The sequence below is a fragment of the Pseudomonas sp. BN606 genome (genome assembly GCF_029873115.1).
Taxonomy (GTDB): domain Bacteria; phylum Pseudomonadota; class Gammaproteobacteria; order Pseudomonadales; family Pseudomonadaceae; genus Metapseudomonas.
Genome location: NZ_SSOF01000083.1, coordinates 55991 through 111334 on the forward strand (window position 1 = coordinate 55991; position 55344 = coordinate 111334).

The window sequence follows — 55344 nt, forward strand, 5'->3', positions numbered from 1 at the left end:
GATCCTCCCTCGAATTTCCTCCCTGTATCCCTCCGACGGTGACTTTGACGGTCAGCCAATGGAGATCTGCAATGCCTGTGTTTTCTGGAATCTGGGTTGCCCTGGTAACCCCCTTCAACGATGGCGCCATCGACTTTCCGGCCTTGCGCCGCCTGGCCCGGCATCTTCTGGGCGAAGGCGTCGCCGGTCTGGTGGCCTGCGGCACCACGGGAGAGGCGGCCGCGCTGTCGAAGGTGGAGCAACTGGCGGTGCTGGATACGCTGCTGGAAGAAGTGCCTGGTGACCGACTGGTAATGGGGATGGCAGGAAACAACCTGGCGGAGGTTCTCGAGTTCCAGAGCGAGGTGCAACGGCGGCCAATCGCCGGCGTGCTGGTTCCGGCGCCTTATTACATCCGTCCATCCCAGGACGGCTTGTTGGCCTGGTTCGGTGCCATCGCCGATGCCTCGACCGTGCCGGTGATCCTCTACGACATTCCCTATCGCACCGGCGTGCGCATGGAGCTGGCGACCCTGCGCCAACTCGCCCGCCATCCCCGCGTGGCAGCCATCAAGGATTGCGGCGGCAACCCGGAAACCACCCAAGCGCTGATCGCCGATGGCGAGCTGGACGTGCTGACGGGCGAAGACGGGCAGATCTTCACCACCCTTTGCATGGGCGGCCGCGGTGCGATCTGCGCATCGGCGCATATCCATCCGCGACAGTTCGTGCACATGGCCGAATGTATAGGCAAGGGTGAACTCGAGGCCGCGCGCGCGATCTTCCAGAAATTGCAGCCGCTGATTCGCCTGGCCTTCGCCGAGCCGAATCCGGCGCCGGTGAAAAGCCTGCTGGCGATTCAGGGGTTGATCCAGGATGAGTTGCGCCTGCCCATGCAGCGCAGTTCCGAAGCCTTGCGCCAACGCCTCGGCGCCGAGCTGGCCTAGGCGTTTGCCCGCCCCGCGCAAATGGCAGCGGCGGGGCGGGGGCGATGCAAGGCGCGAAGCGAGCACGCTGCGCGATATATACTGCGCGCCACTGATTCAAGGAGAGCCCTGTGGCCATCGACATTATCTGGATCCGCGACGACGCTGCGCTGGCCAAACACTGCGCCGAGTGGCGGCGCCTGCCCTTCGTGGCCCTGGACACCGAGTTCATGCGGGTCGACACCTTCTATCCCAAGGCCGGCCTGGTGCAGATCGGTGACAGCGAGCGGGCGTACCTGGTCGACCCATTGCTGATTCGGGACTGGTCGCCTTTCGCCGAGCTGCTGGAAGATCAGGCGGTGCTCAAGGTGCTGCACGCCTGCAGCGAGGACCTGGAAGTCTTCCTGCGCCTGACCGGTGCCATGCCGCAGCCTCTGCTGGATACACAACTGGCTGCCGGCTATCTCGGCATCGGTTATTCCATGGGCTATTCGCGTCTGGTGCAGGCGGTGCTCGGCATCGACCTGCCCAAGGACGAAACCCGTTCCGACTGGCTGCAGCGACCGCTCACCGACATGCAGGTGCGCTATGCCGCCGAGGACGTGCAGCACCTGGCCGAGCTCTATGCCGCCCTGAAGCCGCGCCTGACCGAGCCCAAGCGTGACTGGGTGCTGGAGGATGGTGCCGAACTGGTGGCCAACCTGCGTCGAGAAATCCTTCCTGAAGAGCTCTATCGCGAGGCCAAGCTGGCGTGGAAGCTCTCCCGCGCCCAACTGGCCGTACTTCGCGAGCTCTGCGCCTGGCGCGAGATCGAGGCCCGCCTGCGCGACCAGCCGCGCAACCGGATCCTGCGCGAGCACAGCCTATGGCCGCTGGCGCGCTTCCAGCCGGACAACCTCGTGGCGCTGGCGCGAATCGACGACATGCACCCGCGTACCGTGCGCCAGGACGGCAATACGCTGCTCAAACTGATCCGCGATGCCGCCGAGACACCGCCTGACCAGTGGCCCGAGGCACTGCCCGAGCCGTTGCCGCCCGAGGCTTCGGCGCTGCTGAAAACGCTGCGCGCTGTCGGCCAGGCCGAGGCAGAGCGCCTGGGGATGGCTCCTGAACTCATGCTGCGCAAGAAACACCTGGAGGCCCTGTTGAAAACCGGCTTCCCCAACGGCCCCTATACCCTGCCTGAAGGGCTGCGTGGCTGGCGCCGTGAGCTGATGGGCCAGGCCCTGCTGGATACCCTGGCCGCGGCCGGCCAATGAACCTTTCCGCCGTGCCTCTCGCACGGCCTGCCCCACGAGCCCGATCATGAAACGTATCTGCTCCATCTACAAAAGCCCGCGCAAGAACGAGATGTACCTCTATGTCGACAAGCGTGAAGCCCTGAGCCGCGTGCCCGAAGGTCTGCTCACCGCCTTTGGCGCCCCGCAGCACACCTTCGACCTGGTGCTCAGCCCCGAGCGCCAACTGGCCCGTGAAGACATCGGCAAGGTGCTGGAGAACATCGAGAAGCAGGGCTATCACTTGCAGATGCCGCCGGCCCAGGATGAGTACATCGAGCACCTGCCGGAAGAACTCCTGCGGATGAACGACCCCATCTGATGAAGATCCTCATCGCCGAATCCGAGTTCGCCCTCTACGCCGACCTGCTGCGCACCGAGTCCGGTCTGCAGCTTCACGGCGGCAGCGAGGTGGAGCGCCTGCAGGACGCCGCGCGCGAGTGCACGGTGTGGCTGGGCGAGCCCGACCTGATGGCTGAGCTTCTGCGCAAGGGCTGCAAGCCGGAGTGGATGCAATCCACCTGGGCCGGCATCACCCCGCTGCTGGCCACCGACCTGCCCACGGATTATCGGCTGACCCGTGCCGTTGGCATCTTCGGCCAGGTCATGGCCGAGTACGTGCTCACCTACCTTCTTGCTCACCAGCGGCAGCTCTTCTCGCGGGTTGCCGCACAAACCGAGAAGCGCTGGGACAACCGCCTGCCACGCAGCCTGGAGGGCAAGCGGGTGCTGATCGTCGGTGCGGGGGACATCGGGCAGAGCGTTGCCGGGTTCCTCGAACCCTTCGGCATCGAACTGCATGGCATCGCCCGCGAGCCGCGCCAGTTCGAACCTTTCGAACGGGTCTCCGGCATGGAGGCACTGGCCGAGCAGGTGGCCTGGGCCGACTGCGTGGTCAACCTGCTGCCCGACACCCCGGCTACCCGTGACATCTACGACGCCAGAATCTTCGCCTGCATGCAGCCGACCGCGTTGTTCATCAACGCCGGACGTGGTGTGGCGGTCGTTGACCATGACCTGGTGGCGGCGCTGGAGGCCGGCCAACTGGCCGGGGCGGTGATCGACGTCTGCCGCGAAGAACCCTTGCCCGCCTGGCATCCGTTCTGGGGCGCGCCCAACCTGCTGGTCACCGGCCACAGCTCTGCACCGACGCTGCCCAGTGCCATGGCCCGGCTGTTCGTCGAGAACCTCAGCCGCTATCGCTCCGGCGCGACCCTGCGCGGACAAGTCAACTTCGAGCGCGGCTACTGACGAGCCGCGCGTCAGCTCTGCTTGGCCGACACCCTGGACGCGACTAGAATACCGCCCCCCGAACCAACCCCCCCGCATACCATGGCCGCCAAAGTCGAACCCTTCTGGAAGCGCAAGACCCTCGAACAGCTCGATCAGGAGGAGTGGGAATCCCTCTGCGATGGCTGTGGCCTGTGCTGCCTGCAGAAGCTCGAAGACGAGGACGACGGCAGCGTCTACTACACGCGTATCGCCTGCAAGTTGCTGGATCTCAATACCTGCCGCTGCACCGACTACGCTAATCGTCGTCAGTTCGTTGCCGACTGCATCCAGCTCACCCCGGCCCAGGCCGACGAGTTCCGCTGGTTGCCGCCCACTTGCGGTTACCGCCTGGTGGCCGAGGGCAAGGACCTGCCGCCGTGGCACCACCTGATCTGCAATGACCCCGAAGCGGTGCACAAGGCAGGTATTTCCCAATCCGGTCGCATGCTGAGCGAAAGCAGCGTGGCGGAGGATGATTGGGAGGACTACCTGATTTTCCGCGCCGGCTAGCAGGCGGTTGAAAACGGGCCGACTCGCTCACTTTTTCAATGAGCCGCCGGGCCGGTCACGGATCAAACCGCCGTCTTTCGAGTCTCAGGGACTGACCGTCACACCCACCAAGGAAGCCATCCTCGATGTCCGCCCGTTCCCAGCTTCTGCTGTCCACCGTCCTGCTGACCCTGAGCGCCCCGTTGTGGGCGGCCAAGAAGGTCGATCTCGACTATCAGGTTCGCTTCTTGCCCGAGAGCGACCAGGCCGAAGTCAGCCTGGTGCTGGAGAAGGGCGACGGCGTGCGTGGACTGCGTTTCGACCTGGGTGACAAGGGCTACTACAGCGACTTCAAGGCCAGCGGCGACTGGAGCCAGGAAGACCCCGGCCATGGCACCTGGATACCCGGAAAGGGCAAGGCCAGCCTGAGCTACAAGGTACGCATCAGCCATCCTCGTGGCGACGGCCGCTTCGATGCCCGCATGACCCCCGACTGGGCGCTGCTGCGTGGCGACGACCTGGTGCCTGCCGCACGCCTGGACCTGGCGGACGGCGTCGACTTGGTGGCGCGCCTGCAGTTCGATCTGCCCAAGGACTGGGAATCGGTGGAAACCGGTTGGCCGCGCATCGGCAAGAACCGTTTCCGCATCGACAACCCCGAGCGCATGCTCGACCGTCCCACCGGCTGGATCCTGGCCGGCAAGCTGGGAAGCCGCCGCGCCACGCTGGGCAATACCGACGTCACCGTGAGCGCTCCGGTGGGCGAGGGCATGCGGCGCATGGACATCCTGACGATGCTGACCTTCGTCTGGCCCCATGCCCAGGAAGTTTTCCCCCGCGAGCCGGGCAAGTTGCTGATCGTCGGCGCCAACGACCCCATGTGGCGTGGCGGCCTGTCGGCACCCAACTCGTTATTCATGCACTCGGCGCGTCCGCTGGTGAGCGAGAACGGCACCAGTTCGCTGGTGCATGAACTGGTGCACGTACTTAGCCGCATAAGCGATACCGACCGCAGCGACTGGATCAGCGAAGGCGTGGCCGAGTACTACGCCATCGAACTGATGCGCCGCGCTGGCGGCCTGGGCGACGATCGCTACGAAGCCATTCGCAAGCAACTGCGCCAGTGGAGCAAGAAAGTAGACAGCCTGCGCGGCGAACATGCCAGCGGCCCGGTCACCGCACGCGCCGTCCTGCTGCTTCAGGACCTGGACAAGGAAATCCGCCTGCGCACCGACGGCCAGCGTTCCATGGACGATGTCGCCCGTGGCCTGATGCGCCTGGACAAGGCCAGCACCAAGGACTTCATCGAGATCAGCGAGAACATCATGGGCGGCGCGTCGGACGTGCTGGATACCAAACTGTTGCGTTGATTGTTGCTTTACATCGTGGGAGCGAATTCATTCGCGAATGGCCGTGCTTGGCGCAGCCTGTATCGCGAATGAATTCGCTCCCACAAGCGCCCCCTCGCGGGATGCCTATATCTCCCCCCGTCGACCGCTCAATAGTTCCAGAATGGCGGCCGCCGTCGCCTCGGACGATGCCGGGTTCTGCCCGGTGATCAGGTTTCCGTCGGTGACCACATGGGGCTGCCAATCCGCCACCTTGGAGTAATGGCCGCCTTTCTCCTTCAGCGCGTCCTCCAACAGGAAGGGCACTACCTCGGCCAGGCCAACGGCGGTTTCCTCGGAGTTTGCGAAGCCGGTTACCGCGTTGCCCTGTACCAGCGGCGCGCCGTCCGGTGCCTTGGCATTCAGCAGTACGGCCGGCGCGTGGCACACGGCACCCACCGGCTTGCCGGCGGCGTAGAAGCTTTCGACCAGCACGATGGAATGGAGGTCGTCCACCAGGTCCCACATCGGGCCATGGCCGCCAGGATAGAAGAGGGCGTCGTAGTCAGCCGGCGCCAGCCCGGCAAGCATGTGGGTATTGGCCAGCGCACGGCGCGCTTCGTCATCCTCGCGGAAGCGATGGGTCGCTTCAGTCTGCGCCTCCGGGTCGTCGCTCTTCGGGTCCAGTGGTGGCTGCCCGCCCCTGGGCGAGGCCAGTACCACCTCGGCGCCCGCGTCGCGAAATGCGAAGTAGGGCGCGGCGAACTCCTCCAGCCAGAATCCGGTCTTCTTGCCGGTATTGCCCAACTGGTCGTGGGAGGTCAGTACCATCAGGATCTTCATCGTGATCTCCTTGTGGACTCGGTTACGAACGGCCCAGCGGGCTATTCCTCGCGCTTCAACAGGTCGCCAATGTCGGCGAATGCCTTGTAGGTGGCACGCGGCCCTTGCCGCGCACCGGGTTTCTCATCGTTTTGCCACTGCTGGTCGGTGTAGCGGGCGTGCTCGTTGTCATGGCAGTAGAGACAGAGCAGCTCCCAGTTCGAACCATCGGGCGGGTTGTTGTCATGGTTGTGATCGCGGTGATGCACCGTTAGTTCGGAGAGGCGCTTGCCACTGAACTCGCGACCGCAGCGGCCGCATACCCAGGGGAACAGCTTCAGTGCCTGCTCGCGATAGCTGTGTTCGCGCCGTTTGCGCTCGTCGGCGAGCAGCTTGTCCAGCTTGTTTGCTGAGGGGGGCGTACTCATCGCCAGCTCCTGTGCCTGCATCTGAGAAAAGTCTAGTTCCGGGCGCGGTCGATCGCCGACAGCCCGTCGCATGGGGGAACACCCCGGCGTGCGGGGATTAGACTGATCAGGGTGATGAGCAGGAGGCCGGCACGATGATCCGTTCCCGAGTTCCACTACTGCTGGCGCTGGCCCTGATGACCGGTGCGGCAACGGCACAGAACCCACCTCTGCTGCGGGCGCCGCTGCAGGCGCCGGCAGGGGCGCCCGGTACCGTCAGTCCGCAGCCTTATCCCCAGGTGGTGCCGCGCGCGGTTACCAGCCCCGCGCCGCAGAGTGGCAGCCCGCAGATGATGAAGCGGCCGGACCAGGAACAGCGCCTGCGCGAATCCATGGAACAGCGCGATCAGTCGATCCCGGTGCTGGAGCAGCAACTGGAACGCAACTCCAGGGGACTGGGCACCGGCACAGGTAATCCCTGATTACTGCGGGAGCAGGCCAAGCACCTTCAGCAGGAACGCATATTCCAGCGCAACATCGCGTAGCGCCTGGTAGCGGCCGCTCATTCCGCCATGTCCGGCACCAAGGTCGGTCTTGAGCAGCAGGGGGTTGCCGTCGGTCTTAGACGCGCGCAGGCGGGCGACCCACTTGGCCGCTTCCCAGTACTGCACGCGGCTGTCGTTATAGCCAGCCACCACCAGCATCGCCGGATACGCCTGGGCGCGAACGTTCTCGTAGGGCGCGTAGCTCTTGATGCGCGCGTATACCTCCGGCTCATTCGGGTCGCCCCATTCGTCGTACTCGGTCACTGTCAGCGGCAGATCGGGGTTCTGCATGGTGTTGAGGACGTCGACGAAGGGGACTTCGGCGATGGCCGCGCCGAACAGGTCGGCGCGCAGGTTGAGCACGGCGCCGATCAGCAGGCCGCCAGCGCTGCCGCCGCTGACCGCCAGTTGTGCCGGGGTTGTGTAGCCCTCGGCGATCAGGTGCTCAGCGCAGGCGATGAAGTCGCCAAAGGTATTGGCCTTGTGTTCCAGCTTGCCGGCGCGGTACCAGGCCTCGCCCAGTTCGCCTCCGCCGCGCACATGGGCGATGGCAAAGACGAAGCCGCGTTCCAGAAGGCTGAGGCGCGCATGGGAGAACCAGGGATCGAGGCTTTCGCCGTAGGCGCCGTAGCCATAGAGGTAGAGCGGGGCGGGCATGCCCAGGCTGTCGCGGCGGGCAACCAGGCTGATGGGAATGCGTGTGCCGTCCGCCGCCGTGGCCCAGAGACGCTGGCTGACGTAGGCGTCCGCATCGAAGGGACCCTCTACCGGCGTTTCCTTGAGCACCACCTGCGCTCCACTGGCCAGGTCAAGCTGGCGGACCTGGGCTGGGCGATTCAGTGCCTCATAACGCAGACGAATCACCGGGCTGTCGAACTCCAGTGTGTCCTGTACGTAGAGGCTGTAGGCGGCGTCCGGCAGTTGTAGTGGGTAGGGTGCGCCGCCTTCAGGGTGCACCTGGATCAATGGCAGGCCACCTTCACGCAGGCTGAGGGTGTAACCACCGGCATTCAGGCTGACGCCTTCCAGCATGCGTGTTTCGTCGTGGGCGATCAGTTCCTGCCAGTGGCTGCGGGCGGGCGCGGCCTCCGACGCCTTGTACAGGGCGAAGTTGATGCCGGTCTGGTTGCTGCGGATCAGCCAGGTCCACTGTCCGTCCAGCTTGCCGTGGTCCGCGTAGTACTCGTGGTCCTCTTCGCGGGGTGCCAGGCAGGTCCAGGCACCGTTCGGGGTATCGGCATCCAGCACCCAGGTTTCGCTGGTGGTCTTGCTGTTCAGCAGCAGGATCAACTGGCGCTCGGAGCTGGCGCGATAGCAGTGCAGGAAGAAGCGCCCGTCGCCCTCCTCGAAGACCTGCTCGGCGCTGGCTTCACCCAGGCGGTGGCGGTGCAGGCGATGCGGTCGGTGGGTTTCGTCCAGTTCGCCGAAGAACAGCGTGGCGCTGTCGTTGGCCCAGGTCATGCTGCCGTCGCACTGCTCGAAGGGCAGTGCGGTCACTTCTCCCGTACTCAGGTCCTTGACGAACAGTTGGTAGATTTCGTCGCCGCTGGTATCCAGGCTGTAGGCCAGGCGCGAATGATCCGGGCTGACGCTGAAGGCGCCGAGCGAAAGGAACCCGCCGTTCGCCAGCAGGTTCGGGTCCAGCAGCAATTCCTCGGCATCTTCGTCCAGGATCAGCGAGCCGTCCGCTGGACGCGGACAGCGGTAGTGACGGGGGTACTCGTCGCCAGCGGTGGTGCGCTGATAGTAGAGCCAGGGGCCCCAGGGCACTGGTAGCGACAGGTCGGTCTCGCGGATGCGACCCTTGATTTCCTGGAACAGCGCTTCGCGCAGATCCTTCTGTTCGGCCAGCTCGGTTTCCAGCCAGGCGTTCTCTGCTTCGAGGTGGGCGAGTACGTCGGGCGCGTCGCGTTCCTCCAGCCAGCGGTAGGGGTCGTCACCGGGTTCGATACGGGCGATGGGGGCTTGGGGCATGGGCACTCTCGAGGGCAGGCGGTACGGCGACGGCAGGAGCGCCGGAACCGCGAAAAGCGTTTATCATAAGCGCCCTTTTGCCAGCCTTGCCACGGACGCCAATGACTGAAAACGACTACCTGCTCGCCTGGGCCGCCTACGGAGTCGCCGCGCTCGGCTGTCTGCTGGTCTGGTTTCGCCTTACCGGCTGGATGTGGCGCTGGCTGCGCGAGCCGCTGCGCCTATTGGTAGCGGTGTTGCTGCTGACACCGACCATCGTCGACCCGGCCAAGGACCTGTTCGCCCCGGCTGTGGCCATCACTGCGCTCGACGTGGTCTTCAAGGTCGGCAACAACGCCTGGAAGGCGACCCTCGACCTGACCATGTACAGCATCATTGCCCTGGCCTTGTACCTGGTATTCGCCGGTATCCGCTGGCCCATCGAGAACAAGCTCAAGGCGCGCCGCGCCGAGCGAGAAGCCGCCCAGCAGGCCGCTGACGAGCCGACCTTGCGTGAGGTGATGCGCGATAGCCGACCTGACGCGGACACCCGCCTCGACCAGAATGGCGACCGCCGACTGCGCATCGAGCCCCGCCTCTGACCTGCCGGACCTTGCGACTCGGCCACAGGGCGTTCAGCATGGGCCACCCCGGCCTGGAGCGCTCTGATCGACTTCCCGGCCCGGGAAGTATTTCCAATCCCCAGAACGCCTGACGCCAGAGTCCTGAACCATGTGCGAATTGCTCGGCATGAGCGCCAACGTCCCCACCGATATCGTTTTCAGCTTCACCGGCCTGATGCAGCGCGGCGGCGGCACCGGCCCGCACCGCGATGGCTGGGGCATCGGATTCTATGAAGGACGAGGCCTGCGCCTGTTCCAGGACCCGTCGGCGAGCGTGGAGTCCGAAGTGGCGCGCCTGGTGCAGCGCTACCCGATCAAGAGCGAAACGGTGATCGGCCACATCCGCCAGGCCAACGTTGGCAAGGTCTGTCTGTCCAATACCCATCCCTTCGTGCGTGAACTCTGGGGGCGCAACTGGTGCTTTGCGCATAACGGCCAATTGGCCGGTTTCGAACCGCCAAAGGGCTTTTACTGTGCAGTGGGGGATACCGATAGCGAAGCCGCCTTTTGCGACCTTCTGAACCGCGTGCGCGGTGCTTTCCCCGAGCCGGTGATGGCGGAAATTCTCCTGCCGGTGCTGATCCAGGCATGCTTCGAGTATCGCCAGAAAGGCGTATTCAACTGTCTGCTCAGTGACGGCGACTGGCTGTTCAGCTTCTGCTCCACCAAGCTCGCCCACATCACCCGCCGAGCGCCCTTCGGTCCGGCACGCCTGAAGGACGCCGACCTGATCGTGGACTTCCAGGCCGAAACCACGCCCAACGACGTGGTCACGGTGATCGCCACCGAGCCCCTGACCGACAACGAAACCTGGAACATCTACCAGCCGGGCGAGTGGATCCTCTGGCGCCGTGGCGAGATCGTCACCCAGGGCCGGGCCTGACGCGGAGAATCAGGGAATGTTGCGAAGCTACCTGCGACTGGTCCTCTTCACTCTCGGCCTGCTGATCGGCGTACAAGTGCCAGGTTTCATCGATGACTACGCCAAGCGCGTTGACGCCCATCGACTGGAGGCGGAACAGGGGCTCAAGGGGTTCCGCGAGACCGCACAGCGCTTTTTCCAGGGCGACCTCAACGTCCTGGTGGAGCATTACCGCGCAAGCACGGACGAGGTCATGCGTAGCGATGCCGACAGCGTCGCCCACCTTGTAGCTCGCAATGACCTCATGCAACGGGAATGGCAGGCTCTGCAAGGCCCATGGTACCAGCGCGCCTGGCATGTCCTGGCCACTGCAAACCCCGAACTGCGTCAGGAAACCCTCGCGGTCTACAGCTACCAACTCCTGCTCAAGCCCGAAGCCATTGCCTGGGGCCTCAGCTCTGGAGTGCTGCTGGCCTGGGTGGTGGAAAGCATCCTGCTGCTCATCGGTGCCGCAGCCGGTGTGGGCCGCAACAGGAAGGTGCAGCAGCGGCACAGGCTCTGAGCCCTGCACACATTCGGACGATGGGAGCGATTTGAATCGCGAATGAGTTCGCTCCCGCTGCCAGCATGTAGCGGTAGGGTGGACTGCGCACCACCCGTCCACCATTCGAGGCCCGCTGTGGCGCTGCTGGTTGCGGGCTTGTCCCTTCCGACAAGCAAAGGTCAACGCTGCATCGGCTGACTAATGCCGGTGGTCGCCTGTACACAATGCGAACAAGGCGAATTCGTAGATGATTCCCAATTTGATTTAATATGCCCGTCCTTTAGATTGAGGCCAGCCTTTCATGGATGCTCTCTCGCATGCCTATGACCGTCTGGCCGAATGGGTGATCGACCCGGTCGTCCAGCAATTCGCCGGCATCTTCGACCTGAATGGCCGCTTCGGCGTGCTGTTCCTCGGCATTTCGTACTGCATCGCCTATGCGCTGTTCCGCTTCAGGAAGCACCGTGGCCTTACCAAGGCGAACTCCTTCTGGCAGTTCATCGGCGGTCGCCAGGTGTACTTCCACCGCTCGGCGCTGCTCGACTACCGCTACTACTTCGTCCGCGGCATCCTCAAGGTCGCCGTGGTCCTACCCATAGTCGGGCTGGTCGACCCGCTCATACTCCGTTCTGGAGACTACGTCGCCTTCTTTACCAACCTCTGGGGGGCGCGCCCGCAACTGGGCGAGAACCTCGGGCTTTCCCTGCTCTTCGGGCTGGGCGTATTCCTGGTGAAGGATTTCGTGCACTACTGGGCTCACCGGGCCTTTCATTCCCGTTGGCTCTGGGCCTTCCACAAGGTTCACCACTCGGCGCCCGTGCTGGTGCCGGCGACGGCGAGCCGCGTCCACTTCGTTGAGAAGATTGTCGAGAAAGTGGCCACCGGCGTGGTCCTGGGCGTCTACATTGGCGCCTTCTGGTACACCTGCGGCGGCGAGATCAGCCGCTACACCTTGTTTGGCGTCACCTACCTGGTGTTCATCTGCAATGCCTTGGCGGCGAATCTGCGTCACAGCCACGTCTGGCTGTCGTTCGGTCCCGTGGTCGAGCATGTGCTGAACAGCCCGGCCCAGCACCAGATCCACCACAGCGACGCGCCCCGGCATTTCAACAAGAATTTCGGCACCAACCTGTCGATCTGGGACTGGATGTTCGGCACGCTCTACGTCACCACCTCCAGGCCTGAGGATCTTCGCTTCGGCACCCTGGAAAAGGACCACGACCGCTACCTGACGATCTACAGCCTGATCGTTACTCCATTCGTGGATACCGCGCGCAGGCTCGCGAGGGCGAAGCGCCCGCAGCGATCTCCGCTGCGCAATGGCTGAGCCGGGGCGACGCCTTTGGCTGACTCCGCTGGGCTCCCGCGTTGCTCAAGACTCGCGACTATGGGCCGAGGCAGCCAGTTGACCGGTGTCCACCCGGACGAATACGGAATCGCCAACGGCGGTCAGCAACTCTCCCGCATAAACCTCGCAGATCACCCGGGTCTTGCGGCCCGCTTCGCCCTCCAGCCGGGCGCGCAGCAGCAGCGGCACGCCCATGGGCGTCGGCTTGATGAACTTGATGCCGAGATTGCCGGTGACGCACTCGATGCGCGGCAGGCTACCGGGCTCGCGGCCCTCGGCGCGGTAGTGGTAGGCCATGGCGGTCCAGTTGGAGTGGCAGTCCACCAACATGGCGATCAGCCCGCCATACACCAGGTCCGGCCAGCCACAGTACTTGGCATCCGGCATGTGTTCGGCCACGACGTGTACGCCGTCCTCGTGCCAGTGGCTCTTGATTTGCAGTCCATGATGATTGCGACCGCCGCAGCCATAGCAGACGCCGTCCGGCGCGGCGGTGTCCTGCAGGGAGATGTCTTGCATGATCGACTCGTTTCGAAGGAATACGCGCCAAGCCTAGCGGCTTTGGCAACAAAGCAGAACGGGCCCCGCAGGGCCCGTTGCTCATTTGGACAGAAACTTCATCCCGTCCTCCAACCCCTGCAGGGTCAGTGGGAACATCTGCTCGTTGATCAGTTCGCGGACGATGTTGGTGGAGGAGGTGTAGTTCCAGGTGTCTTTGGGGTAGGGGTTGATCCAGATGAGCTTCTTGTATTTCTCCATGAAGCGTTTCATCCAGACGTAGCCCGGCTCTTCGTTCCAATGTTCGACGCTGCCGCCGGCCTGGGTGATTTCGTAAGGGGCCATGGCGGCGTCGCCGACGAAAACCACTTTGTAGTCGGGACCGTACTTGTGCAGCAGGTCGAGGGTGGAGGTGCGCTCGGAGGTGCGACGCAGGTTGTTTTTCCACACTGACTCGTAGATGAAGTTGTGGAAGTAGAAGTACTCCAGGTGCTTGAACTCGGTCTTGCAGGCGGAGAACAGTTCTTCGCAGACCTTCACGTGGGCGTCCATGGAGCCGCCGATATCCAGCAGGAGCAGCAGCTTCACAGTATTGCGGCGTTCCGGGCGCATCTGGATGTTAAGCAGGCCGGCATCCTTCGCGGTGTGGTCGATGGTGCCTTCCAGGTCCAGTTCTTCTGCCGCACCTTCGCGGGCGAACTTGCGCAGGCGGCGAAGGGCGACCTTGATGTTGCGGGTACCGAGTTCCACTTGGTCGTCGAGGTTCTTGTACTCACGCTGATCCCAGACTTTGACGGCCTTGCCCTGGCGCTTGCCGGCATCGCCCACGCGAATGCCTTCGGGGTTGAAGCCGCCGGAGCCAAAGGGGCTGGTACCGCCGGTGCCGATCCACTTGTTGCCGCCGGCATGGCGTTCCTTCTGCTCTTCCAGACGCTTCTTGAACTCTTCGATCAGCTTGTCGAGGCCGCCCAGGGTCTGGATTTGCGCCTTTTCCTCGTCGGTCAGCATGCGTTCGAACTCCTTGCGCAGCCATTCCTCGGGAATCAGCGCCTGGAGGTAGTCGTCGAGCTTTTCCAGGCCTTTGAAGTAGGCACTGAAGGCTCGGTCGAACTTGTCGAAATGGCGTTCGTCCTTGACCAGCACCGTGCGGGCGAGGAAGTAGAACTCGTCCATGTCGGCGAATACCACGTTGTGCTTCAACGCGTTGATCAGATCCAGCAGCTCGCGGACCGAGACCGGCACCTTGGCTGCACGCATTTCGTTGAACAGGTTGAGCAGCATGGCTGCACCCTCGTTGTTTATCTGTAGGGCCTCAGGAGCGGGGCTCCTGGGGCAGGCCGTCGGCGATGGCGTACCAGTCGGCCTTGGATTCCGAGTAGATGTGCTTCTGCGGGATGGGGCTCAGCGGTGAATCCAGCGTGCCCAGCGTGACGCCAACCCAGTCGGGGTTGGCGCTCTGGCTGTACCACTGCAGGGTCGACCCACACTGCCGGCAGAAGGTCCGGGTCACGCCGGGAGAGGAGTGGAACTCGCCAACCATGTCCTCGCCTTGCACCCAGCGGAAGCTGTTCCAGTGCACGGTGAAGTAGGTGCCGAAGGCCGCACCGTGGCCCTTGCGGCATTGGCTGCAATGGCAATGGGTGGCGGATTCGATGGGCGCGTCGATCTCGTATTTCACTGCGCCGCACAGGCAACTGCCGTGGTGCATGGCTTCAATCTCCTGCGTTCGGCCGGGCTTCCTTCATCCCGACCCTCTCCGGAGGGAGAGGGGGGAATCGGCACTCAGCGGCTGGCGCGGCGGCTCATGAAGGCCAGTCGTTCCAGCAGTTGCACGTCCTGCTCGTTCTTCACCAGGGCACCAGCCAGCGGCGGGATGGCCTTGGTGGGGTCGCGTTCGCGCAGCACGGCTTCGCCGATGTTGTCTGCCATCAGCAGCTTCAGCCAGTCCACCAGTTCGGAAGTGGAAGGCTTCTTCTTCAGGCCAGGGACCTTGCGCACATCGAAGAACACGTCTAGGGCCTCGGCCACCAGCGAGTTGCTGATGTTCGGGTAGTGCACGTCGACGATTTTCTGCAGCGTGTCGCGGTCGGGGAAGGCGATGTAGTGGAAGAAGCAGCGGCGCAGGAAGGCGTCCGGAAGTTCCTTCTCGTTGTTGGAGGTGATGATGATGATTGGGCGCTGCTTGGCCTTGATGGTCTCGTTGGTCTCGTAAACGTAGAACTCCATCTTGTCGAGTTCTTGCAGCAGGTCGTTGGGGAACTCGATGTCGGCCTTGTCGATTTCGTCGATCAGCAGGATGACGCGCTCTTCGGATTCGAACGCCTCCCACAGCTTGCCTTTCTTGATGTAGTTGCGAACGTCGTGGACCTTGTCGGAGTCCAGCTGGGAATCGCGCAGACGGCTCACCGCGTCGTACTCGTACAGGCCCTGGTGAGCCTTGGTGGTCGACTTGATGTGCCAGGTGATCAGCTTGGCGCCGAAGGCGGCGGCCAGTTGCTCGGCCAGCATGGTCTTGCCGGTACCCGGTTCACCCTTGACCAGCAGCGGGCGCTGCAGGGTGATGGCGGCGTTCACCGCGAGCTTGAGGTCGTCGGTGGCGACGTAGGACTGGGTGCCTTCGAACTTCATCAGTAAATCCTCGGACGTAAGACTCCGGTTGGAATACCGGACGGTTCAGTATTTGGGAAAGAGCTGACTATAACGCGCGCACGAGTCGACTGTGAACGCAGAAGCTTCATTCAGTCACTGAATGGCAGGAATGCCCTCGAACCGGCTTGGCGGGGCGCTGGACGCTCCAATGTCACGGCCTTAGGCTTGGGCACTTTTCCGCCATGACAAGGATTCCGCCATGAGCCGTATCTACGCCGATAACTCGCAAGCCATCGGTAACACCCCGCTGGTTCGCATCAATCACCTGGGCCCGCGTGGCGTGACCATCCTCGCCAAGATCGAGGGCCGCAACCCCGCGTATTCGGTGAAGTGCCGCATTGGCGCCAGCATGATCTGGGACGCGGAGGCCTCGGGTCGACTGAAGCCCGGCATGACGCTGGTGGAGCCCACATCCGGCAACACCGGTATCGGCCTGGCGTTCGTTGCCGCCGCGCGTGGTTACAAGCTGATTCTCACCATGCCGGCCTCCATGAGCCTGGAGCGTCGCAAGGTACTCAAGGCACTGGGGGCCGAACTGGTGCTGACCGAGCCGGCAAAGGGCATGAAAGGTGCTATCGAGAAGGCCAACGAACTGGCGAACGCCAACCCCGGGCAATACCTGCTGCTGCAACAGTTCGAGAATCCGGCCAACCCGGCCATCCATGAGAAGACCACGGGCCCGGAAATCTGGAACGACACCGAGGGCGCGGTGGATGTGCTGGTGGCGGGCGTGGGCACCGGCGGTACCATTACCGGCGTGTCGCGCTACATCAAGCAGACCTGCGGCAAGCCAATCCTGTCCGTAGCGGTGGAACCGGTGACTTCTCCGGTTATCAGCCAGACCCTGGCCGGCGAGGAAGTGAAGCCAAGCCCGCATAAGATCCAGGGCATCGGCGCCGGCTTCGTGCCGAAGAACCTCGATCTGGCCATGGTCGATCGCGTCGAGCAGTGCACCGATGACGACGCCAAGGCGATGGCTCTGCGCCTGATGCGTGAGGAAGGGATTCTTTGCGGTATCTCTTCCGGTGCTGCGATGGCCGTCGCTGCGCGCCTGGCGGAACGCCCGGAAATGCAGGGCAAGACCATCGTCGTGATCCTGCCCGACTCGGGCGAGCGCTATCTCTCCAGCATGCTGTTCGATGGCCTGTTCACCGAGCAGGAGCTGCAACAGTAGGTTGGTCCGAGCTTCGCGAGGCCCAACATTCAGGCTTTGGGCCTCGCAGTGTCGGGCTTCGCTGCGCTCTGACGTAACGCCGCCTGCACCAACCTACGTCTGCGCAGGTTCATAGCTCCCCGACTCATAGCTCACTCCGTGGCGCACGCGAGGCGGGCCATCGCCTTCGTGCAGCATGGCCAGGTTGTCGATGATCGCCTTGTCCGCGATGGTCAGGCGGTCGAGCATCCGCAGGTGCTGCAGCCAGTTCTCCACCACCATGGTTTCCTGCCACAGCTCCGGTTCGCTGGCATCGCGATAGAGCGCCCAGCGTTCGGCGCCGTTGCGCAGACGCAGACGGCGAAGCGGGCGGCTGGCGCGGACGAAGTCGCGGGTGCGTTCCTGGGGAATGCGGTATTCGATCGTCACCAGCACGGAGCCCCGATCCGGATCGAATGAGAAGCTCGGTTGGCCAGGCTGCGGGCTGTCGGCGTGGGCGATGCTGGAAGCGTCCAGCTCCGGCAGGCGGCGTGGGTAGAGCAGGAAGGCGCAGGCGATCATCAGGCAGCCGGCGCTGAACAGTGCTCCCTTCACACCCATGCTTTCCGCCAGGTGGCCCCAGAGGTAAGAGCCGAGCGCCAGCCCGCCATAGATCGCCGTCTGGTACAGCGCCAGGGCGCGGGCCTTGACCCAGTCCGGCACCAGAATCTGCACCGCCGAGTTATAGCTGGCCACTGCTGCGATCCAGCAGATGCCGCCCAAAAGCAGGGCTGGGAAGATCACCCAGAGGCTGTCCAGCGAGCCCAGCGCCAGCATCACCACGCCAAATAACAGGCCGGCCAGGCTGATCAGCTTGCTGGTACCGATCAGCAGGCGTCCACGGTTGACCAGCAGGCTGCCGCTGATGGCGCCAACTCCAAGGGCGCCGAGCATGTAGCCGTATACCGTGGCGTCGCCATCCGGGTTGCGGTGCGCCAGCAGCGGAAGCAGTGCCCAGACGGCGCTGGCGGAAATGCCGAAAGAGAACGAGCGCAGCATGACCAGGCGGGTGACGCTGGAGTACTGGGTGAAGCGCAGGGCCGCTACCACGCCCTGTATCAGGCCTTCGGGTGGCAGGGAACGAACGGGAATGCTGCGGCGCCACTGCCAGATCGCGCCGATCAGGCCCAGGTAGCACAGGCAGTTGAACAGGAACACCCAGGCCGGGCCCACGGCGCTGAGCATCAGGCCGCCCAGGGCTGGGCCTGCGGCGCGGGCGACGTTGTAGTTGACGCTGTTGAGCAGCACCGCATTGCCCAGCATTTCTCCTGGCACCTGCTCGCTCACCGCCGCCTGCCAGGCCGGGATGGTGATGGCGCCGCCAATGCTGATCCAGAGGATGGAGACGATCAGCAGGATCGGGTCCAGATAGCCGAGGAACGCAATGGCGCTGAGGAAGATGGCGCCGCTCATCTCGAAGCAAAGTCCGGCGAGCATGATCTTGCGCCGGTCGTGGTTGTCTGCCAGCACGCCTGAGAGGATCGACATGAGCACAAGGGGCAGGGCCGAGGCGACCTGAATCATCGCGACCAGCAAGGGACTGGCGTGCGCCTCGGTGACCACCCAGGCGGCGGCCACCGACTGCGCCCAGGTACCCAGGTTGGCGAACAGGTTGGCGATCCAGATGATGCGGAAGGCGGCAATGGTGAAGGGACTGAACAGGCCCTTGCGTGGAGTGGCTTCGGGTTCGGCGTCGAGGGGGAGATCGTTCTTCGGTGAGACGGACTGGAGCATGGCGACCATCCTTGCGCTGCACGGCCCCAGGCAGGCGGGCCGGTCAAGGCAGAAGTGTAGACGCCGCCAATGGCCTGGTTTTGCTCCAGGTCAGGCTTCCTCGCGGGCACGCTGGGACTTGCCGCGCATTGTCACTGGTGGCGGTGATGGAGAAGCTGGAAGCCCCGCACGACGGGGTCTCGATCCACAAGCAGCCAGGACAAAAAGACAATGACACGTTCCTTCGCGCCCCTCCTTCTGACGCTGGCCATGTCCGCCGCCGCCCAGGCGGCCGATACGGTGAAGATCTACAACTGGAGCGAGTACATCGCCCCGGACACCGTCGCCAACTTCAGCAAGGAAAGCGGCATCCAGGCCAGCTACGACGTCTATGACAGCAACGAGACCCTCGACGGCAAACTGATGACCGGCCAATCCGGCTACGACGTGGTGGTGCCCTCCAACCACTTCATGGCCAAGCAGATCCAGGCCGGCGCCCTGAAGAAGCTGGACAAGAACCAGCTGCCCAACTGGAAGAATCTCAATCCGGTGCTGCTCAAGGCGCTGGAAGTGAACGACCCTGGCAACCAGTACGGCTTCCCCTACCTCTGGGGCAGTACCGGCATCGGCTACAACGTCGACAAGGTCAAGGCCGTGCTGGGCGACAACGCCCCGGTAGATTCGTGGGACCTGTTCTTCAAGCCGGAGAACATGGAGAAACTCGCCAAGTGCGGCGTCGCCGTACTCGACAATGGCCCGGAGCTACTGCCCATCACCCTCAACTACCTGCGCCTGCCGCACCACAGCCAGAAAGCCGAGGACTACAAGACGGCGCAAGCCGAGCTGATGAAGGTGCGCCCGTACATCACCTACTTCCACTCCTCGAAGTACGTCAGCGACCTGGCCAACGGCGACATCTGTGTGGCCGTCGGATTCTCCGGCGACATCCTGCAGGCCGCCACCCGCGCCAAGGAAGCCAACAACGGTGTGAATATCCAGTACTCGACGCCGAAGGAAGGCTCGCCGATGTGGTTCGACATGGTCGCCATGCCCGCCGATGCGCCCGATGAAGCGGCTGGCTATGCCTTCCTCAACTACCTGCTGCGTCCGGATGTGATGGCTGGCATCAGCAACTCGGTGCACTACGCCAACGGCAATGCCGCGGCCGACTCTCTTGTGGAAGCCGAAATCAAGTCCGACCCGGCCATCTACCCGCCGGCCGACGTGATGAAGAACCTCTTCGCCCTGGAGTCCATGCCACCGAAGATCGATCGCGTACGGACCCGTGTTTGGAGTGCGATCAAGACGGGGCGTTGATCCTGCCAAGGTGAATGTGTTGGGGGATTCACCTTGTAGGGGCGAACTCATTCGCCCCTACAGAAAACTATCCCGCCGATTTCACCGCAGCCGGCACCGGCGCCGGCTTGAGCACCAGCCACAACGCCAGGGCGATCAGCACGCCGCCTTGCAGGTGCGCCATCGACACCGACTCATCGAGCAGCAGCACGCCCCAGAACACGCCGAACGGCGGGATCAGGAAGGTCACGGTCATGGTCTTCACCGGGCCGACGTTGGCGATCAGTCGGAAGTAGAGGATGTAGGCGAACGAGGTGCAGATGAATCCCAGAGCGGCCAGGGCCAGCCAGGTGACAGGTTGCAGGAGGGGCGCCAGCGGCATGCTCGGCGCATCCCAGGCGAACACCGGCACCAGGCAGAGAGTGGCGCCGATCTGGCAGCCGAGGGCGACCATTCCGCTGTCCATGCCGCCCGCTTCGGTAATCCAGCGCTTGGTCATGAAACCGGCGAAGCCGTAGCAGGTGGTGGCCACCAGGCAGGCGGCCGCACCCCAAAGCAGCTGGGCATCGAAGGCCACGGGGCCGGTGCGGGTCAGCACCGCTACCCCGGCCAGGCCCATCAGTACCCCGAGGGCTTTTGTGCCGGTGAGCTTCTCGCTGAAGAACAACGCCCCGATCAGAACACCCATCAGCGGCGTCGTTGCGTTGAAGATGGCCGAGTAGCCGGCCGGCAGCACTTTTGCCGCCAGGGCATACATGGCCGCCGGAACCCCGGAGCTGACGATGCCGATTATCAGGGTCTTGCCCAGCTTGCCGCGAAAGTCCCAGTTGCTGCGCAGCACCGCGAGGAGCACGGCAAGACCGATAGCCGACAGCAGTACCCGCAGGAAGGCCGTGGGTAGCGCTCCGATTTCCGGCACCAGCATGCGGATGAACAGGAAGCTGGCACCCCAGATGGCGGCGAGGCTCAGCAGGCGGACGAGATCGGCGGGTTTCATGACAGGCTCCAGGCATTGGAGCCGGCACGATGCGCCGCCTCGGGTGGCGGCGCAATCTACAACTTGCTTTCAAATTGGCGGAACAGTTTGGGGATGTACCGGCTGGGGGGCGCTCCCTTTGTAGGGGCGAAATCATTCGCCAAAGGCAGCGTAGCTGCCTCCTCCGTCGGACTAGGGCGAACCTGCGGTCCGTCTGGCGATTGAAATCGCCCCCACAAGAGCCATCAGAAGGTCTTTCTCGCGCTGGCCACCCAGGTTGCAGTGCACACGTCGGTGAATCCGTAGTTGCTGGCGCATTCGGACTCGGACAGGTCGGTGTCGATGTAGGACAGACCCCAGGTAACCCCTAGGAAGTCCCGGGTCAGCTTCGCCTCCCACTCGTGGTAGCTGTCGGTGCTGTCGCCACCGGTGGACCAGAACATCGGGTCCTTGAAGTCCATGCGCCCGTAACGCAGTTCCAGCTCGACCTCCAGGGGCAGGCTGGTCTGGTAGCCGGCATAGCTGTAGAGCGCGTCCTGGTCTTCGCCGAACACGGTCGATGCGTCGTTGGAGTAGAAGGCGGCGAGCTTGAAGCCATAGGCACCGAGGATGGCGTAGACCTCGCTCTGGTTGAACTGGCTTTCCTTCGGATAGCTGTACTTGATGTAACCGAGGTCCAGGTTCACCTCGTCTGTAGCCTGCCAGTACCAGCCGGCGTAGTAGTCCACTTCCTGGCGGGTCTTCAGGCCGAAGCCGTAGTCCACGTTGGAGGTCCAGGCACCTGCATAGAGGCCGCTGGAGTGGAGCAGCGTCGCGCCGGCCTGGGCGGCCGGGTCGTTCTGGGTCTGGGAAATGCCACGGGTGCGGTAGTCGCTGAGCACGGCCAGGTCGACTTGCACGGAAAAATCATCGTTCAGTTGCAGGGCCTGGCAGGCGAGCGGGGCCAGGGTGAGGGCGAGGAGCGTGATGCGGCGCATGGTGATACCCGTTGTTGTGATTGTTCTGGCAGATGCGGGCAAGGCTCCGCCCGGCCCCCGCCTTGGGGCGGGAGCAGAGCGGGGAGCGGGTGGTGCTGGTTGTCAGAGCGCCGCGTCGAAGACTTCGCGGCCGCCGAAGTAAGTCTTGAGGACGCGGGTTTCGGCCAGGTCCTTGTCGTCGACGCTGAGCACGTCGCGGTCGAGGATGATGAAGTCGGCCTGCTTGCCGGGCGCGAGGGAACCGATCTGTTGTTCCAGGCCGATGGTGCGGGCGGCATTCAGGGTGTAGGCCTGCAGCATCGTTTCGCGGTCGATGCGCTCGTCGGCGTTGAGCACGCCCTTGGGCCCTTCACGGGTCACTGCCTGGTAGATGGCCTGCCAGGGATTGGGCGAGGAAACCGGCCAGTCGCTGGCGCCGGCAATGGTCGCGCCCTGTTGCAGCAGCGAGTGGGCCGGATACTGATAGCGGAAGGCGAACGCGCTGACGTAGGGCTTCACCAGGTCCAGGGTGTAGTCGTCGCCTGAGGCCCACAGCAGTTGCATCGAGGCAATCACGTTCAGCGGCTTGAATCGCGCGAATTCCTTGGGGTTTACCAGTTGCAGGTGGGTAATGGAGTGGGTGACGCCGCTCTGGCGATCCCTGCGCGCCTGCTCGATGCCGTTGAGGGACTCGCGCACGGCGCGGTCGCCGATGGCATGGATATGCACCAGCCAACCACGGGCGTCGGCTGCGCTGACCAACTCACCGAAGTGCGCCGGGTCGATCAGCAGCTCGCCTTTCTTCTGCGAGTTGTTGTACGGATCGATCAACGCGGCGCTCTGGGCCGGGTACTCCAGCACGCCATCGGCGAAGACCTTGATGCCGGGCAGGCTCAGGTTGGGGATGCCCTGGAACTGCTTGCGCACCTTGTCGAGGGTATCCAGATCGGCGGGACGGCTCTTCGGGTTGGCCACCAGCAAGGCGGCGACATGCGCGTTCAGCTCACCCTTGTCGGCCAGCGCCTTGTACACCGGCAACACGCCGACGGTCTTTTCCGTGGGCTTGAGGGCGAACACCGCCTCGCCCGGCGCAGCGTTGGCTGCCGGGTCCATCCAGGCGGTGATGCCCTGGCTGTTGTTGTATTTAACGGCGGCCTCGCCAGCTCGCAGCATTTCTTCTGCACTGGCCGACGGCATGGAGGCGGCAATGCGGTCCCAGCCGGCATCCACCGCGAAGCCGTTGGGTTTGCCATCCTTGTCGATGCCCAGGGTGCCGCGTTCGGCTTCGGGCAGGGAGGCGACCAGCTTCGCGTCGATGCCGGCGCGATCCAGCATGGCCTGGTTGGCCCAACCGGTGTGATGATCGCTGCCGCTGAACACTACCGGCACCTTTGTCCATTCGCCGTTGTTGAAAATGCGGCGAAATTCTTCCGCACGGCTCCAGTACGCCGAACTCATGCCCGCGATGTTCAGCACATCGCCATGGCGGGCACTGCCATCGTCACGCCAGGTTCGCAGGCGTTTTTCCAGCTCGGCAGGTTCCACCACCTCGTCTTCCATGTTCGCGGAGGTCATCTCCAGGCCACCGAAAATGGCATGGGAATGGGTGTCCACCAGTCCCGGCAGCAGGCGCTTGCCGGCCAGGTCGATGATTTTTGTGGACGCATCGGCCAGCGCCTTGATCTCGGCGTCGCTACCCACCTTCAGCACCTTGCCGTCCGCCACCGCCATGGCTTGCGCAGAAGGCTTGGAGGGATCGGCGGTGTAGAGCTTGCCATTGAGTAGCACCAGGTCGGCGGCCGCCATGGACTCCATCGAGGAAAAAGCCAGCGCCACTGCCAGCAGGGTGGGCTTGAAACCTTTCATTGGTGAACCTCTTGTTTTTATTGATCTGGCAGCGAGACTAGCGACTCGACAGGGCTGGCAGAACGCCCGAAACGTGCAAAACCTTTTTTCCTGAATGGAAAAACCATGGACAAGTTCGGTGCCATCACCATGTTCGTCGCCACGGCGGAGTTCGGTAGTTTCAGCCGCGCCGCCGAGCAGCTCGGCAAGACTCCCTCGGCCCTGACCAAGGCCGTCAGCCACCTGGAAGAAGAGCTCGGCGTGCGGCTGTTCGAACGCAGTACCCGGCGCACCGTGCTGACCGAAGCCGGGCGGGTCTACCTGGAAACCGCGCGCCAGGTACTGCAGCGCCTGCATGAGGTGGGGGAAGAGGTCGGCCAGTTGCAGCACGGTCTTTACGGCAGCCTGCGATTGACTGCGCCACTGGCTTTCGGTCGCGCTTTTCTCGATGAGGTCTGCGCGGGGTTCCTTGCCGAGTACCCGCAAATTCGGTTGCGGGTGGATCTTTCCGACTCATTCATCGATCTCGTCGATGCGGGCTACGACCTGGCCTTGCGCGAAGGACGCGGCGACCAGCCCGGGCTGATCGCCAAGACTGTCGGGCGCAACTGCCTGGCCTTGTGCGCCAGCCCGACTTACCTGGCCCGCAATCCGGTACCGGTAACCCCGGCAACCCTCGACCAGCACGACTGGTTGCTCTACCGGCACGCGGCGTTGAGCCGAACGTACTGGTGGGTGGAGAAGGACGGCCAGCGGCTTAGCCTCCTGCAGCCCGCCGCACCGCGTCTGGAGAGCGACAACTACGACCTGTTGCTGGCCAATGCGCTGGCTGGCGGCGGACTGTTTCACGCACCTCTGTGGAGTGGCGCCCCTTACTTCGCCGATGGCCGCTTGGTGCGGTTGATGGCCGACTACGAGATCGACCCGGACGCCTTTGGCCCGCAGATTCTCGCGGTCTACCCCAGCCACCGCCGTGCCACCGGCAAGGTGCTGGCGTTCATCGACTACCTGGCGGGCTTTCTGGAGCAGCGTGGGCTGGCGTGAACGGTTGAATACGAATTGCCGCTGGGGGCGGAGGGTGGGATTCGCAAAGGTGGATCATGCTTCACCGATCCTCCATTGGAGTCTGGCGCGGAACTGATGGCGGCAATGAAGAGCGATCTTCGCCCTGCGCACTGGTTGTAGGAGCGAATTCATTCGCGAAGGGCAGCAACGTTGCCCCATTTGGAATTGAGGGGCAGACCTGCGGCCTGCTTCGCGATTGAAATCGCTCCTACAGGGAGACCTCACCCTGACCTAGAAATGCTTGCTCACACTCGCCACCCAGGTCGAGCTGCACACATCGGTGAAGCCGTAATAACTGGTGCATTCGGACTCGGACAGGTCGGTGTCGATGTAGGCGATGCCCCAGGTGACACCGACAAAGTCGCGGGTCAGCCTGGCTTCCCACTCGTGGTAGGCATTGGAGCTTTCGCCGCGGGCAGACCAGAACAGCGGGTCCTTGAAGTCGTTGCGCCCGTAGCGCAGCTTCAGGCCCACATCCAGGGGCAGGGCGTACTCGTAGCTGACGTAGCTGTAGAACGTGTCCTGCTTTTCGCCGATCAGGTTCTTCGCGTCGTTGGAGTACTGGGCGCCGAACTTGAAGCCGTAGGCGCCGAGGATGGCGTAGGCCTCGCTCTGGTTGAACTGGCCTTCCTTCGGAAAACTGTACTTGATGTAGCCGAGGTCAAGGTTCACTTCATCGGTGGCCTGCCAGTACCAGCCGGCGTAGTAGTCCACTTCCTGGCGGGTCTTCAGGCCAAGGCCAAAGTCGACGTTGGAGGTCCATATCCCGGCGTACAGGCCGCTGCTATGGAGCAGGGTGGCGCTAGCCTGGGCAGCCGGGTCGTTCTGGGTCTGGGAAATGCCACGGGTGCGGTAGTCACTGACCAGCGCCAGGTCGACTTGCAAGGAAAAATCGTCGTTCAGTTCTATGGCCTGGCAGGCGAGCGGAGCCAGGGCGAGCGCAAGGAGCGTGAAGCTTTTCATCGAGGGTTTCCCGTTGTTGTGATTGTTCGGGCAGACGCAGGCAAGGCTCCGCCCGCCCCGCCAGATGGCGGGGACGAATGCGGAGCAGGTGGTTTCTTGTGTTTAGAGGGCGGCGTTGAAGACTTCGCGACCGGCGAACCAGGTTTTCAGTACCTGGGTGCCCTGCAGGGCTTCGGGTTCGACCTGGAACACGTCGCGGTCGAGGAGGATCAGGTCGGCCTGCTTGCCGGGCGAGAGCGAGCCGATCTGCTTTTCGAGGCCAATGGTGCGGGCAGAGTTGAGGGTGTAGGCCTGGAACATGGTTTCCCGGTCGATTTCCTCGGCGGCGTTCAGTACGCCTTTCGGACCCTTGCGGCTGACGGCCTGGTAGATCGCCTTCCAGGGTTCCGGCGTGGTTACCGGCCAGTCGCTGGCGCCGGAGATGGTGGCGCCGTTCTTCAGCAGCGAACGGGCCGGGTACTGGAACTGGAAGGCCATGGCGCTGATGTAGGGCTGCACCAGGTCGATGCTGACCTCATCGGCGCTGGCCCAGTAGAGCTGCATGGAGGCGATCACATCCAGCGGCTTGAAGCGCGCAAACTCCTTCGGGTTGACCATCTGCAAGTGGGTGACTGAATGGGCGATGCCGCTCTGGCGGTCTTTACGCGCCTGTTCGATGCCATTGAGCGACTCACGCACTGCGCGGTCGCCGATGGCATGAACATGCACCAGCCAGCCGCGGGCGTCGGCCGCGCTGACCAGATCGCCGAAGTGCGCCGGGTCGATCAGCAGCTCGCCACGCTTGTTCGAGTTCTTGTAGGGATCGAGCATCGCGGCGGTTTGTGCCGGGACCTCCGCCACGCCGTCGGCGAAGACCTTGATGCCGGGCAGGGTGAGGTTGGGCACGCCCTGGAATCGCTGGCGCACCTGGTCGAGAGTGTCCAGGTCGGCCGGCTTGCTCTTCGGGTTGGCCACCAGCAGGGCGGCGACGTGGGCCGTAAGCTCACCCTTTTCCGCCAGCGCCTTGTAGGCCGGCAACACGCCGAGGGTCTGGGCGGTGGGCTTGAAATCGAACAGGGGCTCCCCCGGCGCGGCGTTGGCCGCCGGGTCCATCCACGCGGTAATGCCCAGGCTGAGGTTGTAGCGCAGTGCCGAGCGCGCGGCCTTCAGCAGTTGCTCGGCCGAGGCGGGTGGGAGTTGCGCCATCACCGGGTCCAGCCCTGCATCGGCAAGGAAACCATTGGGGCGGCCATCGGGGTGGTGGCCGATGGTGGCCTGAGCCTCTCCCTTCAGGCCTTTCACTTTGGCGGCATCGATACCGGCGCGCTTGAGCATGGCCTGGTTGGCCCAGCCGGTGTGATGGTCCCAGCCGAGGAAGAAGATCGGCACGTCGGCCCATTCGCCCCGGTTGAAACGCTGTTCCAGTTCAGCCACTTGGCCCCAGGCAGCTGACGGCAGACCGCTGACACTGAGCGCGTCGCCATGCCGCGCCTTGCCGTTGTCGCGCCATTGGCGCAGGCGCTGCTCCAGTTCCTCCACGGGAATCAGCTGGCCGCCCATGGAGGCCGAGTCCAGTTCCAGGCCGCCGAAAATCGCGTGGGAGTGTGAGTCGATGAAGCCCGGCATGAGCACTTTGCCGCCGAGGTCCATCACCTGGGTGCCGGACTCCTTCAGGCGCAGGATTTCGGCGTTACTGCCGACGGCGCGCACCTTGCCGTCTTCCACGGCCACGGCCTGTTGCAGGGCCTGGCCGGGTTCGGCGGTGTAGACCTTGGCGTTATGCAGGATGAGATCGACCGCCGCGAAGCTTTCCATCGAGGAACAAGCCAGTGCGACGGCCAGGAGTTTAGGGGCGAAGGTTTTCATCAGGTGATTCCGGTTCTTGTTGGTCTGCCGGAGAGCCTAACCAAGCCGGTGAAGCGGCAGAATGCTATGTTCTCGCACAACTTTTGTGCCGATCCGGAACAGATCAATGGACAAGCTCAGCGCGCTCAACATGTTCGTCGCCACTGCCGAGTACGGCAGCTTCAGCCGTGCCGCGGAGCAGATCGGCAAGACGCCGTCCGCGCTGACCAAGGCAGTGGGGCACCTGGAGAGCGAGCTGGGCGTGCGCCTGTTCGAACGCACCACCCGTCGCATGGCGCTGACCGAAGCCGGCCACATTTACCTGGAAGGTGCCCGGCAGGCGCTTATGCAACTGCAACTGGCCGGGGAAGAAGTGGACCAACTGCAGGACGAATTGCGCGGCACCCTACGCCTCACGGCGCCGCCGTCCTTCGGCCCGGCCTTTCTCAGTGAGGTGTGCTGCCGCTTCATGAGCGAACATCCGCAGGTGCGCCTGGACGTGGACCTGAACGACGCCTTTGTCGACCTGATTGACGGCGGCTACGACCTGGCCCTGCGCGACGGGCCCACCGACCTGCCTGGGCTGATCGCCCGGACGTTGACCAAGAACCGCATCTACCTCTGCGCCAGCCCCGCCTATCTGGAGCGCAAGAGGCTTCCCGTGTCGCTGGACACCTACCAGCAGCATGACTGGCTGATCTTCCAGCACCCGCTGCTCAACCGACACTACTGGTGGCTGTGGCGTGGTGAGGAACGCATCCGTGTATCGCAGCCCACGCCGCGAATGACCAGCGACAACTACGACTTCCTGCTCGCCTGCCTGCTAGGCGGTCATGGGTTGCAGGTGGTGCCGCAATGGAGTGCGGCACCCTACCTGGCCAGTGGCCAACTGGTTCGGGTGATGTCCGACTACGAGCTGGAACCTGACGCCTTCGGGCCCTGGGTCCATGTCCTCTATCTGGCCCATCGCCGTCGCACCCGCAAGGTGCGGGTGTTCATCGAGATGGTGGAGGCCTGCCTGCGGGAGAGGGGAATCGCCTAGGTAGGCGAGAGGACTCCTCTAGGGGCGATTGCAATCTCCAGGCAGGCCGCAGGTTTGCCCTATACCGTCGCTAGGGGCTGCTACGCCGCCCTTGGCGAATGAATTCGCCCCTACAACGGGCACTTTTTTCTGGCTAAGCTCGGCTTTCCCGTTTCCGCAGCAGAGAAATCACCATGGCGCAGCAATGGCCGGCCGAAGGCATCGCCCGACTGATCCTCGATGGTTTCGATGATTACCGTGAGCATTTCCGCCAGATCACCGATGGCGCCCGTGCCCGATTCGAGGAGGCACAATGGCAGGCAACGCAGTTTGCGGCGGCCGCGCGGATCGCCCTCTACGAAGTGAAGGTTGGCGAAACCAGCGAGCGGCTCCGTGGGGCCTATGCGATGGACGAGTTGCTGGATGTACAGCTCTGGCCCCTGGTGAAGAGCGCCTACATCGGTCTGATCGACGTGCGCTTCGACGATGAGTTGTCCGAGACCTGGTACAACTCGATTTTCTGCAGCCTGTTCAGCCATGACCTGATCAGCGACGGCTGCATGTTCATTCACACCACACGGCCTTCCTTGCGCGTACATGAACGCGCGCCCCAGACCCGCAGCTATCGCCCCGAGGGCCGGCTGCATGCGGCGCTGTCGGCGATACTCGACGACTTCCGCTTCGATGTGCCCTACGACGACCGCGCCGGCGACATCGAACGCCTCGAAGCCCAATTGCGCGAGAACCTGCCGGACTGGGTGTGCAAGGACCCGGAGCTGTGCATCGAACTCTTTGCGTCCCCGCTGTACCGCAACAAGGGCGCCTACCTGGTCGGCCGCATCTATACCCGCGACGAGCAATGGCCGCTGGTAATCCCGCTGCTTCACCGCGAGGGGCGTGGCATCCAGGCCGACGCCATGATCACCGACGAAGCCGAAGTGTCGATCATCTTCTCCTTCACCCGTTCCTACTTCATGGTGGATGTCGCCGTGCCGGCCGAGTTCGTCGGCTTCCTCAAGCGCATACTGCCGGGCAAGCACATCGCCGAGCTGTACACCTCCATCGGCTTCTACAAGCACGGCAAGTCGGAGTTCTATCGTGCGTTGATCAACCACCTGGCCAACACCGACGACCGCTTCATCATGGCGCCCGGTGTACGCGGCATGGTGATGAGCGTGTTCACGCTGCCGGGCTTCAATACCGTGTTCAAGATCATCAAGGACCGCTTCGCCCACGCAAAGACGGTGGATCGCAACACCGTGATCGAGAAGTACCGCCTGGTGAAGAACGTCGACCGGGTAGGGCGCATGGCCGATACCCAGGAGTTCGCTGACTTCCGCTTCCCCAGATCCAAGTTCGAGCCGGAATGCCTGGCCGAACTGCTGGAGGTCGCGCCGTCCACCGTGGCGCTGGAGGGCGATGTGGTACTGATCCGCCACTGCTGGACCGAGCGCCGCATGACCCCGCTGAACATCTACCTGGAAAGCGCCAGCGATGCCCAGGTGCACGAGGCGCTCTATGACTATGGCCTGGCAATCAAGCAACTGGCGGCGGCGAACATCTTTCCCGGCGACATGCTGCTGAAGAACTTCGGCGTCACCCGTCACGGCCGCGTTGTGTTCTACGACTATGACGAAATCTGCTACCTCACCGAGGTGAACTTCCGCGTCATTCCGCCACCGCGTTATCCGGAGGACGAGCTTTCCGCCGAACCCTGGTACTCCGTGGCGCCGAACGATGTGTTCCCCGAGGAGTTCCCGCGCTTCCTTTTTGCTGATATCGGCCAACGCCGCCTGTTCGCCAAGCTCCATGGCGACCTCTATGACGCCGAGTACTGGAAGACCCTGCAGGTGGCAATCCGCTCCGGCAAGGTGATCGACGTTTTCCCGTACCGGCGCCAGGAGCGGGAACTTACCGAGGCAATCCAGTAAGGATCATGGTCGAGCACACGTTCTCCCGCGCCACCTGGCTCAACTCCCTGCACATGTCGGCGCTGACCGCCGCGCTGTTGCAGGAGGAGGGCATCGAAACCGCCGATGTACTGGCCGGCAGCGGCATCAGCGAGCAGGACCTGCTCGAGTTGCAGCGGCTGATCAATCCGGAACAGGAGCAGCAGGTCTACGCCAACGCCGTGCGCCTGATGCCGCGCCCCGCTCTGGGTCTGACCCTCGGACTGCGCACGCGCATCTCCGCCTATGGCCTGCTCGGCTACGCGATGCTTTCCGCACCGACCTTCGGCGATGCCTTGCGCGTCGGCCTCAGTTACCCGGTGCTGCTGGGCACCTACTTTCGACTTGCCCTGGAGCAGGACGGCGACACTGCGTGGCTCAGTGCCTGTGGTTACAGCGAAGATGAATCCCTGCGGGCGTTCAACACCGAGGTGTGCCTGGGCTCGCTCAAGGTCACTTTCGCCGACCTGTTGGGGCAGTCTTTGCCACTGCGCGCAGTGCAGCTGGATTACCCCGCCGGCAGTGGCATGGTGCGACCCTATGCGCGTGGCTTCGGCTGCCCGGTGAGCTTTGGCGCCACTCGCAGCGCCATGGGGTTCGATGCTGCCTGGCTGGCACGCCGCCTACCGCTCGCCGACCCGGTGACCCACAAGGAAATGCTCGAACAGTGCCGCCGACAGAATGTCGAGTTCGCTGCCCGCCGCGCCTGGCTGGAACGCGTTCGCGGCCTGCTTGCCGCGCGTCTGCAGGACCCGCCAGGGCTGGAAGAGCTGGCCCGGCAGATGAACTGCTCCTCGCGCAGCCTGCGCCGTCACCTGGCCCAGCAGCAGACCAGCTACCAGCAACTGCTGGACGAACTGCGCTTCACCCGTGCCAAGGAAATGCTCCAGCAAGGTGACATGCCCATCTACCGCATCGCCGAAGAACTCGGCTTCAGCGAAACCGCCAGCCTGCGCCATGCTTTCCAGCGCTGGAGTGGGCAGCCGCCGAGTCATTTCCGGGGGTAGATGGGGGAGCAGGGTTCAGCGCCGCACATTCAAGACATCAGGCGCGAGTCACCCCTCCCCACTTCAGGGTGAGGGGATGGGAGAGAGGGTGTCCGGCCAGGAAAGTTGGCCATATAAATCCCCTATTGGCCGTCCTTGCCACTGCGCAAACCCCCCCGGTTCCGCACAGAATCCCCCCATCAATAACAAGACCGATAAGGTGCCTCCCATGCTGACAGTCTATAGCGACGATCACCGTCTCCATTTCGGCCAGTCTGAACTGGTCGACGGCAAGCTCCAGCCCTGCTTCGAAATGCCTAGCCGCGCAGACACCGTGCTGGCGCGGGTCCGTCAGCAGGAAATCGGCGAAGTGATCGAGCCGAAGGACTTCGGCCTGGAGCCGGTCCTGCGCGTGCATGACGCGGCTTATGTGGAGTTCCTCAAGGGTGCCTGGGATCGCTGGGCCGCCGAAGGCCATAGCTGCGACATGCTCCCCACCACCTTCCCGGCACGCCGTCTGCGCCGCGATGGCCCCATCCCCACCGCGCTGCATGGCCAACTCGGCCACTACTGCTTCGACACCGAAGCGCCGATCACCGCCGGCACCTGGCAGGCCGTGTACAGCTCTGCCCAGGTGGCGCTGACCGCCCAGGACCACATGCGCCAGGGCGCCAACACCGCCTTCGCCCTCTGCCGGCCGCCGGGCCACCATGCCGGCAGCGATTTCATGGGCGGCTACTGCTTCTTCAACAACGCCGCCATCGTCACTCAGGCCTTCCTCGACCAGGGCGCGAAACGAGTGGCGATCCTCGATGTCGACTACCACCACGGCAACGGCACGCAGGAACTGTTCTACGACCGCGCCGATGTCCTGTTCGCCTCGATCCATGGCGACCCGCTGGTGGAGTACCCCTACTACCTGGGCCACGCCGACGAGCGCGGTGAAGGTGCGGGCGCAGGCTTCAACCTCAACTACCCGTTGCCCCACGGCACCGACTGGGACGGCTGGTCCGCCGCCCTCGACGACGCCTGCCGAAGGATCGCTGCCTACGCGCCGGATGCCCTGGTGATCTCCCTGGGCGTGGACACTTACAAGGACGACCCGATTTCCAAGTTCAAGCTGGACTCGCCGGATTACATCCGCATGGGCCAGCGCATCGCCGCCCTCGGCCTGCCGACGCTGTTCATCATGGAAGGCGGCTACGCGGTGGAAGCCATCGGCGTGAACGCGGTGAACGTCCTGCAGGGCTACGAAGGGGCCGCGCAATGAAGACTCGAATCCTGCTGGCCGGTGCCTTGCTGGGCGCCTCGCTGAATGCTGCCGCCGAATCCCAGGTGCGTATCTACAATTGGTTCGACTACATCGCTCCGGATACCCTGAAGAATTTCCAGGCCGACAGTGGCATCAAGCCCCAGTACGACGTGTATGACAGCAACGAAGTGCTGGAGGCCAAGCTGCTCTCCGGCCATTCGGGTTACGACCTGGTGGTACCCAGCGACAGCTTCCTGCCCAACTACATGAAGGCCGGCGTGTTCCAGCCTCTGGACAAGAGCAAGTTGCCGAACTGGAAGAACCTCAACCCGGCGCTGCTCAAGGTCCTGGCCGCCAAGGACCCGGGCAACCAGTACGTGATGCCGTACATGTGGGGCACCAACGGCATTGCTTACAACGTCGACAAGGTGAAGGCTGTGCTGGGCGAAAACGCGCCGGTGGATTCCTGGGAGCTGATCTTCAACCCGGACAACCTGGCCAAGCTCAAGCAATGCGGCGTTGCCTTCCTCGACTCGCCCACCGAAGTGATTCCTGAAGTCCTGCATTACCTGGGCCTGTCGCCCAACAGCCGTAATCCCGAGGACTACCAGAAGGCCGAGGAACTGCTGGTCAGACTCCGGCCGAACATCACCTACTTCAGCTCGTCGAAGTTCGTCACCGACCTCGCCAATGGCGAGGTCTGCGTGGCCCTCGCCTGGTCTGGCGGTGCGATGCAGGCGGCCGCCCGTGCGCGGGAAGCCGGTAACGGCGTGAAGGTGGAGTACCGCATCCCCAAGGAGGGCACCGCGGCCTGGTTCGATGTGCTGGCGATTCCGAAGGATGCGAAGAACGTCGAGCAGGCCCACGCCTTCCTCAACTACCTGCTGCGTCCTGAAGTGGTGGCGCCGATCTCCGACCACGTCGCCTACGCCAACCCGAACCAGGCGGCAGACTCGCTGATCTCCGCCGAGCTGCGCGACAACCCCAACGTCTACCCGCCGGCGGAGGTGCAGGCCAAGCTGTTCTCGGTGGAGATGCTGCCGCCGAAGCTGGAGCGCATCCGTACCCGCACCTGGACCAAGATCAAGACCGGGACCTAGATACTCTCCTCGTTGGTGCCTGCCTTTTGTGGGGGCGAATTCATTCGCGAAGGGCTGCGTAGCAGCCCCTCAACCTCAATGGGGCAGCCCTTCGGCCTGCTTGGCGAATGAATTCGCCCCCACAGGTTTCCGACCCCAGGTCCCTATCATCAATCCCCCCGCCAGCATCAGCCCCGCGCCGGCTACATAGAGTGCCGGTTGCAGCCCGCCGGAAAGGTGGCTGCTCAAGGCCGCCAGCAACGGGCCTGCCAGTTGGCCCAGGGCGAAGGCAGCGGTCAGCAGGCCGACATTGCGGGCGTGGCCATGCGGGTCCAGTTCGCGCGCTTGCTGCATCACCAGTTGCATGCCGGCGAGGAAGGGGCCACCACTGAGGATCACTCCCAGAACCAACCCGGCCATGCCCGGCAGAGCGCAGGCCAGGGTACCCGCAGCCTGCAGCCAGAGCGCGACTACCAGCCAGCGGCGGGTGCCACCCGGTCGCTGACGGCGCTGGCTGACCAGCAGAACACCGAGTGCAGCCGCCAGGCCAAAGGCAGGCCAGAACAGGTCCGCCTGCCATTGCCCGTGAAAACGCGCGGCAGCCATCTGCGAAAGAAAGGTGGCGGGAATGATGTAACCCAGGCCTACCAGGCCATAGGCGGCGAGCAGGGTATACAACGCGCGTGGTCGTTGCCGTGCGGGTTGTTCGGTCACAGTCGCGGCCGGCTGCTGATGTGGTAGCAGCGGCTGGACAATCAGGGTGAGCACCAGGGCGAGGCCACCGAAGGCGAGCCAGATAGCGGTGGAGCCCCGGCCTTGCAGGTTCAGTTCAAGGGCCAGGAGCCCGGTCAGCATCACTCCGAAGGCGGGACCAGCGAAGACCAGGCTGCCCAGGCGCGGCCGATTGGCTTCGGCGGCTATACGCTGGCTGAGGCCGGTGACTACCACCAACACCCAGGCACTGCTCACGCCCAGGCCGAAGCGCAGCAGCGCGTGGGACCAGAAGCCGTCGGCCGGCACTGAAACCAGTGTCAGCAATACGGTGGCCCAGAGCCCCAGGACCAGGCGCAGTCGTGCCTGGCGCGACGAGCTGGAGCGGAAGGCGTCCAGGGCGCCGACCAGATAGCCCAGGTAGTTGGCGGCCGCCACCAGGCTGGCGCCGGTCAGGCTCACCTGACCTTCGGCGATCAGGTGCGGGAGCTGCGGAGTGAGGGCGAAGCGGCCGACCCCCATGGCCACCAGCAGGGCCGTGAAGCAGGCAATTAGTCGGATCAGCGGGGACATGGAAAGGGCTCCGAAGCAGATCATCGGGATTCCATCCTAAGCACTGGTGTTGTTCATGAAAAACGAATAAAAAATAATGCAGTTGTTCTCTTTTATTGAATGGTGAATTCATGGAACTCAGCCAGCTCCGCATCTTCCAGGCCGTGGCCGAGGAGGGCTCCATTACCCGCGCCGCGTCCCGCCTGCACCGGGTGCCATCCAACCTCTCCACGCGCCTCAAGCAGCTGGAAGAGAACCTGGGGGTGGAGCTGTTCCTGCGTGAACGTCAGCGGCTGACCCTGTCGCCGGCGGGCAAGGTGCTGTTGGGATACGCCGAACGCATGTTCGCCCTGCAGGCGGAAGCCGAGGCGGCCTTGCGCGGCGGCGAGCCAGCGGGGGATTTCGTCATTGGTTCGATGTTCAGCACGGCCGCCATCCACTTGCCGCCCATGCTGGTGCGCTACCACCGCACTTGGCCGGCGGTGAACCTGCAAGTGCAGACCGCTCCCAGCGGTGAACTCCTGGATGGCCTGCTGGGCGGTCGCCTGGATGCTGCCCTGGTGGATGGCCCGGTGGAGTTCGCCGAGTTGGATGGGCTGCCGATGTTCGAAGAAGAGATGGTGCTGATCACCGAGGCCAGCCACGGTCCGGTGCGCTCGGCCGAGGATGTGGCAGGGCTGGAAGTCTATGCGTTTCGCCAGAGTTGCTCCTACCGCAGACGCCTGGAGGGCTGGTTCGTGGCTTCACGGGTGCCGATGTCGCCGCCGATGGAAATCGAGTCCTACCACAGCATGCTGGCCTGTGTAATCGCTGGCGGCGGCATTGCCCTGGTGCCACGTTCGATGTTGAACAGCCTGCCGGGCAGGGAAGAGGTGCGGGTGCATGAGTTGGGCGCGCCATTCGATCGCGCCACCACCTGGCTGATGTGGCGCAAGGGCATGCTTGGGGCCAACTTGCGCGCCTGGATCGACCTGCAGCAGGAGCGGCGCGATGGGTCATCGTCGCCGATTCCAGTGTAGGGTGCGCTGTGCGCACCGATGCATCTGCTCGCCGGCAATCTGGTGCGCGTAGCACCCCCTGCGTTGAGTTATGGATGGGTAGTCCACGAGCGAAGCGATATCCATCGGCATTTGCATTCGGGAGGCATGATCGTATGGAAGATGCTTGTAGGCGCCGTCCCTTGTACCGTTCAGCGGTTTGATTCAGATCAGTAGGAAATTTCCGGGTGAGCGTATTTTGGATCTTGCCCGGAGCAACTAAGCTCCAGACAAGGGTGGTCCAAGAAGCAAGGGCCACCCGACCAACTTCCGGGAAAGGGGGTCAAGCATGAAGAAGCGGCTAGATGCGTGGATGTGGCAGTTGGGTGTCGCGCTGGGCCTCATCGAGGCACCGCGCCTGCAACCCATTCCGGTCCGTAGTGAAGAGCAGCGCCGTCTCGCCGAGCAGCGCCGCCCGAAAGGGTAACCGGCTTACTCGTGTGCCTTGAGCCAGTTGTTCGCCAGCTGGCGCAGGCGCTCACCGGAAAAGCTGGGGAAATGACCGCCATGCACGGTGCGCACCGGAAGGTCGCGCAGCCGTGTAAGGCTTTTCGCGTAATCCTCAAGATTCGAGTGATAGGCGTTATCGATCAGCGGACCGTCGTAGACGATGTCGCCGCTGAACAGCGTTTGCGTCTTCGCTTCCCACAGGCTGATGCCGCCCGGTGAATGACCGGGGGTATGCAGCACCTCCAGGACCCTGTCACCCAGGTCCAGCACATCGCCCTCATCGATCAACCGCGTTGCCGGAGCCGCCTTCACACGGTACTCCGCGTAGCACAGCGGACAATCGGGGTGCGCCTCGAACATCTCATCACCGACGTAGTCCGCCGACAGGGTATTGGCCCCGGTGGGGGCGGCGAGGATGTCCGCCTCCGCCGGGTGCACCAGGCGCTCGGGGAACTCGTGGTGGCCGGCGATATGGTCGAAATGGGTGTGGCTGGCCACCGCCAGCAGCGGCCGCTGAGTGAGCCAGGGCAGCTGCTCGCGCAGGCTGACCAGACCGGAGCCGGAGTCGATCAGCACATCCTTGTCGCGGCCCTGGATATGCCAAAGGTTGCAGCGGTAGAACGGCCGCACGTAGGGCTCGCTGATCAGGCTGATGCCGTCGTAGCAGTGCTCGACTTCGAACCATTGGTCGCGGCGGACGATTTTCATGGGGTGCTCCGTGCATTGATTGCCTAGGGGCTGAACCTGTAGGGGCGAATGAGTTCGCCCCTACAGGTTAGGTTCTCTCGCCCCGAATAAAAAAAGCCCCGGTCGGCGGGGGCCGGACCGGGGCCGGAAATGCCGCCTCCGGGGAGAGGCGGCAGTGCAAGTCAGGCCAGTTCGCCGGCAGTTTCCGAGCGACGGGACAGCAGGCTGATCACAACGAAGCTCACCGCGCCTACAGCCAGGCTGTAGTAGATCGGGGTGTTGGCTTCGAGGCCGTCGGTGAACATGAAGATGCAGGCGGTGACGCTGCCCAGGATCATGCTGGCGATGGCGCCGGCGGTGCTGGCGCGCTTCCAGTAGATGGCGCCCAGCAGCGGAATCAGCATGCCGCCGACCAGCAGGTTGTAGGCCAGGGTCAGAGCGCTGATCACGTCGCTCACGACCAGGGCGATGCCCAGTACCACGACACCCAGCAGCAGGGTGAACAGGCGGTTCTTGTGCGCGTCGCCTTCGTCATCGGCCTTGCCACCCAGCAGCGGCCACAGGTCCTGGGCAGCGGTAGTGGAGGCGGCCAGCAGGCCGGCGCTGGCGGTGGACATCAGGGCGGCCAGGGCAGCGGCGACTACCAGGCCACGGATGCCGTCCGGCAGGGTGGTGTCGACGATGGTGGCGAAGGCGTTGTTGACGTTGTCCAGGTCAGGCAGCAGCACCTTGGCGGCCATGCCGATCAGGGCGCCGGCCAGGCCGTAGAGCACGCAGTACACGCCTGCGGCGGTACCCGCGACCTTGGCGACGTTCTCGCTGCGAGCGGTGAACACGCGCTGCCAGATGTCCTGGCCGATGAAAATGCCGAAGAAGTAGATCAGGAAGTAGGTGATGATGGTGTCCCAGCCGATGGCGGTCAGGGAGAAGTAGCTTTCCGGCAGCTTGGCCACCAGAGCATCCCAGCCACCCGCGTCGCTCATGGTCATCGGCAGCAGGATAAATACCAGGCCGATGGTCATGATCATGAACTGCACGATGTCGGTCAGGGTCAGGGACCACATACCGCCGATGGTGGAGTAGGCAACCACGATGCCGCCGCCGATCAGCACGGACACCCAGAACGGCAGGCCGAACAGGACTTGCATCACGGTGCCGATGGCGATGGTGGAAGTGGCGCCGATCATCAGCGCGTACACCAGCATGATGGCGGCGCTGGCATGGCGAGCGGTCGGGTTGTAGCGACGTTCCAGCACCTGGGTCACGGTGTAGATCTTCAGTTTCAGCAGCGGCTTGGCCAGGAACAGGCTGATGCCCATGATGCCGAAGCCGAGGCTGGCGCACAGCCAGAAACCGGAAATGCCATGGACGTAGCCCAGGCGAACGGTACCGATGGTGGCGGCGCCGCCGAGTACGGTGGCAGCCATGGTGCCGAGGTAGAAGCCCGGGCCAAGGTTGCGTCCGGCAACCAGGTAGTCTTCACGGGTCTTGGCGCGGCGCATGCCGTACCAGCCCAGTGCGAGCATGGCAGCTACGTATAGGAGTACTACGAAAATATCCAAAGCCATTACAGGTCTCTCTTTCTATTGTTGTTGCCGCGACTTTGAGGCCGCGACAGGTGTTGCAAGGCGCGCAACGCTTCACACTGCGCCTCTTGTATTCGTCTTAGTCCTTGTATTCCGGGCAGTCCCTTTCGAGCTTTCTCAGCCAGGCTTCCCAGACCAGCTGGCGTTGCCATTCGCAGGCCTGGAACTGTTCGCAGGCGTGCACGCTGAGCTCGTTCGGCATCTCGCGGATGCCGCGCAGTGACGAGGCGGCGACTTGTATCTCGCACGCCTTGTTCAGGTAGTACATGACGTAGAAGGCATCGGCGACACTGGCGCCGACGCTGAGCAGCCCGTGGTGGCGCAGCATCAGGGCGATGTTGTCGCCGAGGGAGTCCACCAGGCGCTCGCGCTCACCCAGGTCCAGGGCAATGCCTTCGTAGGTGTGGTAGCCGACCCGCTGATGGAACTCGGCGCTGATCTGGTTGAGCTGGGCCAGGCCGTTGTCCGAGGCGGCCACCGCCATACCCGCGAGGGTATGGGTGTGGATCACGCAGTGGGCATCGGCGCGGGCCATGTGCACCGCGCTGTGAATGGTGAAACCGGCGATGTTGTAGTCGGCGTTGCCTTCCAGCACGCGGCCGTGCATGTCCACGACTATCAGGTCGCTGGCGCGGATTTCCTCGAACATCAGCCCGAACGGGTTGATCAGGAAGCGCGGCTCCACGCCCGGCAAGCGCACCGAGAAGTGGGTGTAGAGGGTGTCATCCCAGTCGAACAGGGCGGCCAGCCGGTAGGCGGCCGCCAGGTCACGGCGAAGGATGGCTTCGTTTTGTGCGTTCATCAGTGACGGATCTGCGAGAGGAATGCGCGGGTTCGCGGATGCTGCGGGTTATCGAAGAACTCGTTCGGGGTGGCGGTTTCCACGATCTGGCCCGCGTCCATGAACACCACGCGGTCGGCCACCTTGCGGGCGAAGCCCATCTCATGGGTCACGCAGAGCATGGTCATGCCGTCCAGGGCCAGCTCGGTCATCACTTCGAGTACTTCGCCGACCATTTCCGGGTCCAGCGCCGAGGTGGGCTCGTCGAAGAGCATGACCTTGGGGTTCATGCACAGGGCACGGGCAATGGCCACCCGTTGCTGCTGGCCGCCGGACAGTTGGCCGGGCTTCTTGTGTGCCTGGGAGCCGATGTGCACCCGATTCAGGTAACGCAGGGCGAGTTCCTCGGCCTGCTTGCGGCCCATGCCTCGCACCTTCATCGGGGCCAGGGTGCAGTTCTCCAGCACTGTCATGTGCGGGAACAGGTTGAAGTTCTGGAACACCATGCCGACTTCACGGCGCACGTGGTCGCTTCCGGATTTGGTGGAGATGTCCTGGTCCTCGACCGTGATGGTGCCGCTGTCATGGGGATTGAGGCGATTGATGCAGCGGATCAGGGTCGACTTGCCAGAGCCCGACGGGCCGCAGATGACGATCTTCTCGCCCTGGCGTACCGACAGGTTGATGCCCTGCAGCACCTGGAAATCGTCATAGTGCTTGCCGACGTTCTGCAGACGAATGATTTCGTTCATGGCGGGCTCCTCAGATACGGCGCATACGAGCCAGGGTGCGTTGCACCAGGCCGACGGATTTGCTGCTGGCACCACCCTGGGCATCCCAGGACAGGCGTCGTTCGAGGCCGCTTTGCATCCAGGTCAGGGTGTAGACCATGACGAGGTAGTAAACGAGGGCGACGGCGTAGTACTCGGAGAACTGGAAGGTGGTGGATACCGTCTGCGAGGTGACCGCCATCAGTTCCTGCAGGGAGATGACCGAGGCCAGCGAGGTGATCTTCAGCAGGGTGATGAATTCGTTAGCCGTTGGCGGCACGGCGATGCGCGCGGCCTGGGGCATGATGACGTAGCGGAAGGTGTGCCAGCGCGACAGGCCCAGGGCGTGGCCGGCGGCGTACTGCCCCTTGTCGACGGCCTTCAGTGCAGCGCGGTTGATTTCCACCTGGTAGGCGGCTTCGTTGAGGGACAGCGCGATCCAGGCGGCGATGAAGGGGGTGAACCACTCTTCACGGAACACCGGGAAGAATTGCGGCAGTGCGTTCCACACGAACAGCAGTTGCAGAAGGGTCGGCGCGCCACGGAAGACGCTGAGAACCCCGCGCAGGGTGCTGCGCCAGACGCTCGGCGGACCGTCCAGGGCCAGGGCGCAGGGAATGGAAATCAGGATGCCCACCGAATGGGACACCAGCGCCAGGATCAGGGTGATGCAGGCGCCGCGGAAGAAGTGCCAGGACGTCAGGGCGTCCCAGAAGACAGTCACATCGAAGTTCATGTACGTGTCCTGCGTGAATGGAAGCGTGCCTTCGCACCCTCTCCCGCATACGGGAGAGGGGCGGGCGGTTGGCCTTGCTTACTGCGCGGCGGTTTCCAGGTTGGCTGGATCGAGCTTCCATTTCTCGGCGATGGCCTTGAGGGTTCCATCGGCCTTCAGTGCAGACACGGCGTCCTGAACGGCCTGCTTGTCTTCCGGGTTGGGGCGCATGTAGGCGCCGAAGATGTCCTTCTCGGGGAATGCGTAGAGGGTCTTGAACTGGCCCGGGGTCTGCAGTTCGCGATACGCAAGCTCGGTGTCCTGGGACAGGCCGGCGGCGGCGCGGCCGACCAGGACTTGCTGGGCGACGTCACTGCCTTTCGGGTAGGTCTGCAGCACGGCCGGGGTCTTGCCGGCGGCCTTCAGGTCGGCGTTGAGCTTCTCCATGATGGTCACGTAGCGGGTGCCGGATTGAACGGCCACCACCTTGCCGGACAGGTCGTCCAGACTGTTCAGCTTGAGGTCACCCTTGCCACTGCCGAAGACGATGGTGGCACTGGCCAGGTAAGGCACGGCGTTCAGCTTCTGGACTCGCTCCGGAGTGATCAGCGTACCGCTGATGACCGCGTCGCAGCGCTTGGCATCCAGGCCCGGAAGCAGGCCGGTGAACTCGGTGACGATGAACCGCGGCTTGACGCCCCAGTGCTTGGCCAGCGCGCGGATCAAATCCGCGTCGAAACCGCTGGGCTCGCGGTCACCGGTCTTCTCGAAAAACTCCAGCGGCGGGAAGGTCGGGTCGGAACAGACCTGGAAGCTTCCCGAACTCACGAACGAAGGTTTGCCGTCAGCGGCCATCGCGCCACCGCTCAGGGTGGCGGCGAAGAGGCCCGCGAGGGCAAACAGTTTCAGCGGACGATTGGTCATCGTGTAACTCCTTCAAGGCGTTTTGCAGTGGTTGTTGTTGTTAGGCAGTCGCAAAAAAGATGGAGCTGTTTCTTCGTTGTTACGCGGCTTCAGGGGAAACCTGAGCGGATACTTGGGAAGTCTTGCCCGAGGGGACCCAACGCGGACCTTTGGGACCGTAGACGGCGGCCGGTTCCGGGAAGATCGCCAGCAGTACCAGGTACAGCAGGGCGGCCGTGCCCAGAGTGACCGGCAGGCTGATATCGATGCCACCGGCCAGCTCGCCAAGCGGGCCGACGAACTGGCCCGGGAGGTTCACAAAGCATAGGCCGACCACGGCGCTCGGGACCCAGGCGCCCATGCCGCGCCAGTTCCAGCCGTTGGTGAACCAGTAGCGGCCACCGGACTGGCCACGGGTGAAGACTTGCAGGTCGTCCGGGCAGTAGAAACCGCGGCGGATGATCAGGCCGAGGATCATGATCACCATCCAGGGGCTGGTGCAGGTGATGATCAGCACGGCGAAGGTGGACACGCTCTGCACCAGGTTGAAGGCGAAGCGGCCGACGAAAATGAAGCCGATGGACAGCACGCCGATCATCACGGTGGCCTGCACGCGGTTGAGCAGGCGCGGGAAGACCGAGGACATATCCAGGCCGGTGCCGTAGAGCGAGGTGGTGCCGGTGGACATGCCGCCGATCACCGCAATCAGGCACACCGGCAGGAAGAACCAGGCCGGGGAAACGGCCAGCAGGCCGCCGACGTAGTTGTTCTGGGCGATGTAGTCCGGGGCCTGCACGGCAACGATGGTCGCGGTGACCAGGCCGAACAGGAAGGGGATCAGGGTGGCGAACTGCGCGGCGACAACCGCCAGCATGATGCGCTGCTTCGAGGTTTCTCGCGGGATGTAGCGCGACCAGTCGCCCAGGAAGGCGCCGAACGAGACCGGGTTGCTCATGGCCAGCAGGGCGGCGCCGATGAAGGCGGCCCAGAAGCCTTCCTGGCCGAGGTTCACGGAACCGGCATAGGCAGCGTCGAATGGACCGGCGAAGGCGAAGATGCCCAGCAGGAACATGACGCTGGCGGCCCACACGGCAACCTTGTTCACCAGCAGCATGAAACGGAAACCGTAGATGCACACCACCAGCACCAGCACGGCGAACAAGCCATAGGCCAGGCCGAGGGTCAGGTCGGTTTCCGGAAGGTCGAACAGGCGTTTGGCGCCGCCCACCAGGGCGTCACCGGAGCTCCAGACCGACAGCGAGAAGAATGCGATGGCGGTGAGCAGGGAGAGGAAGGAACCAACGATACGACCATGCACGCCGAAGTGAGCGCCCGAGGACACCGCGTTGTTGGTGCCGTTCAGCGCGCCGAATACGCCCATGGGAGCGAGGATCAGCGAACCTACCAGCACGCCCAGCAGGATGGCCCAGAAGCCGGCCTCGAAAGACAGGCCGAAGAGCACCGGGAAGCTGCCGAGCACAGCGGTGGCGAAGGTGTTCGCGCCGCCGAAGATGAGGCGGAACAGGTCCAGGGGGCCGGCATCCCGTTCATGATCGGGAATCTGCTCGACACCATGTGTTTCTATTCGGGTGACTGCGTGATCGTTTTTGTTGTTATGCATTTCTTACTCTCCCAGGGAACCTCGTCAGGTCGGGGGCAGATGCTCCGGCATAGCCGACAAGTGCTCGTGACAGGCCAACCAGCGGCCGCTTTCTTGTTGCCGACGGAAAACGATGGTTTCCCGCTCGCGGCTTTCTATTTCTTCACCCTGGATGCGCAGGCGTGTGGCGACGTCGTGGTAGAAAATCGCCACGTCGCCCTGCAGGCTCACCACGGGGTTGATGGATTCGCACGCCAGCACCTCGAAACCTTCGCGCTGCCAGCTTTCCCACAGCTCGCGATAGGCGGCGCGGGTCGGCAGCGGCTTGTCGCAGGTGTGGAAGACGAAGCTGGCGTCTTCGCTGAAGGCGGCGAAGTAGGCTTCGGTATCGTTTGCGGCGAAGGCGGCCACCAGCATGCTGGCGGCCTCCAGGACGTGTTGCTTTTCGCTCATGGCCGGACTCAACGACGCTCTACGCCCGGCAGGATGCAGAGCATTTCGTAGAGCAGGTTGGCGCCCAGCAGCGAGGTATTGCCGGTGGTGTCGTAAGGCGGGGAGACCTCGACCAGGTCGCAGCCGATGACGTCCAGGCCCTGGCAGCCACGGATGATTTCCATCGCCTGGATGGTGGTCAGGCCACCGATTTCCGGGGTGCCGGTACCGGGCGCCCAGGCTGGGTCGATGCCGTCGATGTCGAAGGAGAGGTAAACCGGGCCGCCGCCAACTTTCTCGCGGACTTCAGCCATCAGCGGAGCCAGCGACTGGTGCCAGCACTCTTCGGCCTGCACCACGCGGAAGCCCTGCTTGCGGCTCCAGTTGAAGTCTTCGGCGGTGTAACCCTGGGCACGCAGGCCGATCTGCACAACACGATCGCAATCCAGCAGGCCTTCTTCCACGGCACGGCGGAAGGTGGTGCCATGGGCGATCTTCTCGCCGAACATGTGGTCGTTGACGTCGGCGTGGGCGTCGATGTGTACCAGGCCCACCTTGCCGTGCACCTTGTTGATGGCACGCAGGATCGGCAGGGTGATGGTGTGGTCGCCGCCCAGGGTCAGCGGAACTATGCCGTGGCCGAGGATGCGGTCATATTCCTGCTCGATGATGCGCACGGCTTCGAGCAGGTTGAAGGTGTTGATGGCCACGTCGCCGATGTCGGCCACGTTGAGCGAATCGAAGGGGGCAGCGCCGGTCGCCATGTTGTACGGGCGGATCATCACCGATTCGGCGCGGATTTCACGCGGACCGAAACGGGTACCGGAACGCAGGGAAGTACCGATGTCCAGCGGAACGCCGACGAAAGCGGCATCCAGGGCATTGAGTTCTTCAGAGGATTGGATGTGCGGCAGGCGCATCATGGTGGCGATACCGCCGAAACGGGGCATCTCATTGCCGCCCAGGGGCTGATGGAGTTTTTTGTCCACGGGGTGGCCTCACGGTTGTTGTGGTTGTAGGTAGTGGGCGGATTCTGGTGACAGTGCCATCAGGGAAAAATCGCTGGCGGCAAATAATTACTTCAAGGATTTCTAAACTATCGGGAGCGGGTAAGATGGCCGCTTGCCGACAGGGGCGTGGTTCCTTGTAGGGGCGAATTCATTCGCCAAGGGCTGCGCAGCTGCCCCGATCGGCTCCAGGGAAGGGGCAGGACTGCGTCCTGCTTGGCGAATGAATTCGCCCCTACATCGTTCGTTTGCACCTGGAACCGAGAGTGCCCCCCATGTCCACCGCCATGCCCGACCTGAAACTCCTGCGCATCTTCGCCAGCGTGGTGCGTAACCAGGGCTTCGCCGCCGCGCAGCAGGAGCTGAACCTCTCGACTTCGGCCATCAGCACCTACATGAGCCAGTTGGAAGGGCAGGTGGGCCTGACCCTCTGCCATCGCGGGCGCGGTGGGTTCAGCCTGACCAGCAAAGGCGAGCTGTACTATCAGGAAACCCTGCGTCTGTTGGGAGAACTGGAAAGCTTCGAGCGCTATTCCGCGTCCCTCAAGGGCGAGCTGCGCGGCACGCTGAACCTCGGGGTACTCGACTCCACAGTGAGCGATCCGGCATTGCCACTGGCCGAAGTGATCGGCGCCTACAGCCAGGAACACGCGGCGGTGCACTTGCACCTCTCGGTGATGAGCCCCTATGACCTGCAACTCGGCGTGCTGGATAACCGCCTGGACCTGGCCATCGGCGCCTTCTCCACGCGAATGAACGGCCTGGTCTACCAGCCGCTCTATCGCGAACAGCACTGGCTCTACTGCAGTGAACGCCACCCGCTGTACAACGAGCGGCGCATTCCCGCTGAACTCATCACCCAGCAGCGTATGGTCGGGCGCGGCTACTGGAGCCAGGCGGAACTGGCGCGCCATGGTTTCAAGCACAGTGCGGCGACCGTGGAGTCGATGGAGGCGCAATTGATCCTGGTGCTTTCCGGCGCCTACATCGGTTACCTGCCGGAGCACTACGCGCAACCCTGGGTCGAACAGAAGAGTCTGCGAGCACTGCTGCCGGCGACCTTCGGCTACCAGGCGCCGTTCTCCATGATCCTGCGCCGGGGGCGGGCCAAGGAGCCGCTGATCCTCACCTTCCGCGACCTGCTGCGGGCGCAGTTGAACCTGCGTTGAGTTTCACGGATTTATTGCGACGCGCATCACATTGTCGTGGGGGTGACCTCACAGTTCTTGTGGGTTTTCGTGTTCGCCGTGCTAGACCTCTTTTACCGGGACGAGTGGCAAAGCGCCCATTCACAAGGAGATGTCAGCCATGCGTCAGAATCTGCCCGTGAGCCAGCGGGAGCGTACGTTCAGCGCCGATGAAAGGCTGATATCCACCACGGACCTCAACAGCAAGATCACCTACTGCAACGATGCCTTCGTCGCCATCAGCGGTTTCACCCGCGAAGAACTGATCGGCCAGCCTCACAACATCGTTCGCCACCCAGACATGCCGCCGCCGGTGTTTGCCCATATGTGGGAGACCCTCAAGCAGGGCAAGCCCTGGATGGGGCTGGTGAAGAACCGTTCGAAAAACGGCGACTTCTACTGGGTCAGCGCCTACGTCACACCTGTCTACGAAGAGGGCCGGATGATCGGTTTCGAGTCCGTTCGCTCGGTGCCCAGCCGCGAGCAGATCGCTCGGGCCGATGCGCTCTATGCCCGTTTGCGGGCTGGCAAGTCGCCGGTGCCGCAACTGGAATACTGGAGCTACGACTTCATGCGCTCCTGGCCGGTGATACTGGCCACCCTGGTGCTCTTGGGCGGCAACCTGTCGCTGCAGGGTTGGCCGTCGCTGCTGTTGACCCTGGTGACAATGCTCGTGCTCGGCTCCTTCCAGTTGTATCGCTATCGGCAGACCATCCGCCGCACGTTGGCCGGGCATCCCAAGGCTTTCACCAGCGGCCTGGTGGCCCTGACCTACACCGATAGCCGGGGTGCCCAGGCATTGCTGGACATGGCCATGATCAGTGAAGAGGCGCGCCTGCAGACGGCCCTGACGCGCCTTGAAGATGCCGGCGAGAGCGTCAAGCAGCGAGCTGCCGAGGCCGCGCGCCTGTCCCGCTCGGAAGCCGAGTTGCTGGAGCAGCAGCGTAGTGAGACGGATCAGTCGGCCACGGCCATCAACGAGATGGCAGCGACTATCCAGGAGGTTTCCCACAACGTCAGTCACACCGCCCACGCCGCCGAGGAAGCCGAGCGGCTGGCCCGTCAGGGCAACGACCTTGCCGGCGAAAGCCTGGATGCCATGCGCCACATGGCCGAAGCGGTGAGTGAGATCGGCCGTGCAGTGCATGATCTGGCCGAGTCCACCCAGTCCATCGGCAGTGTGGCAGACGTGATTACCGCCATTGCCGAACAGACCAACCTGCTGGCGCTCAATGCCGCCATCGAGGCGGCGCGGGCGGGTGAGCAGGGCAGGGGGTTCGCCGTGGTGGCGGACGAGGTACGTACCCTGGCCTCACGCACCCGCCAGTCCACCGAGCAGATCCACGAGATCATCGCGTCACTGCGTGCCGGTGCCGATCGTGCGGTCGCCACCGCCAGTCGTGGTGAGGTCATCTCCCGCGACAGCGTGAGCAGCGTGCAGGCTGTGCGCGAAGCCCTGGAAGGCATCAGCCAGGCGGTGACCCGAATCACCGGAATGAGCCAGCAGATGGCCGCCGCTTCCGAGCAGCAGAGCCATGTGGCCGAGGACATCAGTCGGCAGATCACCCGCATCGCGCAGCTCTCCGACCACAGCGCGGGACAGGCCCAGGAAGGCGCCGCCATCAGTCAGGATCTGGAGCGCATGGCTGACTACCTGCACAGCCTGGCGGAGCGGTTCAATCGGTAGGCCGGTGCAGGTGGGTTCCTTGTAGGGGCGAATTCATTCGCCAAGGGATGCACAGCATCCTCTGCAATTCCGCAGGCCGGCCCTGCGGTCCGGTCGGCAATTGATATGGCCCCTACAGCATGTCGTCCGGATGCCCTGTGGCAGAATGCTCCTCTCAGGAGATCTTTCATGCCCCGCCCGCACTGCCCCCGCTGCCAGCGCCCCGAAACCCATTGCCTGTGCCCGCTGATTCCGCATCTGCCCAGCCGCACCCGGGTGCTGTTGTTGCAGCACCCGAGCGAGGTGAACCATGCCCTGAACACCGCGCGCCTGGCGGCCCTTGGATTGGCGAATGCGGAGTTGCGCGTGGGCGAGCGGTTCATTGATCTGGCCGAGACACTCGCCGATACCCGGTACCGCGCCTGCCTGCTGTTCCCCGGCGATGATGCCCGCCCTGTGGCCGAAGTGGCCGACGACGATCCGCGTCCGCTGCTCCTGGTGGTGCCCGACGGAACCTGGCGCAAGGCGCGCAAATTGCTCTACCTCAACCCCGAACTCGAAGCGCTGCCGCGAGTGACGTTGCCGGCCGGGCTGACCTCCCGCTACCGCTTGCGCAAGGCACCGATGGCCGGGGCGCTGTCCACGATCGAAGCCATCGTTGCCGCCCTCGACATCCTCGAAGCGCCGGCGCGTTACGACAACCTGCTGCGACCGTTCGATGCGCTGATCCAGGGGCAGATCGAGGCGATGGGGGAAGAGACCTTCAGGAAGAATCACGGCTCATGACGAGCGCCGATCCCGGTCATTGGCACGGCCTGCTTCATGTAGGAGCGAATTTATTCGCGAAGGGCCGCGCAGCGGTCCGTGGTTCCGCATCGCGAATGAATTGGCTACCACAGGAAATTCGTACGGTGGATGACGCTCTTTTCATCCACCAGCGGTGTTCAGCTCAGCGTCGAATGGTGGAAATGAAAAGCGACTTCCACGCTACAGTTCGTTCACGGCCTAGCGCTCGCGCATCGCTTCCTGACGGGCTTTCAGCACCGGCTTGAGCAGGTAGTCCAGCACGCTCTTCTGGCCGGTGATGATGTCCACCGTGGCGACCATGCCAGGGATGATCAGCAGCGGGTGATCGTCCTTGCCCAGATGATTCTTCTCTGTGCGCACCTGGATCAGGTAGAAGCTCTTGCCTTCCTCATCCTGGATGGTGTCGGCGCTGATCAGCTCCAGCCCAGCCTTGAGGCCGCCGTAGATGGTGTAGTCGTAGGCGGTGAACTTGACCATGGCTTTCTGGCCAGGGTGCAGGAAGGCCACGTCTTGCGGGCGGATGCGCGCCTCGATCAGCAGGCTGTCCTCCAGCGGCACCACTTCCACCAGATCGCTGCCGGGCTGGACCACGCCGCCGATGGTGTTGACCTTCAACTGCTTGATCACGCCATGCACCGGCGATACCACGGTGGTCCGACTGACGCGGTCGTCGATGGCTTTGCTGTTGGACGTGATCTTCGACAGTTCGGTGCGGGCTTCGTTGAGTTCCTTGAAGGCGTCGGAACGGAAGGACAGCCGGCTTTCTTCCATCTTCCGCTCGATCTCCGACACGGCCGATTCGGCGCGGGGAATGGCCAGGTTGGTGGCTTCCAGTTCGCCACGGGTTTCCACGGCGCTGCGCTGCAGGCGAAGGATTTCCACCTGGGAGATGGCACCGGCCTTCACCAGTGGCTGGGACATGTTCAGCTCCTGCTGAATCAGCCCGAGGCTGGAGCGGTATTGCTGGCTCTTGGAGCGGAACTCGGCCAACTCCTGTTTCTTCTGCCTGAGTTGTTCGCTGAGGATGCGCTGCTCGCTTTCCAGGCGATCGGTGCGTGCCCGGTAGAGGGACGTCTCGTCCTCGGCCAGTTGCGGTGCGTCGCGGGTAATCTCTTCGGGCAGTGCCATCTCACGACTTTCGGCCTCCGCTGAGAGACGTTCCACCTTGGCCATTAGCGCAAGGCGGTCCGCTTCGCTCTCACCCTTGTTGGACCTGAAACGGGTGTCGTCCAGACGCAGCAACACGGTGCCCTTGTCCACTACCTGGCCTTCGCGCACGAGAATCTCGGAGACGATGCCGCCCTCGAGGTTCTGGATGATCTGGACCTTGCTGGAGGGGATGGCCTTGCCTTCGCCCGTGGTGACTTCATCGAGCACGGCGAAATAGGCCCAGACCAGCGCCACCAGCAGCAGGGTGCAGGCCACCCAGACGGTGACGCGGGTCGCCCGCGGCGAATCCTCCGCCATGGCGCCGGCCACTTCCGGCATGAACTCGGCGTCGCTGCGATCGCGGCGGCCGAAGTAGCGGTTGGGTGATTCTGCGCCGGCCATGCTGTGTCTCCTCAGGCGTTGCCCTGACCGATGTGGCCCTTGCGCAGGGCTTCGATCACCGTGTCCTTGGCCCCGTCGGCAACGATCTGGCCGTTGTCGAGCACTACCAGGCGATCCACCAGAGCCAGCATCGAACTGCGATGGGTGATGAGGACCAGCGTCTTGCCAGCCGACCAGGTCGACAGGCGCTGGCGCAGTTGTTCCTCGCTTGAGTTGTCCATCGCGCTGGTAGGCTCGTCGAGCACCAGCAGCGACGGGTCGAGCAGCAGCGCGCGAGCCAGCAGTACGGCCTGGCGCTGGCCGCTGGAGAGCAGTTGGCCGCGTTCGCCCACCGGCCGGTCATACCCTTGCGGGTGTTGCCGGGCGAGCTCGGCGACGCCGGTCACTTCCGCCACTTCCAGCATGCGCTCGTCATGGACGTGGCGTGCACCCAGGGTCAGGTTGTCGCGCAGGCTGCCAGCCAGCAGCGGCAGGTCATGGCTGACGTAGCCTATCTGCTGGCGCAGGTCGCCAATATCGGTCTGCCGCAGGTCGATGCCATCCAGCAGCAATTGGCCTTCGTCCGGCGCATAGAAACCGAGGACCAGGCGCGCCAGGGTGCTTTTGCCCGAACCGCTGCGGCCGATGATGCCGACACGTTCGCCAGCGGCAATGCGCAGACTGATCTTGTTCAACGCCGACGCGGCCTGCCCCGGATAGCGGAACTCGACATGGCGCACTTCCAGGTTGCCCTTGAACGTCTGGTGTTCCAGCGGCTGTTGGGTGGCCTCGCGCTCCTGTGGCAGGGCCATAAGCGCGTCCGTGGACTTCATGGTCAGTTGCGCCTGCTGGTAGCGGGTGATCAGTCCGGCGATTTGCCCGAGGGGCGAGAGCACGCGGCTGTTGAGCATGTAGCAGGCCACCAGGGCGCCGACGCTGAGGTTGCCGGCGATGATGCTGTAGACACCGGCGACGATCATCGCCAGGCCGGCGAACTGCTGCATGCACAGGGTGCCGTTGGTGGCCAGTGCGGACAGGAAGCGGGCGTGGCTGTCGAGTCGGGTCAGGGCGCCGTGAGTGTGCTCCCAGCGGTGCTGGCGCTCGCTTTCGGCGCCGCAGGCCTTGAGGGTTTCCAGGCCGGAAAGGGTTTCGATCAGCAGCGCCTGGCGTTCGGCGCCCAGGGTGAGGCTGCGTTGCACCGTGTCGCGCAGGCGCGTCTGGATGATCCAGGCGAAGATCGCGGTGAGCGGAAAGGCGAGAATCGGGATCACCACCAGTGGCCCACCGAGCAGGCCGATCACCAGCAGCATCAGCACCGAGAACGGCAGGTCGATCAGGCTGGTGAGCGTCACCGCGGTAAGAAATTCCCGCAGCCCCTGGAAGTCATGGATGCTCTGGGCGAACCCGCCGATGGTGGCGGGCCGTGCCTTCATCGACATGCCGATGATGCGCTCGAACAGCGTGGCCGAGAGCACCACGTCGGTCTTCTTGCCGGCGCTGTCCAGCAGGTTGGCGCGCAGCACCCTCAACAGAAGGTCAAAGCCGGTACCGATCAGCAGGCCGATGGTCAGTACCCAGAGGGTTGCGGTGGCCTGGTTGGGTACCACGCGGTCGTAGGTCTGCATCACGAAAAGCGGCACCAGCATGCCCAGCAGGTTGATCAACAGGCTCGCCAGCATGGCGTCGGCATAGAGCCAGCGGGACAGGCGAAGAGTGTCGCGGAACCAGGATTTCACCCGTGGCACCAGCGGTGCATGGGCTTCCTCCAGTTCGTGGCGCGGACGCGCGAACAGGGCCTGGCCGCCGTACTCCAGCGCCAGGATCTCGCGCGGCACCCATTGCTCACCGCCGTCGGCTTCGCATGGCAGGATCAGTGCGCGCTGGTCATCGAGCCGGGTCAGCACTGCACTTCGGCCGCCCTTGAGCAGCAACAGTAGCGGCAGGTTGAGTGGCGAGATGGATGCAAGTTCGCGACGCAGCAGGCGCCCTTGCAGGCCAGCGCGAGCAGCCGCGCGAGGCAGCAATTCGGCGGACAGGCGCTGGCCCGGCAGGGGCAAGCCACTGCTCAGACTGGAGCGGCTGGCCGCGCGGCCGTGCAGGCGACAGAGGATCAGCAGGCCGTCGAGCAGCGGATCGTCATGACCCTGGCGCGGGTCGCGGGGACTGTCAGTCCGCTCCATGGTGGTCATGGTCCTGAACTCCCATGCTGGCTCACTTCATGTCCGGCAGCCGGGCTTCGCTCTTCACTTCGGAAAGGGCGACGGCTTCGGCCGGGACAACGACTTTCTGGCGACGCAGCAGGTCGCCCATGGCCGAGATCACCCGGTACATGGAGAACTCTTCGGTGTAGCGCACTTCCACGTAACGGCGGTTGGCGGTGAAGAGTTCGTTCTCGCTGTCCAGCAGGTCCAGCAGGGTGCGCTGGCCAAGTCCGAACTGCTGCTGGTAGGCCTCGCGGACACGGGCGGTGTAGTCGGCGTAGGCGCGGGCTTCCGGGGTCTGCTTACGGGCGTTTTCCATGGCGTTCCAGGCCAGCGAGAGGTTCTCGTTGAGCACCCGCAGGGCGTTGTTGCGGATATCCATGGACTGGTTGATCTGGTGCGCTGCTGCCTGCAGACGGGACTTGTCACGCATGCCGTTGAACAGGTTGTAATTCATCACGACGCCGGCCCGCCAGGTGTTGTAGTGGCCCTCGTCGCCTTGCACGTTGTCGTCGGCGGTGGTGGCCAGCTCGGCATCGAGACGCGGGTAGAAGGGCGCCTTGGCCGATTCGTACTGGCTCTCGGCAGCCTGCACATCGGCCTGGGCCGATTTCAGTAAAGGGTTGCTATCCATTACGCCCTGGCGCGCGGCCAGCAGGTCGGTCGGCATTTCGCCCTTGATGCTGGTTGGTTCCACCAACTCGTCGGCGGGAACGCCGACGGCGCTGTAGAAATTGGCTTCCGCATCGGCCAGGTTCACTTCCTCCGTGTAGAGGTTGTTCTTGGCCAGGGCCAGGCGCGCTTCAGCCTGGTCGAAGTCGGCTGTGCTGCCCACGCCGCGTTCGCTGCGCAAGCCGATCTGGTCGTGGATGCGCTCGTGGGCCATCAAGTTGTTCTTTGCCAGGATCACCATCTCGCGGCGCTTGAGCACCTCCAGGTAAACCTCCACGGTGCGCAGCGCCAGGCTTTCGGCGGTACCCAGGGTGAAGTAGGCACGGGAGTTGACCACGGACTTGGTGCGCGCCACCTCGTTGGGCGTGTTGAAACCGTCGAACAGCATTTGCCGCAGCCTCAACTCGGCATCGCGGAAATTCAGGGTTTCCTTGTTGTGATCGCCGAGGGCACGGGTTGTCGGGTTGTCGGTTTGCTCCCGCCCCACACCGGTTATCAGGTCGACGGTCGGTAAGTACCCACCTTTGGCGACTTTGGCTTCTTCATCGGCGACCAGTCGATTCTGGGCGCTGGCGAGAAGCTCGGGGTGCTTGTCCAGAGTGCTCTGGATGGCGTCCGTGAGCGTCATGGCGTGGATTTGCGTGGTTGCCATGGCAAGCAGGATGCCGGACCACAGGGGGGTGAGAGTGCGCATTTCTTGTCGTTCTCCTTGTTAATACATTGCGTCCTGGCGCCGAAAAATTGGCGAAAATCCATATGAAACCGTTTCAGGCTTGTAACATCAGAGCTAAGAACAACTTTCCGTTTGGCTAAGAAGAATTTTTCACAACCTTTATCAGGAAAAATTCTTATGCACTCGTCGGAAATCCAAGACATCTTTTTGCCAGCAGATCGCATGTTTTGGGCCTTTCCGGACCCACCTGCGGTTGCGTAATGCGGTCAAGCACAAATCAAGAAACTCAGGGCGGGGTAAGTCCGGCGTAAATGGCCGTCGGCGGGCTGCGTGACGTTTTATTGACATTGCGTGGTTTTTTTGGCTTTTCCCGCTTCCTCTGATGCTTCTTCTCGTTCCCGTAGTTTTGGTTCGGACGTGCTGTGACCCCTCATTGACTGGGAACGGCGCTGTCCGTCTGGCAGCACGCGGTGCGGGAGGAAGGAGTCATGGCTGGATCAATCGGGGTCGTTCGGCAGGTCGTAGGGGAAGTCTTCGCAGTCGCTGCGGACGGTTCGCGCCGCTTGCTCACCGAAGGCGACCGGGTTTTCGCGGGTGAGCAACTGGTCACTGGCGCCCAAGGCGCGGTGGCCGTGGCTCTGGCCAACGGCCAGGAACTGGTGCTCGGCCGCGACAGCAGCATGCCGCTGAACAACGCGCTGCTGGCCGGAGCACCCGATGCGACCCAGCCCGGCACTGACAGCGCACCGGCCACTCCCAGCCAGCAGGACCTGACCGACGTCGAGAAACTCCAGGCCGCTATCGAAGCAGGCGTCGACCCGACCAAGGCCGCCGAGGCCACTGCAGCTGGTCCCGGTGGCGGCGCTGGCGGTGGTAACGCTGGTGGCGGCCACTCCTTTGTGCTGCTAGGGGAAACGGCCGGCAGCGTCGACCCCAACATCGGTTTCCCCACAGGTCCCATCGCCTTCGCCGTGGAGTTCCCGCAACCGGATACCGGAATACCTGACATCCCGCTGGTGGTTCCAGCAGTTGTGCCGGTCAACGGCGTACCCACTGCCCTGGTTGACACCCAGAGCGTCAGCGAAGGCCAGGACGGTGTGCAGGGCAATGTGCTGGACAATGACGATGGCGGTCCGGACCTGCCCACCACCTTCATGTCCTGGCAGGCCCCCGGCGCCATTGGAGGCCCCGGTGGCAGCTTGTTGCTGAACACTCCCTATGGGGTAGTGACCCTGAACCCCGACGGCAGCTACAGCTTCGTACTGAACAACGGCACCCCGGCGGTGGAGGGGCTCGCGGAAGGGCAGAGCGTCAACATCAGCGTTGGCTACGGCATACAGGACAGCAACGGTGACCAGAGCACCGCGAACCTGATCATCACCATCGTCGGCAGCAATGACATTCCCACGGTGGAAGTGAGCTTCCCTGACGCCGAGGGTGGTGTGGCCCAGGTCTTCGAGAAAGGCCTTGCGGACGGCAGCAGCGCGGGTGACGGCAGCACGGTCACCACCGGCAGCTTCACCGTGGCCGACTCCGACGGCCTGGCCAACCTCAAGACCCTCAGCGTCGGCAGCCTGACCGTGGACCTCACCACCAACGGTTTCGCCAGCCTGGTGGGACAAAGCTTCACCACCGCTCATGGCACCGTATCGATCACCGGCTACAGCGATGGCAGCTACAGCTTCAGCTACACCCTGACCGGCGCGACGGCCGATGCCGCCGGTCCGGAGACGGACGG

The 55344-nt window shown here is 63.7% G+C and carries 51 protein-coding genes; 25 read left to right on the forward strand and 26 right to left on the reverse strand.

Annotated elements, in window-relative coordinates:
- The first annotated feature begins 71 nt into the window (after nucleotides 1-71).
- The 6 genes from dapA to E8E75_RS26370 all read left to right on the forward strand — a co-directional run bounded on the left by dapA (nucleotide 72) and on the right by E8E75_RS26370 (nucleotide 5313).
- A complete protein-coding gene (dapA, locus tag E8E75_RS26345) occupies nucleotides 72-926 on the forward strand; it encodes a 4-hydroxy-tetrahydrodipicolinate synthase (RefSeq protein ID WP_120651960.1) in 855 nt (284 codons plus the stop codon).
- Between the two features lie 110 nt (nucleotides 927-1036).
- Nucleotides 1037-2164, forward strand: a complete 1128-nt coding sequence (gene rnd / locus E8E75_RS26350; RefSeq protein ID WP_120651958.1) for a ribonuclease D — start codon at nucleotides 1037-1039, stop codon at nucleotides 2162-2164.
- 46 nt (nucleotides 2165-2210) lie between these two features.
- A complete protein-coding gene (locus E8E75_RS26355) occupies nucleotides 2211-2504 on the forward strand; it encodes a YcgL domain-containing protein (protein ID WP_120651956.1) in 294 nt (97 codons plus the stop codon).
- Entirely contained in the window at nucleotides 2504-3433 is a 930-nt protein-coding gene (locus E8E75_RS26360) for a D-2-hydroxyacid dehydrogenase (RefSeq protein ID WP_153917957.1), read from the forward strand. The genes E8E75_RS26355 and E8E75_RS26360 overlap by 1 nt, the downstream gene beginning before the upstream one ends.
- 81 nt (nucleotides 3434-3514) lie before the next feature.
- Entirely contained in the window at nucleotides 3515-3964 is a 450-nt protein-coding gene (locus tag E8E75_RS26365; RefSeq protein ID WP_120651953.1) for a YcgN family cysteine cluster protein, read from the forward strand.
- Between the two features lie 125 nt (nucleotides 3965-4089).
- Nucleotides 4090-5313 (forward strand): hypothetical protein, encoded by a 1224-nt coding sequence (locus tag E8E75_RS26370; RefSeq protein WP_153917961.1) that lies wholly within the window; start codon nucleotides 4090-4092, stop codon nucleotides 5311-5313.
- Between the two features lie 105 nt (nucleotides 5314-5418).
- Here the strand turns inward: E8E75_RS26370 and E8E75_RS26375 are convergent, their stop codons facing one another.
- Entirely contained in the window at nucleotides 5419-6114 is a 696-nt protein-coding gene (locus tag E8E75_RS26375; protein ID WP_120651949.1) for a type 1 glutamine amidotransferase domain-containing protein, read from the reverse strand.
- A 41-nt stretch (nucleotides 6115-6155) separates the two neighbouring features.
- Complete coding sequence (locus E8E75_RS26380; protein ID WP_162945896.1) at nucleotides 6156-6527, reverse strand: YajD family HNH nuclease; 372 nt, start codon at nucleotides 6525-6527, stop codon at nucleotides 6156-6158.
- Between the two features lie 128 nt (nucleotides 6528-6655).
- On the opposite strand from E8E75_RS26380, the gene E8E75_RS26385 reads away from it, so the two are divergent.
- A complete protein-coding gene (locus tag E8E75_RS26385) occupies nucleotides 6656-6982 on the forward strand; it encodes a hypothetical protein (RefSeq protein ID WP_153917963.1) in 327 nt (108 codons plus the stop codon).
- Here the strand turns inward: E8E75_RS26385 and E8E75_RS26390 are convergent, their stop codons facing one another.
- Nucleotides 6983-9025, reverse strand: coding sequence for a S9 family peptidase (locus tag E8E75_RS26390; protein WP_280359909.1), 2043 nt, complete (start codon nucleotides 9023-9025; stop codon nucleotides 6983-6985).
- 95 nt (nucleotides 9026-9120) lie between these two features.
- Here E8E75_RS26390 and E8E75_RS26395 point away from each other — a divergent pair, with 95 nt between their 5' ends.
- The 4 genes from E8E75_RS26395 (at nucleotide 9121) to E8E75_RS26410 (ending at nucleotide 12354) form a co-directional block, all read left to right on the forward strand.
- On the forward strand, nucleotides 9121-9600 hold the full coding sequence (locus E8E75_RS26395) for an MFS transporter (protein WP_120651928.1): 480 nt from the start codon (nucleotides 9121-9123) through the stop codon (nucleotides 9598-9600).
- 130 nt (nucleotides 9601-9730) lie between these two features.
- Complete coding sequence (locus tag E8E75_RS26400; RefSeq protein WP_120651927.1) at nucleotides 9731-10504, forward strand: class II glutamine amidotransferase; 774 nt, start codon at nucleotides 9731-9733, stop codon at nucleotides 10502-10504.
- A 16-nt stretch (nucleotides 10505-10520) separates the two neighbouring features.
- Nucleotides 10521-11045 carry a DUF2937 family protein gene (locus E8E75_RS26405; protein WP_153917967.1) on the forward strand — a complete coding sequence of 175 codons (525 nt, stop codon included), beginning with the start codon at nucleotides 10521-10523 and terminating at the stop codon, nucleotides 11043-11045.
- A gap of 283 nt (nucleotides 11046-11328) precedes the next feature.
- Complete coding sequence (locus E8E75_RS26410) at nucleotides 11329-12354, forward strand: sterol desaturase family protein (protein WP_120651923.1); 1026 nt, start codon at nucleotides 11329-11331, stop codon at nucleotides 12352-12354.
- A 45-nt stretch (nucleotides 12355-12399) separates the two neighbouring features.
- Here the strand turns inward: E8E75_RS26410 and E8E75_RS26415 are convergent, their stop codons facing one another.
- From E8E75_RS26415 to E8E75_RS26430, 4 genes are all read right to left on the reverse strand, one after another.
- Nucleotides 12400-12894: a PaaI family thioesterase gene (locus tag E8E75_RS26415; protein ID WP_120651921.1), complete on the reverse strand. Its 495-nt coding sequence runs from the start codon at nucleotides 12892-12894 to the stop codon at nucleotides 12400-12402.
- Nucleotides 12895-12975: 81 nt separating this feature from the next.
- Nucleotides 12976-14154 (reverse strand): VWA domain-containing protein, encoded by a 1179-nt coding sequence (locus tag E8E75_RS26420; protein WP_120651919.1) that lies wholly within the window; start codon nucleotides 14152-14154, stop codon nucleotides 12976-12978.
- A gap of 31 nt (nucleotides 14155-14185) precedes the next feature.
- Entirely contained in the window at nucleotides 14186-14581 is a 396-nt protein-coding gene (locus tag E8E75_RS26425) for a GFA family protein (RefSeq protein ID WP_120651917.1), read from the reverse strand.
- 74 nt (nucleotides 14582-14655) lie between these two features.
- On the reverse strand, nucleotides 14656-15501 hold the full coding sequence (locus E8E75_RS26430) for a MoxR family ATPase (RefSeq protein WP_077524947.1): 846 nt from the start codon (nucleotides 15499-15501) through the stop codon (nucleotides 14656-14658).
- A 220-nt stretch (nucleotides 15502-15721) separates the two neighbouring features.
- On the opposite strand from E8E75_RS26430, the gene cysK reads away from it, so the two are divergent.
- Nucleotides 15722-16696, forward strand: coding sequence for a cysteine synthase A (gene cysK / locus E8E75_RS26435; RefSeq protein WP_120651915.1), 975 nt, complete (start codon nucleotides 15722-15724; stop codon nucleotides 16694-16696).
- 93 nt (nucleotides 16697-16789) lie between these two features.
- Here cysK and E8E75_RS26440 read toward each other — a convergent pair whose 3' ends face one another.
- Entirely contained in the window at nucleotides 16790-18448 is a 1659-nt protein-coding gene (locus E8E75_RS26440; protein ID WP_120651914.1) for an MFS transporter, read from the reverse strand.
- A 210-nt stretch (nucleotides 18449-18658) separates the two neighbouring features.
- Between E8E75_RS26440 and E8E75_RS26445 the strand changes: the two genes are divergently transcribed.
- Nucleotides 18659-19744 (forward strand): polyamine ABC transporter substrate-binding protein, encoded by a 1086-nt coding sequence (locus tag E8E75_RS26445; protein ID WP_153917969.1) that lies wholly within the window; start codon nucleotides 18659-18661, stop codon nucleotides 19742-19744.
- A 67-nt stretch (nucleotides 19745-19811) separates the two neighbouring features.
- Here E8E75_RS26445 and E8E75_RS26450 read toward each other — a convergent pair whose 3' ends face one another.
- The 3 genes from E8E75_RS26450 to E8E75_RS26460 form a co-directional block, all read right to left on the reverse strand.
- Nucleotides 19812-20720: a DMT family transporter gene (locus tag E8E75_RS26450; protein ID WP_120651912.1), complete on the reverse strand. Its 909-nt coding sequence runs from the start codon at nucleotides 20718-20720 to the stop codon at nucleotides 19812-19814.
- A 224-nt stretch (nucleotides 20721-20944) separates the two neighbouring features.
- The gene (locus tag E8E75_RS26455; RefSeq protein ID WP_120651911.1) at nucleotides 20945-21676 is read right to left on the reverse strand and encodes a TorF family putative porin; all 732 of its coding nucleotides are present in this window, start codon (nucleotides 21674-21676) and stop codon (nucleotides 20945-20947) included.
- A gap of 102 nt (nucleotides 21677-21778) precedes the next feature.
- Nucleotides 21779-23521 carry an amidohydrolase gene (locus tag E8E75_RS26460; RefSeq protein ID WP_153917971.1) on the reverse strand — a complete coding sequence of 581 codons (1743 nt, stop codon included), beginning with the start codon at nucleotides 23519-23521 and terminating at the stop codon, nucleotides 21779-21781.
- 105 nt (nucleotides 23522-23626) lie between these two features.
- On the opposite strand from E8E75_RS26460, the gene E8E75_RS26465 reads away from it, so the two are divergent.
- Entirely contained in the window at nucleotides 23627-24544 is a 918-nt protein-coding gene (locus E8E75_RS26465) for a LysR family transcriptional regulator (RefSeq protein ID WP_120651909.1), read from the forward strand.
- Between the two features lie 252 nt (nucleotides 24545-24796).
- Here the strand turns inward: E8E75_RS26465 and E8E75_RS26470 are convergent, their stop codons facing one another.
- Both E8E75_RS26470 and E8E75_RS26475 read right to left on the reverse strand, forming a co-directional pair.
- Entirely contained in the window at nucleotides 24797-25528 is a 732-nt protein-coding gene (locus E8E75_RS26470) for a TorF family putative porin (RefSeq protein WP_280359912.1), read from the reverse strand.
- A gap of 102 nt (nucleotides 25529-25630) precedes the next feature.
- Entirely contained in the window at nucleotides 25631-27373 is a 1743-nt protein-coding gene (locus tag E8E75_RS26475) for an amidohydrolase (protein WP_153917974.1), read from the reverse strand.
- 106 nt (nucleotides 27374-27479) lie between these two features.
- On the opposite strand from E8E75_RS26475, the gene E8E75_RS26480 reads away from it, so the two are divergent.
- The 5 genes from E8E75_RS26480 to E8E75_RS26500 all read left to right on the forward strand — a co-directional run bounded on the left by E8E75_RS26480 (nucleotide 27480) and on the right by E8E75_RS26500 (nucleotide 33660).
- Nucleotides 27480-28394, forward strand: a complete 915-nt coding sequence (locus tag E8E75_RS26480; protein WP_153917976.1) for a LysR family transcriptional regulator — start codon at nucleotides 27480-27482, stop codon at nucleotides 28392-28394.
- 173 nt (nucleotides 28395-28567) lie between these two features.
- Nucleotides 28568-30304: a bifunctional isocitrate dehydrogenase kinase/phosphatase gene (aceK, locus tag E8E75_RS26485; protein WP_120651905.1), complete on the forward strand. Its 1737-nt coding sequence runs from the start codon at nucleotides 28568-28570 to the stop codon at nucleotides 30302-30304.
- A 5-nt stretch (nucleotides 30305-30309) separates the two neighbouring features.
- A complete protein-coding gene (locus E8E75_RS26490) occupies nucleotides 30310-31329 on the forward strand; it encodes an AraC family transcriptional regulator (RefSeq protein WP_120651904.1) in 1020 nt (339 codons plus the stop codon).
- 208 nt (nucleotides 31330-31537) lie between these two features.
- Nucleotides 31538-32578 carry a histone deacetylase family protein gene (locus tag E8E75_RS26495; RefSeq protein ID WP_120651903.1) on the forward strand — a complete coding sequence of 347 codons (1041 nt, stop codon included), beginning with the start codon at nucleotides 31538-31540 and terminating at the stop codon, nucleotides 32576-32578.
- The gene (locus E8E75_RS26500; protein ID WP_153917978.1) at nucleotides 32575-33660 is read left to right on the forward strand and encodes an extracellular solute-binding protein; all 1086 of its coding nucleotides are present in this window, start codon (nucleotides 32575-32577) and stop codon (nucleotides 33658-33660) included. Before E8E75_RS26495 ends, E8E75_RS26500 begins: the two co-directional genes overlap by 4 nt.
- 75 nt (nucleotides 33661-33735) lie before the next feature.
- Here E8E75_RS26500 and E8E75_RS26505 read toward each other — a convergent pair whose 3' ends face one another.
- On the reverse strand, nucleotides 33736-34923 hold the full coding sequence (locus E8E75_RS26505) for an MFS transporter (RefSeq protein ID WP_153917980.1): 1188 nt from the start codon (nucleotides 34921-34923) through the stop codon (nucleotides 33736-33738).
- A gap of 110 nt (nucleotides 34924-35033) precedes the next feature.
- On the opposite strand from E8E75_RS26505, the gene E8E75_RS26510 reads away from it, so the two are divergent.
- On the forward strand, nucleotides 35034-35921 hold the full coding sequence (locus E8E75_RS26510) for a LysR family transcriptional regulator (protein WP_120651901.1): 888 nt from the start codon (nucleotides 35034-35036) through the stop codon (nucleotides 35919-35921).
- Nucleotides 35922-36228: 307 nt separating this feature from the next.
- Nucleotides 36229-36366, forward strand: coding sequence for a PA1414 family protein (locus tag E8E75_RS26515; protein WP_162945833.1), 138 nt, complete (start codon nucleotides 36229-36231; stop codon nucleotides 36364-36366).
- Between the two features lie 5 nt (nucleotides 36367-36371).
- Here the strand turns inward: E8E75_RS26515 and E8E75_RS26520 are convergent, their stop codons facing one another.
- From E8E75_RS26520 to speB, 9 genes are all read right to left on the reverse strand, one after another.
- The gene (locus E8E75_RS26520) at nucleotides 36372-37097 is read right to left on the reverse strand and encodes an MBL fold metallo-hydrolase (RefSeq protein ID WP_153917982.1); all 726 of its coding nucleotides are present in this window, start codon (nucleotides 37095-37097) and stop codon (nucleotides 36372-36374) included.
- A gap of 161 nt (nucleotides 37098-37258) precedes the next feature.
- Nucleotides 37259-38644, reverse strand: a complete 1386-nt coding sequence (locus tag E8E75_RS26525) for a sodium:solute symporter (RefSeq protein ID WP_120651899.1) — start codon at nucleotides 38642-38644, stop codon at nucleotides 37259-37261.
- A 97-nt stretch (nucleotides 38645-38741) separates the two neighbouring features.
- Nucleotides 38742-39464: a class II aldolase/adducin family protein gene (locus E8E75_RS26530; RefSeq protein ID WP_120651898.1), complete on the reverse strand. Its 723-nt coding sequence runs from the start codon at nucleotides 39462-39464 to the stop codon at nucleotides 38742-38744.
- Entirely contained in the window at nucleotides 39464-40195 is a 732-nt protein-coding gene (locus E8E75_RS26535) for an amino acid ABC transporter ATP-binding protein (RefSeq protein WP_120651897.1), read from the reverse strand. Before E8E75_RS26535 ends, E8E75_RS26530 begins: the two co-directional genes overlap by 1 nt.
- Before the next feature lie 10 nt (nucleotides 40196-40205).
- Nucleotides 40206-40949 carry an amino acid ABC transporter permease gene (locus tag E8E75_RS26540; RefSeq protein ID WP_120651896.1) on the reverse strand — a complete coding sequence of 248 codons (744 nt, stop codon included), beginning with the start codon at nucleotides 40947-40949 and terminating at the stop codon, nucleotides 40206-40208.
- Between the two features lie 78 nt (nucleotides 40950-41027).
- Nucleotides 41028-41852 carry a transporter substrate-binding domain-containing protein gene (locus E8E75_RS26545; RefSeq protein ID WP_120651895.1) on the reverse strand — a complete coding sequence of 275 codons (825 nt, stop codon included), beginning with the start codon at nucleotides 41850-41852 and terminating at the stop codon, nucleotides 41028-41030.
- A 79-nt stretch (nucleotides 41853-41931) separates the two neighbouring features.
- Nucleotides 41932-43452 (reverse strand): cytosine permease, encoded by a 1521-nt coding sequence (locus E8E75_RS26550; RefSeq protein ID WP_120651894.1) that lies wholly within the window; start codon nucleotides 43450-43452, stop codon nucleotides 41932-41934.
- A 24-nt stretch (nucleotides 43453-43476) separates the two neighbouring features.
- Nucleotides 43477-43884, reverse strand: a complete 408-nt coding sequence (locus E8E75_RS26555) for a nuclear transport factor 2 family protein (RefSeq protein WP_153917984.1) — start codon at nucleotides 43882-43884, stop codon at nucleotides 43477-43479.
- Between the two features lie 8 nt (nucleotides 43885-43892).
- Nucleotides 43893-44852, reverse strand: coding sequence for an agmatinase (speB, locus tag E8E75_RS26560; RefSeq protein WP_120651892.1), 960 nt, complete (start codon nucleotides 44850-44852; stop codon nucleotides 43893-43895).
- 293 nt (nucleotides 44853-45145) lie between these two features.
- On the opposite strand from speB, the gene E8E75_RS26565 reads away from it, so the two are divergent.
- The 3 genes from E8E75_RS26565 (at nucleotide 45146) to E8E75_RS26575 (ending at nucleotide 48509) form a co-directional block, all read left to right on the forward strand.
- On the forward strand, nucleotides 45146-46039 hold the full coding sequence (locus E8E75_RS26565; protein ID WP_120651891.1) for a LysR family transcriptional regulator: 894 nt from the start codon (nucleotides 45146-45148) through the stop codon (nucleotides 46037-46039).
- A 139-nt stretch (nucleotides 46040-46178) separates the two neighbouring features.
- On the forward strand, nucleotides 46179-47744 hold the full coding sequence (locus E8E75_RS26570; RefSeq protein WP_153917986.1) for a PAS domain-containing methyl-accepting chemotaxis protein: 1566 nt from the start codon (nucleotides 46179-46181) through the stop codon (nucleotides 47742-47744).
- A gap of 168 nt (nucleotides 47745-47912) precedes the next feature.
- Entirely contained in the window at nucleotides 47913-48509 is a 597-nt protein-coding gene (locus E8E75_RS26575; RefSeq protein ID WP_120651889.1) for a DTW domain-containing protein, read from the forward strand.
- 219 nt (nucleotides 48510-48728) lie between these two features.
- Here the strand turns inward: E8E75_RS26575 and E8E75_RS26580 are convergent, their stop codons facing one another.
- From E8E75_RS26580 to E8E75_RS26590, 3 genes are read right to left on the reverse strand one after another with little or no spacing between them, the layout of a single operon-like run.
- Nucleotides 48729-50081, reverse strand: a complete 1353-nt coding sequence (locus E8E75_RS26580) for an HlyD family type I secretion periplasmic adaptor subunit (RefSeq protein WP_153917988.1) — start codon at nucleotides 50079-50081, stop codon at nucleotides 48729-48731.
- Between the two features lie 11 nt (nucleotides 50082-50092).
- Nucleotides 50093-52249, reverse strand: coding sequence for a type I secretion system permease/ATPase (locus E8E75_RS26585; RefSeq protein WP_153917990.1), 2157 nt, complete (start codon nucleotides 52247-52249; stop codon nucleotides 50093-50095).
- Nucleotides 52250-52271: 22 nt separating this feature from the next.
- Nucleotides 52272-53627 (reverse strand): TolC family outer membrane protein, encoded by a 1356-nt coding sequence (locus E8E75_RS26590; RefSeq protein ID WP_120651886.1) that lies wholly within the window; start codon nucleotides 53625-53627, stop codon nucleotides 52272-52274.
- Between the two features lie 467 nt (nucleotides 53628-54094).
- On the opposite strand from E8E75_RS26590, the gene E8E75_RS26595 reads away from it, so the two are divergent.
- On the forward strand, nucleotides 54095-55344 hold a 1250-nt coding region (locus E8E75_RS26595), incomplete at its 3' end, for a retention module-containing protein (protein WP_280359914.1).

What these genes read in the sequence shown, in the direction of transcription:
- E8E75_RS26565 (WP_120651891.1), top strand. Translation starts at nt 45,146, where the DNA reads ATGTCCACCGCCATGCCCGACCTGAAACTCCTGCGCATCTTCGCCAGC.
- aceK (WP_120651905.1), top strand. Translation starts at nt 28,568, where the DNA reads ATGGCGCAGCAATGGCCGGCCGAAGGCATCGCCCGACTGATCCTCGAT.
- E8E75_RS26590 (WP_120651886.1), bottom strand. Translation starts at nt 53,627, where the DNA reads ATGCGCACTCTCACCCCCCTGTGGTCCGGCATCCTGCTTGCCATGGCA.
- E8E75_RS26395 (WP_120651928.1), top strand. Translation starts at nt 9,121, where the DNA reads ATGACTGAAAACGACTACCTGCTCGCCTGGGCCGCCTACGGAGTCGCC.
- E8E75_RS26470 (WP_280359912.1), bottom strand. Translation starts at nt 25,528, where the DNA reads ATGAAAAGCTTCACGCTCCTTGCGCTCGCCCTGGCTCCGCTCGCCTGC.
- E8E75_RS26555 (WP_153917984.1), bottom strand. Translation starts at nt 43,884, where the DNA reads ATGAGCGAAAAGCAACACGTCCTGGAGGCCGCCAGCATGCTGGTGGCC.
- E8E75_RS26445 (WP_153917969.1), top strand. Translation starts at nt 18,659, where the DNA reads ATGACACGTTCCTTCGCGCCCCTCCTTCTGACGCTGGCCATGTCCGCC.
- E8E75_RS26585 (WP_153917990.1), bottom strand. Translation starts at nt 52,249, where the DNA reads ATGACCACCATGGAGCGGACTGACAGTCCCCGCGACCCGCGCCAGGGT.
- E8E75_RS26500 (WP_153917978.1), top strand. Translation starts at nt 32,575, where the DNA reads ATGAAGACTCGAATCCTGCTGGCCGGTGCCTTGCTGGGCGCCTCGCTG.
- E8E75_RS26575 (WP_120651889.1), top strand. Translation starts at nt 47,913, where the DNA reads ATGCCCCGCCCGCACTGCCCCCGCTGCCAGCGCCCCGAAACCCATTGC.
- E8E75_RS26495 (WP_120651903.1), top strand. Translation starts at nt 31,538, where the DNA reads ATGCTGACAGTCTATAGCGACGATCACCGTCTCCATTTCGGCCAGTCT.
- E8E75_RS26480 (WP_153917976.1), top strand. Translation starts at nt 27,480, where the DNA reads ATGGACAAGCTCAGCGCGCTCAACATGTTCGTCGCCACTGCCGAGTAC.
- E8E75_RS26580 (WP_153917988.1), bottom strand. Translation starts at nt 50,081, where the DNA reads ATGGCCGGCGCAGAATCACCCAACCGCTACTTCGGCCGCCGCGATCGC.
- cysK (WP_120651915.1), top strand. Translation starts at nt 15,722, where the DNA reads ATGAGCCGTATCTACGCCGATAACTCGCAAGCCATCGGTAACACCCCG.
- E8E75_RS26385 (WP_153917963.1), top strand. Translation starts at nt 6,656, where the DNA reads ATGATCCGTTCCCGAGTTCCACTACTGCTGGCGCTGGCCCTGATGACC.
- E8E75_RS26475 (WP_153917974.1), bottom strand. Translation starts at nt 27,373, where the DNA reads ATGAAAACCTTCGCCCCTAAACTCCTGGCCGTCGCACTGGCTTGTTCC.
- E8E75_RS26365 (WP_120651953.1), top strand. Translation starts at nt 3,515, where the DNA reads ATGGCCGCCAAAGTCGAACCCTTCTGGAAGCGCAAGACCCTCGAACAG.
- E8E75_RS26420 (WP_120651919.1), bottom strand. Translation starts at nt 14,154, where the DNA reads ATGCTGCTCAACCTGTTCAACGAAATGCGTGCAGCCAAGGTGCCGGTC.
- E8E75_RS26415 (WP_120651921.1), bottom strand. Translation starts at nt 12,894, where the DNA reads ATGCAAGACATCTCCCTGCAGGACACCGCCGCGCCGGACGGCGTCTGC.
- E8E75_RS26515 (WP_162945833.1), top strand. Translation starts at nt 36,229, where the DNA reads ATGAAGAAGCGGCTAGATGCGTGGATGTGGCAGTTGGGTGTCGCGCTG.
- E8E75_RS26375 (WP_120651949.1), bottom strand. Translation starts at nt 6,114, where the DNA reads ATGAAGATCCTGATGGTACTGACCTCCCACGACCAGTTGGGCAATACC.
- E8E75_RS26540 (WP_120651896.1), bottom strand. Translation starts at nt 40,949, where the DNA reads ATGAACTTCGATGTGACTGTCTTCTGGGACGCCCTGACGTCCTGGCAC.
- E8E75_RS26520 (WP_153917982.1), bottom strand. Translation starts at nt 37,097, where the DNA reads ATGAAAATCGTCCGCCGCGACCAATGGTTCGAAGTCGAGCACTGCTAC.
- E8E75_RS26440 (WP_120651914.1), bottom strand. Translation starts at nt 18,448, where the DNA reads ATGCTCCAGTCCGTCTCACCGAAGAACGATCTCCCCCTCGACGCCGAA.
- E8E75_RS26405 (WP_153917967.1), top strand. Translation starts at nt 10,521, where the DNA reads ATGTTGCGAAGCTACCTGCGACTGGTCCTCTTCACTCTCGGCCTGCTG.
- E8E75_RS26360 (WP_153917957.1), top strand. Translation starts at nt 2,504, where the DNA reads ATGAAGATCCTCATCGCCGAATCCGAGTTCGCCCTCTACGCCGACCTG.
- E8E75_RS26370 (WP_153917961.1), top strand. Translation starts at nt 4,090, where the DNA reads ATGTCCGCCCGTTCCCAGCTTCTGCTGTCCACCGTCCTGCTGACCCTG.
- E8E75_RS26545 (WP_120651895.1), bottom strand. Translation starts at nt 41,852, where the DNA reads ATGACCAATCGTCCGCTGAAACTGTTTGCCCTCGCGGGCCTCTTCGCC.
- E8E75_RS26490 (WP_120651904.1), top strand. Translation starts at nt 30,310, where the DNA reads ATGGTCGAGCACACGTTCTCCCGCGCCACCTGGCTCAACTCCCTGCAC.
- E8E75_RS26430 (WP_077524947.1), bottom strand. Translation starts at nt 15,501, where the DNA reads ATGAAGTTCGAAGGCACCCAGTCCTACGTCGCCACCGACGACCTCAAG.
- E8E75_RS26535 (WP_120651897.1), bottom strand. Translation starts at nt 40,195, where the DNA reads ATGAACGAAATCATTCGTCTGCAGAACGTCGGCAAGCACTATGACGAT.
- E8E75_RS26425 (WP_120651917.1), bottom strand. Translation starts at nt 14,581, where the DNA reads ATGCACCACGGCAGTTGCCTGTGCGGCGCAGTGAAATACGAGATCGAC.
- E8E75_RS26355 (WP_120651956.1), top strand. Translation starts at nt 2,211, where the DNA reads ATGAAACGTATCTGCTCCATCTACAAAAGCCCGCGCAAGAACGAGATG.
- E8E75_RS26505 (WP_153917980.1), bottom strand. Translation starts at nt 34,923, where the DNA reads ATGTCCCCGCTGATCCGACTAATTGCCTGCTTCACGGCCCTGCTGGTG.
- dapA (WP_120651960.1), top strand. Translation starts at nt 72, where the DNA reads ATGCCTGTGTTTTCTGGAATCTGGGTTGCCCTGGTAACCCCCTTCAAC.
- E8E75_RS26400 (WP_120651927.1), top strand. Translation starts at nt 9,731, where the DNA reads ATGTGCGAATTGCTCGGCATGAGCGCCAACGTCCCCACCGATATCGTT.
- E8E75_RS26530 (WP_120651898.1), bottom strand. Translation starts at nt 39,464, where the DNA reads ATGAACGCACAAAACGAAGCCATCCTTCGCCGTGACCTGGCGGCCGCC.
- E8E75_RS26450 (WP_120651912.1), bottom strand. Translation starts at nt 20,720, where the DNA reads ATGAAACCCGCCGATCTCGTCCGCCTGCTGAGCCTCGCCGCCATCTGG.
- E8E75_RS26570 (WP_153917986.1), top strand. Translation starts at nt 46,179, where the DNA reads ATGCGTCAGAATCTGCCCGTGAGCCAGCGGGAGCGTACGTTCAGCGCC.
- E8E75_RS26510 (WP_120651901.1), top strand. Translation starts at nt 35,034, where the DNA reads ATGGAACTCAGCCAGCTCCGCATCTTCCAGGCCGTGGCCGAGGAGGGC.
- E8E75_RS26410 (WP_120651923.1), top strand. Translation starts at nt 11,329, where the DNA reads ATGGATGCTCTCTCGCATGCCTATGACCGTCTGGCCGAATGGGTGATC.
- E8E75_RS26455 (WP_120651911.1), bottom strand. Translation starts at nt 21,676, where the DNA reads ATGCGCCGCATCACGCTCCTCGCCCTCACCCTGGCCCCGCTCGCCTGC.
- E8E75_RS26460 (WP_153917971.1), bottom strand. Translation starts at nt 23,521, where the DNA reads ATGAAAGGTTTCAAGCCCACCCTGCTGGCAGTGGCGCTGGCTTTTTCC.
- E8E75_RS26550 (WP_120651894.1), bottom strand. Translation starts at nt 43,452, where the DNA reads ATGCATAACAACAAAAACGATCACGCAGTCACCCGAATAGAAACACAT.
- E8E75_RS26465 (WP_120651909.1), top strand. Translation starts at nt 23,627, where the DNA reads ATGGACAAGTTCGGTGCCATCACCATGTTCGTCGCCACGGCGGAGTTC.
- E8E75_RS26525 (WP_120651899.1), bottom strand. Translation starts at nt 38,644, where the DNA reads ATGGCTTTGGATATTTTCGTAGTACTCCTATACGTAGCTGCCATGCTC.